General features: G+C 70.1%; 51 protein-coding genes, 5 tRNA genes, 1 other RNA gene and 1 pseudogene (2 of these 58 cut by a window edge). 25 read left to right on the top strand and 33 right to left on the bottom strand.

Features of this window, described 5'->3' with window-relative positions:
• Positions 1 to 975 carry the 5' portion of a hypothetical protein gene (locus AC068B_RS34745; RefSeq protein WP_478675500.1) on the bottom strand. It extends 540 nt beyond the left edge of the window, so the window shows 975 of its 1,515 coding nt (coding positions 1–975); it begins with the start codon at positions 973 to 975; its stop codon lies off the left edge, out of view.
• Between the two features lie 131 nt (positions 976 to 1,106).
• Between AC068B_RS34745 and AC068B_RS34740 the strand changes: the two genes are divergently transcribed.
• The 3 genes from AC068B_RS34740 (at position 1,107) to AC068B_RS34730 (ending at position 4,661) form a co-directional block, all read left to right on the top strand.
• Positions 1,107 to 1,694, top strand: coding sequence for a DUF1269 domain-containing protein (locus AC068B_RS34740; RefSeq protein ID WP_478675499.1), 588 nt, complete (start codon positions 1,107 to 1,109; stop codon positions 1,692 to 1,694).
• Positions 1,691 to 2,179, top strand: a complete 489-nt coding sequence (locus AC068B_RS34735) for a DUF1269 domain-containing protein (protein WP_478675498.1) — start codon at positions 1,691 to 1,693, stop codon at positions 2,177 to 2,179. The genes AC068B_RS34740 and AC068B_RS34735 overlap by 4 nt, the downstream gene beginning before the upstream one ends.
• Before the next feature lie 166 nt (positions 2,180 to 2,345).
• On the top strand, positions 2,346 to 4,661 hold the full coding sequence (locus AC068B_RS34730; protein WP_478675497.1) for a winged helix-turn-helix domain-containing protein: 2,316 nt from the start codon (positions 2,346 to 2,348) through the stop codon (positions 4,659 to 4,661).
• A gap of 6 nt (positions 4,662 to 4,667) precedes the next feature.
• Here AC068B_RS34730 and AC068B_RS34725 read toward each other — a convergent pair whose 3' ends face one another.
• Both AC068B_RS34725 and AC068B_RS34720 read right to left on the bottom strand, forming a co-directional pair.
• Positions 4,668 to 5,177: a response regulator transcription factor gene (locus AC068B_RS34725; RefSeq protein ID WP_478675496.1), complete on the bottom strand. Its 510-nt coding sequence runs from the start codon at positions 5,175 to 5,177 to the stop codon at positions 4,668 to 4,670.
• A 77-nt stretch (positions 5,178 to 5,254) separates the two neighbouring features.
• Complete coding sequence (locus AC068B_RS34720) at positions 5,255 to 5,536, bottom strand: hypothetical protein (protein ID WP_468565473.1); 282 nt, start codon at positions 5,534 to 5,536, stop codon at positions 5,255 to 5,257.
• 179 nt (positions 5,537 to 5,715) lie between these two features.
• Between AC068B_RS34720 and AC068B_RS34715 the strand changes: the two genes are divergently transcribed.
• On the top strand, positions 5,716 to 6,159 hold the full coding sequence (locus AC068B_RS34715) for a DUF7144 family membrane protein (RefSeq protein WP_468565472.1): 444 nt from the start codon (positions 5,716 to 5,718) through the stop codon (positions 6,157 to 6,159).
• A 37-nt stretch (positions 6,160 to 6,196) separates the two neighbouring features.
• Here the strand turns inward: AC068B_RS34715 and AC068B_RS34710 are convergent, their stop codons facing one another.
• Positions 6,197 to 7,507 (bottom strand): diacylglycerol/lipid kinase family protein, encoded by a 1,311-nt coding sequence (locus AC068B_RS34710; protein WP_478675495.1) that lies wholly within the window; start codon positions 7,505 to 7,507, stop codon positions 6,197 to 6,199.
• Positions 7,508 to 7,628: 121 nt separating this feature from the next.
• Here AC068B_RS34710 and AC068B_RS34705 point away from each other — a divergent pair, with 121 nt between their 5' ends.
• Positions 7,629 to 9,038, top strand: coding sequence for a DUF2252 domain-containing protein (locus AC068B_RS34705; protein WP_478675494.1), 1,410 nt, complete (start codon positions 7,629 to 7,631; stop codon positions 9,036 to 9,038).
• On the opposite strand, the gene AC068B_RS34700 is transcribed toward AC068B_RS34705, so the two are convergent.
• On the bottom strand, positions 9,013 to 9,846 hold the full coding sequence (locus AC068B_RS34700; RefSeq protein WP_478675493.1) for a YhjD/YihY/BrkB family envelope integrity protein: 834 nt from the start codon (positions 9,844 to 9,846) through the stop codon (positions 9,013 to 9,015). The genes AC068B_RS34705 and AC068B_RS34700 overlap by 26 nt on opposite strands.
• A gap of 176 nt (positions 9,847 to 10,022) precedes the next feature.
• Between AC068B_RS34700 and AC068B_RS34695 the strand changes: the two genes are divergently transcribed.
• On the top strand, positions 10,023 to 10,400 hold the full coding sequence (locus AC068B_RS34695; RefSeq protein ID WP_478675492.1) for an SHOCT domain-containing protein: 378 nt from the start codon (positions 10,023 to 10,025) through the stop codon (positions 10,398 to 10,400).
• A gap of 11 nt (positions 10,401 to 10,411) precedes the next feature.
• Here AC068B_RS34695 and AC068B_RS34690 read toward each other — a convergent pair whose 3' ends face one another.
• Both AC068B_RS34690 and AC068B_RS34685 read right to left on the bottom strand, forming a co-directional pair.
• Positions 10,412 to 12,154, bottom strand: a complete 1,743-nt coding sequence (locus AC068B_RS34690) for a SulP family inorganic anion transporter (RefSeq protein ID WP_478675491.1) — start codon at positions 12,152 to 12,154, stop codon at positions 10,412 to 10,414.
• 114 nt (positions 12,155 to 12,268) lie between these two features.
• Positions 12,269 to 12,955 carry a hypothetical protein gene (locus AC068B_RS34685; RefSeq protein WP_478675490.1) on the bottom strand — a complete coding sequence of 229 codons (687 nt, stop codon included), beginning with the start codon at positions 12,953 to 12,955 and terminating at the stop codon, positions 12,269 to 12,271.
• Positions 12,956 to 13,311: 356 nt separating this feature from the next.
• Between AC068B_RS34685 and AC068B_RS34680 the strand changes: the two genes are divergently transcribed.
• Positions 13,312 to 13,692, top strand: a complete 381-nt coding sequence (locus AC068B_RS34680; protein ID WP_478675489.1) for an STAS domain-containing protein — start codon at positions 13,312 to 13,314, stop codon at positions 13,690 to 13,692.
• Between the two features lie 619 nt (positions 13,693 to 14,311).
• On the opposite strand, the gene AC068B_RS34675 is transcribed toward AC068B_RS34680, so the two are convergent.
• The 11 genes and pseudogenes from AC068B_RS34675 to AC068B_RS34625 form a co-directional block, all read right to left on the bottom strand.
• Entirely contained in the window at positions 14,312 to 18,760 is a 4,449-nt protein-coding gene (locus AC068B_RS34675; RefSeq protein WP_478675488.1) for a DUF6531 domain-containing protein, read from the bottom strand.
• Positions 18,761 to 18,767: 7 nt separating this feature from the next.
• On the bottom strand, positions 18,768 to 19,079 hold the full coding sequence (locus AC068B_RS34670; protein WP_478675487.1) for a hypothetical protein: 312 nt from the start codon (positions 19,077 to 19,079) through the stop codon (positions 18,768 to 18,770).
• A gap of 65 nt (positions 19,080 to 19,144) precedes the next feature.
• Positions 19,145 to 20,215: a hypothetical protein gene (locus tag AC068B_RS34665; RefSeq protein ID WP_478675540.1), complete on the bottom strand. Its 1,071-nt coding sequence runs from the start codon at positions 20,213 to 20,215 to the stop codon at positions 19,145 to 19,147.
• Positions 20,203 to 20,856 (bottom strand): hypothetical protein, encoded by a 654-nt coding sequence (locus AC068B_RS34660; RefSeq protein ID WP_478675486.1) that lies wholly within the window; start codon positions 20,854 to 20,856, stop codon positions 20,203 to 20,205. Before AC068B_RS34660 ends, AC068B_RS34665 begins: the two co-directional genes overlap by 13 nt.
• A gap of 274 nt (positions 20,857 to 21,130) precedes the next feature.
• A complete protein-coding gene (locus AC068B_RS34655; RefSeq protein WP_478675485.1) occupies positions 21,131 to 21,553 on the bottom strand; it encodes a PIN domain-containing protein in 423 nt (140 codons plus the stop codon).
• Complete coding sequence (locus tag AC068B_RS34650; RefSeq protein WP_478675484.1) at positions 21,550 to 21,765, bottom strand: type II toxin-antitoxin system VapB family antitoxin; 216 nt, start codon at positions 21,763 to 21,765, stop codon at positions 21,550 to 21,552. Before AC068B_RS34650 ends, AC068B_RS34655 begins: the two co-directional genes overlap by 4 nt.
• A 338-nt stretch (positions 21,766 to 22,103) precedes the next feature.
• Entirely contained in the window at positions 22,104 to 22,529 is a 426-nt protein-coding gene (locus AC068B_RS34645; protein WP_478675483.1) for a hypothetical protein, read from the bottom strand.
• Positions 22,526 to 22,807 (bottom strand): CopG family transcriptional regulator, encoded by a 282-nt coding sequence (locus AC068B_RS34640; protein ID WP_478675482.1) that lies wholly within the window; start codon positions 22,805 to 22,807, stop codon positions 22,526 to 22,528. The genes AC068B_RS34645 and AC068B_RS34640 overlap by 4 nt, the downstream gene beginning before the upstream one ends.
• A gap of 66 nt (positions 22,808 to 22,873) precedes the next feature.
• On the bottom strand, positions 22,874 to 23,779 hold the full coding sequence (locus AC068B_RS34635; RefSeq protein WP_478675481.1) for a phosphorothioated DNA-binding restriction endonuclease: 906 nt from the start codon (positions 23,777 to 23,779) through the stop codon (positions 22,874 to 22,876).
• 43 nt (positions 23,780 to 23,822) lie between these two features.
• A pseudogene (locus AC068B_RS34630) lies at positions 23,823 to 24,374 on the bottom strand (WYL domain-containing protein); the annotation flags it as partial.
• Positions 24,375 to 24,790: 416 nt separating this feature from the next.
• Positions 24,791 to 24,875, bottom strand: a tRNA-Ser gene (locus AC068B_RS34625).
• A 120-nt stretch (positions 24,876 to 24,995) separates the two neighbouring features.
• Between AC068B_RS34625 and ffs the strand changes: the two genes are divergently transcribed.
• From ffs to AC068B_RS34595, 6 genes are all read left to right on the top strand, one after another.
• Positions 24,996 to 25,094: signal recognition particle sRNA small type (gene ffs, locus AC068B_RS34620), an RNA gene on the top strand.
• A 44-nt stretch (positions 25,095 to 25,138) separates the two neighbouring features.
• Positions 25,139 to 27,430 (top strand): DNA polymerase III subunit gamma and tau, encoded by a 2,292-nt coding sequence (locus AC068B_RS34615; protein ID WP_478675480.1) that lies wholly within the window; start codon positions 25,139 to 25,141, stop codon positions 27,428 to 27,430.
• A 337-nt stretch (positions 27,431 to 27,767) separates the two neighbouring features.
• Positions 27,768 to 29,021, top strand: coding sequence for a phosphoribosylamine--glycine ligase (gene purD, locus AC068B_RS34610; RefSeq protein WP_478675479.1), 1,254 nt, complete (start codon positions 27,768 to 27,770; stop codon positions 29,019 to 29,021).
• Between the two features lie 324 nt (positions 29,022 to 29,345).
• Positions 29,346 to 31,313 (top strand): hypothetical protein, encoded by a 1,968-nt coding sequence (locus tag AC068B_RS34605; RefSeq protein ID WP_478675478.1) that lies wholly within the window; start codon positions 29,346 to 29,348, stop codon positions 31,311 to 31,313.
• 703 nt (positions 31,314 to 32,016) lie between these two features.
• On the top strand, positions 32,017 to 33,507 hold the full coding sequence (locus tag AC068B_RS34600; protein ID WP_478675477.1) for a N,N-dimethylformamidase beta subunit family domain-containing protein: 1,491 nt from the start codon (positions 32,017 to 32,019) through the stop codon (positions 33,505 to 33,507).
• Between the two features lie 107 nt (positions 33,508 to 33,614).
• Entirely contained in the window at positions 33,615 to 34,511 is an 897-nt protein-coding gene (locus AC068B_RS34595) for a phosphoribosylaminoimidazolesuccinocarboxamide synthase (protein WP_478675476.1), read from the top strand.
• A gap of 51 nt (positions 34,512 to 34,562) precedes the next feature.
• Here the strand turns inward: AC068B_RS34595 and AC068B_RS34590 are convergent.
• From AC068B_RS34590 to AC068B_RS34555, 8 genes are all read right to left on the bottom strand, one after another.
• A tRNA-Gly gene (locus tag AC068B_RS34590) sits at positions 34,563 to 34,638 on the bottom strand.
• Positions 34,639 to 34,661: 23 nt separating this feature from the next.
• Positions 34,662 to 35,270: a response regulator gene (locus AC068B_RS34585; RefSeq protein WP_478675475.1), complete on the bottom strand. Its 609-nt coding sequence runs from the start codon at positions 35,268 to 35,270 to the stop codon at positions 34,662 to 34,664.
• Entirely contained in the window at positions 35,267 to 36,592 is a 1,326-nt protein-coding gene (locus tag AC068B_RS34580) for a sensor histidine kinase (RefSeq protein WP_478675474.1), read from the bottom strand. The genes AC068B_RS34585 and AC068B_RS34580 overlap by 4 nt, the downstream gene beginning before the upstream one ends.
• A gap of 14 nt (positions 36,593 to 36,606) precedes the next feature.
• The gene (locus tag AC068B_RS34575; protein WP_478675539.1) at positions 36,607 to 37,386 is read right to left on the bottom strand and encodes an ABC transporter permease; all 780 of its coding nucleotides are present in this window, start codon (positions 37,384 to 37,386) and stop codon (positions 36,607 to 36,609) included.
• A gap of 5 nt (positions 37,387 to 37,391) precedes the next feature.
• Complete coding sequence (locus AC068B_RS34570) at positions 37,392 to 38,369, bottom strand: ABC transporter ATP-binding protein (protein WP_478675473.1); 978 nt, start codon at positions 38,367 to 38,369, stop codon at positions 37,392 to 37,394.
• A 138-nt stretch (positions 38,370 to 38,507) separates the two neighbouring features.
• A tRNA-Gly gene (locus AC068B_RS34565) sits at positions 38,508 to 38,583 on the bottom strand.
• Between the two features lie 79 nt (positions 38,584 to 38,662).
• A tRNA-Gly gene (locus AC068B_RS34560) sits at positions 38,663 to 38,734 on the bottom strand.
• A gap of 114 nt (positions 38,735 to 38,848) precedes the next feature.
• Positions 38,849 to 39,166: a histone-like nucleoid-structuring protein Lsr2 gene (locus tag AC068B_RS34555; RefSeq protein WP_356261529.1), complete on the bottom strand. Its 318-nt coding sequence runs from the start codon at positions 39,164 to 39,166 to the stop codon at positions 38,849 to 38,851.
• A gap of 353 nt (positions 39,167 to 39,519) precedes the next feature.
• Between AC068B_RS34555 and purS the strand changes: the two genes are divergently transcribed.
• From purS to AC068B_RS34515, 8 genes are all read left to right on the top strand, one after another.
• The gene (gene purS / locus AC068B_RS34550) at positions 39,520 to 39,801 is read left to right on the top strand and encodes a phosphoribosylformylglycinamidine synthase subunit PurS (protein WP_356261532.1); all 282 of its coding nucleotides are present in this window, start codon (positions 39,520 to 39,522) and stop codon (positions 39,799 to 39,801) included.
• The gene (gene purQ, locus AC068B_RS34545) at positions 39,798 to 40,478 is read left to right on the top strand and encodes a phosphoribosylformylglycinamidine synthase subunit PurQ (protein WP_055568379.1); all 681 of its coding nucleotides are present in this window, start codon (positions 39,798 to 39,800) and stop codon (positions 40,476 to 40,478) included. Before purS ends, purQ begins: the two co-directional genes overlap by 4 nt.
• The gene (gene purL / locus AC068B_RS34540; RefSeq protein ID WP_478675472.1) at positions 40,475 to 42,724 is read left to right on the top strand and encodes a phosphoribosylformylglycinamidine synthase subunit PurL; all 2,250 of its coding nucleotides are present in this window, start codon (positions 40,475 to 40,477) and stop codon (positions 42,722 to 42,724) included. Before purQ ends, purL begins: the two co-directional genes overlap by 4 nt.
• A gap of 116 nt (positions 42,725 to 42,840) precedes the next feature.
• Positions 42,841 to 43,347, top strand: a complete 507-nt coding sequence (locus tag AC068B_RS34535) for an ArsR/SmtB family transcription factor (RefSeq protein ID WP_478675471.1) — start codon at positions 42,841 to 42,843, stop codon at positions 43,345 to 43,347.
• Positions 43,348 to 43,385: 38 nt separating this feature from the next.
• Entirely contained in the window at positions 43,386 to 44,243 is an 858-nt protein-coding gene (locus AC068B_RS34530; RefSeq protein WP_478675470.1) for a peptidoglycan DD-metalloendopeptidase family protein, read from the top strand.
• A 17-nt stretch (positions 44,244 to 44,260) separates the two neighbouring features.
• Complete coding sequence (locus AC068B_RS34525) at positions 44,261 to 44,923, top strand: TetR/AcrR family transcriptional regulator (RefSeq protein ID WP_478675469.1); 663 nt, start codon at positions 44,261 to 44,263, stop codon at positions 44,921 to 44,923.
• 10 nt (positions 44,924 to 44,933) lie between these two features.
• Positions 44,934 to 45,734, top strand: coding sequence for a maleylpyruvate isomerase family mycothiol-dependent enzyme (locus AC068B_RS34520; RefSeq protein WP_478675468.1), 801 nt, complete (start codon positions 44,934 to 44,936; stop codon positions 45,732 to 45,734).
• Between the two features lie 36 nt (positions 45,735 to 45,770).
• Positions 45,771 to 46,631 (top strand): META domain-containing protein, encoded by an 861-nt coding sequence (locus AC068B_RS34515; protein WP_478675467.1) that lies wholly within the window; start codon positions 45,771 to 45,773, stop codon positions 46,629 to 46,631.
• A gap of 106 nt (positions 46,632 to 46,737) precedes the next feature.
• Here AC068B_RS34515 and AC068B_RS34510 read toward each other — a convergent pair whose 3' ends face one another.
• Together AC068B_RS34510 and AC068B_RS34505 are read right to left on the bottom strand one after the other, a co-directional pair.
• Positions 46,738 to 48,144, bottom strand: a complete 1,407-nt coding sequence (locus tag AC068B_RS34510) for a sulfatase family protein (RefSeq protein ID WP_478675466.1) — start codon at positions 48,142 to 48,144, stop codon at positions 46,738 to 46,740.
• Positions 48,145 to 48,222: 78 nt separating this feature from the next.
• Positions 48,223 to 48,324, bottom strand: coding sequence for a putative leader peptide (locus tag AC068B_RS34505; protein WP_468565424.1), 102 nt, complete (start codon positions 48,322 to 48,324; stop codon positions 48,223 to 48,225).
• Between the two features lie 163 nt (positions 48,325 to 48,487).
• Between AC068B_RS34505 and purF the strand changes: the two genes are divergently transcribed.
• Entirely contained in the window at positions 48,488 to 50,014 is a 1,527-nt protein-coding gene (gene purF / locus AC068B_RS34500) for an amidophosphoribosyltransferase (protein WP_478675465.1), read from the top strand.
• Between the two features lie 36 nt (positions 50,015 to 50,050).
• Entirely contained in the window at positions 50,051 to 51,124 is a 1,074-nt protein-coding gene (gene purM, locus AC068B_RS34495; RefSeq protein ID WP_478675464.1) for a phosphoribosylformylglycinamidine cyclo-ligase, read from the top strand.
• Positions 51,125 to 51,255: 131 nt separating this feature from the next.
• Here the strand turns inward: purM and AC068B_RS34490 are convergent, their stop codons facing one another.
• Both AC068B_RS34490 and AC068B_RS34485 read right to left on the bottom strand, forming a co-directional pair.
• Positions 51,256 to 51,513, bottom strand: coding sequence for a DUF3073 domain-containing protein (locus AC068B_RS34490; RefSeq protein WP_356261562.1), 258 nt, complete (start codon positions 51,511 to 51,513; stop codon positions 51,256 to 51,258).
• Between the two features lie 316 nt (positions 51,514 to 51,829).
• A complete protein-coding gene (locus AC068B_RS34485) occupies positions 51,830 to 52,906 on the bottom strand; it encodes a Leu/Phe/Val dehydrogenase (RefSeq protein ID WP_478675463.1) in 1,077 nt (358 codons plus the stop codon).
• A 152-nt stretch (positions 52,907 to 53,058) separates the two neighbouring features.
• On the opposite strand from AC068B_RS34485, the gene AC068B_RS34480 reads away from it, so the two are divergent.
• On the top strand, positions 53,059 to 53,892 hold the full coding sequence (locus tag AC068B_RS34480; RefSeq protein ID WP_478675462.1) for a DUF8083 family protein: 834 nt from the start codon (positions 53,059 to 53,061) through the stop codon (positions 53,890 to 53,892).
• A 466-nt stretch (positions 53,893 to 54,358) separates the two neighbouring features.
• Entirely contained in the window at positions 54,359 to 54,565 is a 207-nt protein-coding gene (gene bldC / locus AC068B_RS34475) for a developmental transcriptional regulator BldC (RefSeq protein ID WP_003949541.1), read from the top strand.
• A 489-nt stretch (positions 54,566 to 55,054) separates the two neighbouring features.
• Here the strand turns inward: bldC and AC068B_RS34470 are convergent, their stop codons facing one another.
• The 3 genes from AC068B_RS34470 to hrpA form a co-directional block, all read right to left on the bottom strand.
• A complete protein-coding gene (locus AC068B_RS34470; protein WP_478675461.1) occupies positions 55,055 to 55,321 on the bottom strand; it encodes a DUF6274 family protein in 267 nt (88 codons plus the stop codon).
• Positions 55,322 to 55,796: 475 nt separating this feature from the next.
• A tRNA-Asp gene (locus AC068B_RS34465) sits at positions 55,797 to 55,871 on the bottom strand.
• Positions 55,872 to 55,966: 95 nt separating this feature from the next.
• On the bottom strand, positions 55,967 to 56,746 hold the 3' portion of the coding sequence (gene hrpA / locus AC068B_RS34460; protein ID WP_478675460.1) for an ATP-dependent RNA helicase HrpA. It continues 3,210 nt past the right edge of the window; 780 of the gene's 3,990 nt are visible here — the last part of the coding sequence; its start codon lies off the right edge, out of view; its stop codon occupies positions 55,967 to 55,969.

Genomic DNA, 56,746 nt, shown 5'->3' with positions numbered 1-56,746 from the left:
CTGCACCTGGTTCAGGAGCTGGTCCCGCACCGCCCGCAACACGCTGGTCAGCACGGTGACCGCCACCACCAGCCACAGACCGAACTGGAGGACGGTGCGCCGCCGGTTCGGGGAGACCCAGAGCGCGAGGGCGAGCAGGACGGGTACGGCGATGACGAGCCCCCACACCGCCCGCTTGAACAGCAGCACGGCATCCTGCACCTGGCCCAGCTCGTGGCGGTCGTAGAGCCGCACCTGCCCGAAGTCGTCCGGCAGCGTCACGCCCAGCGCCTTCTCGATGCGGTCGTGCAGGCCGGGCGGTATCTCGCCGGAGGTGATCTGCGGCAGGTCGAGGTCCTTGCCGAAGAGCGTGGGGAGCCGGTCCTCCAGGGTGTTGAGGACGTTGTTGACCATGGGGAGCAGATTGAGCGTGACCGTGTCGCCCTCGGCCCGCACGTTCTTGTTGCGGTCCTCCAGGATCGAGACGATCCGCTCGTGCGCGGAGCGGTTGGTGGCGCTCCACAGTTTCTGGAACTCGTCGGTGGCGAGCAGTTTCGAGATCGACGTGCGCACGTAGTCGTGCACCGCCCCGGTGACCGGCGGGGCGAGGAACGTCGCCCGGTCGGGCAGGGCCTCCGAAAGCCGCTGCTCCACGTCGAGCTGGTCGAAGATCTGCTCCGTGAGATAGGCCGACACGGCCTTGTTCACCGCCGGGTGGCTCGGCAGGTCCTCCACCGTGTCGACCCACCGCCCGGTGCTCAGCGTCGTGCGCGCGCCCCACACGCCGATGACCGAGGTGACGGTGAGGAGGGCCGCGAGAGCGATCAGTACGGCGGCGGTCACGCGCCGGACCACCAGGAGCCGGACCTTTCTGCTCCTGCGGGCCCCGGCGCTGGCCCGCAGGTCCGCGACCTCCGCGCGCAGCCGCTCCAGTTCGTCACCGGCACCGGGGGCGCCGGTCGTCGTGCGGTCGTCCGCAGCTTCTCCGTGGGCCATGGCGTCGCACCTCCGGCGCCCACTGTCGGGCAGGGCCGTGGCGCGACCTTCACCTGTGGTGGGTGACGTGGGGAGGGGCCGGGCGCGGCCTTATGAGAGCGAACCGTCGATTTTCGAGGAAGGGAGTCCTGATGGGCACCATCGGGCCCATACAACTGCTGACGGTCGAGTTCGGCCCCTCCGCCAAGTTCGAGGGCCGGGTCATCGAAGAGTTGATCATCCTGGAGTCGAACGGGCAGATCCGCGTGCTCGACATGCTCTTCGTGCAGAAGGAGATCGACGGACGGCTGATCGCCCTCGACTACCAGGCCGAGAACATGGGCGACACCGTCGCCGCGCTGCTCGGCATCTCCCGCGACAGCATGCGGGGAGCGGAAGAGCTGTATCCGTCCGTGTCCGAGGGCAACGCCTTCGGTCTCACCCGCGCCGAGATCGCAGAGACGGCCCGGGAGCTGGAGCCGGGTTCCGCCGCGGCGTTCATCCTCTTCGAGCACGTGTGGGCGAAGTACCTGAGGGCCGCCATCCGCAATGCCGGTGGCGTCCCCGTGGCCGAGGGGTTCCTCACCGAGGAGGTGCTCCTGCCCATCGCGGCGGAGCTCGTCGCCGCGGCGGACCAGCGGGGCGACCCCGTCTCCCCCCGGCACCACACGGCCCACGAACCCGAGACGGCCGCGAAAGAACCGGAGAACAAGAACAAGACCCGGATCAGGAGGAAATGATGGCCGATCTAGTCGTGCTCGGCTTCACGGACAAGGACAAGGCCGAAGCGGTCCTGAGGCTCAGCAAGGAGCTGTCGCGCCAGGAACTGCTCGACCTGGAGGACGCCGCACTCGCCTGGCGGACCATGGACGGCAAGGTCCATGTGCGCCAGAGCTACAGCCTCACCGGGACCGGTGCGGCAGGCGGGGCCCTGTGGGGGACGTTGTTCGGCATGCTCTTCCTGATGCCGGTGTTCGGTGCCGCGGTCGGTGCCGCCACGGGCGCGGTCGCCGGAAAGCTCTCCGACATCGGGGTGAACGACGCCTTCATCAAGGAGGTCGCGAACACGCTGGAGCCCGGCAAGGCCGCGGTCTTCGCGCTCGTACGCCGCTCGACGCCGGACCGGGTACGAGAGGCGCTACGCCCCTTCAACCCCACCGTCCTGCGTACCTCGCTCACCTCGGACCGTGAGGAGGAACTCATCGAGGCGCTCCAGGCCAAGTGAGCCCGGTGTCCGGCGCCGTGCCCGTTCTCCTGCAGGGGAGCGGGCACGCGCCGGGCGCACGGAAACTTCACCCGGGTGAGATGGCGCCCCCCGAGGGTGCCGTCCCACCCGTCGGTCCCAGACTCGTCTTCCCAGCACCACCCGATCCGAGAGGGAGGTGCCGTCGATGGACGAACGCCTGGGGGAACTGCTTGACGAGAGCGTCTTCGCACCCGAAGCAACCGTGCCCGAACCCCGCACGGCCGTGCCCGAGCCCCGCACGGCCGTGCCCGACCTGCCGGGGTGGCTCGTGCCGCGTCCCCGGCTCGCCGAGAGGCTCTCGCGTGGTGTTCTCGGGCCGCTCACCGTGGTCGTGGGGCCGGTGGGTGCGGGTAAGTCCGCACTCGCCACGGAGTGGCTGCACACCGGCCGCGCACCCGGTCCCGTGGCCTGTGTGCGGTGCGAGGGGCGCGAGGAGCGGCCGGACGTGTTCTGGCCGCGGATCCTCGCCGCGCTGCGCGACGCCGGAGTGGACCTTCCCGAGTTCAACGACGTGCCCGTCAACGAACTGCTCGTCGCACGCCTGTCCGCGCAGCTCACGCAGCGCGGCACACCGGTCGTGCTGGTGCTCGACGACTTCCAGCCGGAGCCGGGCTCACCGCTGGCCGAGGGCGTCGTCAGCCTCCTGAGACACACCTCGTCCATGCTGCGCCTGGTCGTGTTGTCGCGCCGGGACCCGCCGCTGCACTTGCACCGCTACCGGCTCGCCCGCGAACTCACCGAACTGCGCACCGCCGACCTGGCGTTCACCGACACGGAGACCGCGTCCCTGCTCTCCCAGCACGGCCTGGACGTCGGCCGCCACGTGATCAGGGCGCTGCGGCGGCGTACCGCGGGCTGGGCGGCGGGCATCCGGCTGGCCGCGATGTCGATGCAGGGACAGCTCCATCCCGATCAGTTCATCGCCCGGTTCGCAGGCGACGACGAGGCGATCGTGACGTATCTGGTCGAGGAGGTGCTCGACGCCCAGTCCCCGGAGATGCGCCGTCTGCTGCTGACGACCAGCGTTCTGGAGGACGTGAACGCGGAGCTGGCCAACGAGGTCGCCGGGGCCGAGGCGGGGAGGTACTTCGCCACTCTCGTACGGCAGAACTCCTTCCTGCAGCCCCTGGGGCAGGGGTGGTTCCGCTGCCACCGGATGTTCGCCGACGTGCTCCAGCTGAGGCTCCAGCACGAGCTGCCGGGCAGTGTCGCCGGTGTGCACCGGCGGGCCGCCGCCTGGCTGGCCGAACACGGGTGCCTCGCGGCGGCGGTGGGCCATGCCCTCGCGGCGGACGACTGGTACTACGCCAGCCGTCTGGTGGTCGGACAGCTCGGGATCGGACAGCTCCTGGGCCTGACGGCGACACGGCTGCCGGACATTCTGGGCCCGTGGGCCCCCGCGGAGGTGCGGACGGACGAGCCCGAACCCGTGCTCGTCGCCGCGGCCGTGCAGCACACGGACGCCGAAGCGCTCGCGGGAACGCTGGAGGAGGCGGCCCGGCTGATCGACCGGCTGCCGGACGGCGAGGGCGACCGGGCGCTCAGGTGCCGGCTCACCCACGCGGTGATCCGGATGGCGGCGGAGCATTCCAGGGACCTCGCCGCCGCGCGGGCCGCGGCCGCCGAGGCCAAGGCGCTGTGCGCACGGCTGCCCGCGCACCCGCTGGCCGAGCGGCCGGAGATCAAGGCGCTGACGCTGTTCGTGCTGGGCCGCTCGGAGTTGCGCGCGGGTGACCTGAAGGGGGCCGAGCCCCTGCTCACGAGCGGCCTCAAGGCCGCGGGAGCCACCGAGAACGGTGCCCTGCGCCGGGGCTGCCTGGTGGAGCTCGCCCTGCTCGAAGCGCTCCGCGGACGCTTCCGGGCGGCCGGTGAGTTCGCCACGCTCGCGACCCGGCCGCCCCTGCCCACCTGGACCGCGCGGGACAGCTCCAACGCCACGCTCCTTGTCGTACGCGCATGGGTCGGCCTGGCACGCGGCGAACCGGCGTTGGCCCGGAGCGAGTTGGGGCACGTGCGGGCCGCGCTCCACGCGCTGCCCGACCCCTTCACCACGGGGGTCGCGACCCTGGTCGGACGGCTGGTCAACATCGCCGAGCAGGGTTTGCCCGCGGCGCCCGAGTCACTCGTGGGCACCGTCGGCCCGTGGCTGCCGCCGACGCTGCGCCAGCCCCTGGTGCGGGCCTGCGCGGCCACGCTCGAAACGCCCCGTGCCAGGACACACCACCCCGACCCCGCCGACGGCGGCCACGGCACGGCCGACGCCCCGGTCGAACGGCTCACCGCACGGGAGGGGGACGTGCTGGGGCGGCTGTCGCAGATGATGACCACCGAGGAGATCGCGGAGGACCTCTACCTCTCGGTCAACACGGTGAAGACCCATCTGAAGAGCGTCTACCGCAAGCTCTCCGTGTCCCGCCGATCGGCGGCGGTCCGGCGGGCGCGGGAACTCCAACTGCTCTGACGGGTATCAGAGGAGGCCCAGTTCGCGCGCCCGGTACAGCGCCTGGGCGCGGGAACCGACGTCGAGTTTGCGGTACACGGAGCGGGTCTGGCTCCGGACGGTGTTGAGGGAGACGTGCAGGTTGTCGGCGATCCCGCGCAACGGCACGTTCGCCCGCAGCTCCCGCAGCACGACGAGTTCACGTCGCGTGAGCGGCACGGTGAGCGGCTGGGCCAAGGGCGCGGTGAGGGGCGCGGTGGAGGGCACCGCGCCGGGCACCGCCGCCAGGGTCGCCGACGCCTCGTCCACCAGCACCATCGCGGTGCGTGCGTCTCCGGCCGTCGCGGCGATCTCTACGAGCACCCCGGCCAGCCACACGAGGCAGGCCGTCTCCACGGCGTCCGTGCCGCCCGGAGCGTGCCGGGACGCACACAGGGCCCTGCGCAGCCGGGCCCTGCGGCCCGGGGCCGACGGCCGTACCGTCGGCGCCCGGCCGTCGTGGGTCACGGGAATGGGGAACGCTGTTACCGCGGGCATGTCCGCACCTTCCTGCTGGCAGGCAGCACATACCCAACGTGTCCGTTCTCCGCGGCTTCGGGAAGGGCCCTGACCGCCTATCCGGAAGGCTTTTCGGCCCTAGTGGGCGGGGGCAGACCGCGTACCTCCAGGAGTTCGAGTCCCAACGCCTGGATGCGGTCGAGAATGCCGTACAGCGCACTCTGGTCGATACCGCCCCCGTACATGACGGTCTCCGCGGGACGCAGCGTGACCGTGAGTTCGGCGAAGGCCGACCGGAGGCCCTCGCCGAGCGTGCCGCGCACCCGGATCTCGAACCTGCCGCCCTCGGGGAGCCGTTCGGATCGCCCGGAGCCCGCGCCCGGCTGAGCGGTGCCCATGGCCTCACCTCCTGCGGTTCCTGCCCGTGCGGCCATTCTTCCGGGCCTGTCCCGGGCGGCCTCACCCCGGCCAGGTGACTGTGTTCGGGACCGGCCGCGCATCTCGCCTGCCGTGGGTGAACCGCTCGGGGGGCGGTCGGGGCGACGCTCCAACCCCACCGGAAGAGGAGGGAGCGGTCATGGCTGAACAGGCCCGGCCCGAGAAGCCCGCAGCGGGGCGGCTCGCGGTCACCACCGTGGTGTTCTCCGTGTGCGTACTGACGATCGTCGGCAGCTATCACGCCATCGCGGGGTTCGCGGCGATCATCAACGACGCGTTCTTCGTGCAGCTGGACGACTACCCCTACGCACTCGACGTCACGGCCTGGGGCTGGCTCCACCTGATCATGGGCATGATCGTCCTTGCAGCCGCGCTCACCCTGCTCAGCGGGCACCTGTGGTCGCGGGCCGTGGGTGTCGTGGTCGCGGCGCTGAGCGCCCTGGAGTGCTTCTTCTTCGTGCCGTTCTACCCCGTGTGGTGCGTCGTCATGATCGCGCTCGACGTGCTGGTGATCTGGTCCCTGGTCCGGTACGCGCGTCCCGTGTCCGACAGGCTCCTGGGCGTGGACGAGCCGTCGAGGTGAGACGCCGCGGCGCTATCAACAGCGCCTCAACAGCGCTTCAGCGGCGCTGACCGCGCCCCAGCGCCAGCCTGCCGATGTGCCGCCAGTCGAGCATCGGGCGCTCCCGGCGCACACCAGGGCGGTGGCGCGGCACGAGCACCCGCAGGGCCAGCGGCCGCACCTCGCAGCGCACGGGGACCCGCAGCGACACGGCCTCACCGTCGACACCGACCTGGATCCGGTCCTGGTCGGCGTCGACCACCACGTGCGCCGCCGTCGCCCGTACGAGACCGGCGGCACGCCGTCCGCGCAGCAGCCCGGCGGCCTGGGCGGCGCTCGTCACCTTGACCCCGACACAGCCCAGCTCCCCGCTGTCCAACCGGGACCTGCGGCCGAGCCCCGCGATGTCCCCGGTCCCGTAAGGGTTGTTGCTGACGAGCAGTGCCTGCGGCTCGGCGAACTCCGTGTGACCTGCGCGCGCGGAGAGCCGTGGCCCTTCGTGGCCCGCCAGCATGTCGGGCAGCAGCCGCAGCGCCGTACGCGTCTTGTCGTCCCGGTACGCGGGGCTCGCCACGACCTCGGCATAGGCGCCGAACGAGACGTTGTTGACGAAGGGCAGACCGCCCGCGCTGCCGAGGTCGACGTGCAGCTCCACGCCGTCGCGCAGCGCGTCGAGCGCCTTCGACGGGTCCTCCCGGTCCAGCCCCAGGTCGAGGGCGAAGTGGTTGCGGGTGCCTGCCGGGATCACCAGGAAGGGCAGGCCGAGCGCGGCGGCGACCTCGGCGACCTGCGCCTGCGTCCCGTCGCCGCCCGCGACCCCGAGCAGGTCGGCGCCCTCGGCCGCGGCCTTGCGGGCCATGTCGGCCACGTCGCTCCCGTCGCGCCACTCCAGAAGCAGCACCTCGGCGCCGAGTCCCTGCGCGCGCTCCCGCAGTTCGAACCGGCGGACCTTCCCGCCGCCCGACCGCGGATTCATGATCAGTACGGGGTGGCGCACGGACGGCGCCGGATGCTCGGGCATCGGGGCAGGACCCTCGTCCCGTACGAGCGCCGCGCGGCCCGTGGCGACCGCCACCAGCCACAGGGCGACCGCAAGGGCGGCGACCCAGGTCAGATGGGCGCGGGTGTACGCGACGAGAACCCACACGGGCGCCCCGAGCGTCAGCACCACGGCAAGCACCCGCAGGGTGCCCTCCTTGGCCAGGCTCCACCACAGTCCGGCCGCCACGAGCACCAGGCCGACGAGGCCGACGGCCAGCAGCCCGATGGTCCGCGCACCGGCGAACACACCCAGGGCCAGCCCCGCGACGAGGATCGATGCCAAGGACGCACGCGCCAGCCAACGGCGCTGCGCCAGCGTCGGATTCATGGCGCCACGGTGCAGGGCGCGGACGGGCACCACCTCACACCTGCGGGGTGACGCCGGGGCGGGACGCAGGACCGAGCATCGGTGCCGTCCCAGTATCTGCCGCGTCAGAGAGGGGCGGGCCATGACCGAGGGCAGGCACGTACATCCCACTCCGCAGGAGTGCGCCACGCGCGGCCGGACCGCACGCACCACGGTGCCGCGCTCCGGCCACGCCGAATTCGCCCCGGCACCGGGCCGGCCCGACCCGGTCGAGGTGATTGAGCGTCAGTCGGCCCGCAGGCTGCAGGAGTTGGTGCCCATCAGGTACGGTCGGATGCTCGAATCGCCGTTCCGCTTCTACCGGGGAGCCGCCGCCCTGATGGCGATGGACCTGGCGACGACGGCGTCGAGCGGCATCGTCACCCAGCTGTGCGGGGACGCGCACATGCTGAACTTCCGGCTGCTCGCCTCGCCGGAGCGCCATCTCATGTTCGACGTCAACGACTTCGACGAGACGCTGCCCGGGCCCTGGGAGTGGGACGTCAAGCGGCTGTCGGCCAGCCTCGCCATCGCGGGCCGCGCCAACGGCTTCAGCACACCGGAGCGGGCCCGCGTGGTCCGTGACACGGTGCGCTCCTACCGGGAGGCGATGCGCGGCTTCGCCCGCATGCGCCACCTCGACGTCTGGTACGCCCGGATCGACGCCGACGACCTGTACGGCAGGCTCGCCGGGGAGCTGCGCCCCCGTGCCCAGCGCCGTCTGTCGCGCACCCTCGCCAAGGCCAGGGGCCGCGACCACCTCCAGTCCCTGGACAAGCTCGTCCACCGGGTCGGGGACGACCTGCGGATCGCGCCCGACGCGCCGCTCGTGACGCCGCTCTCCGATCTCCTCCCAGAGGTCGAACGGTCCGAGCTGGAGCGGCAGTTGAGGGAGCTCGTCGCCCGCTACAGCCTGACGCTCCCCGCCGACCGGCGCGCGCTCCTCGCGCAGTACCGGGTGGTCGACATGGCCCGCAAGGTGGTCGGCGTCGGCAGCGTCGGCACCCGCTGCTGGGTGCTCCTGCTTCTCGGGCGGGACGCCGGCGACCCGCTGTTCCTGCAGGCCAAGGAGGCCGAGGAGTCGTCGCTCGCGCCGTACTGCGAGGCCAGCGCCTATGCGAACCAGGGGGAACGCGTCGTATCCGGGCAACGCCTGATGCAGGCCACCAGCGACATGTTCCTCGGCTGGGAGCGGGTGTCCGGCCTCGACGGGCGGGAACGGGACTTCTACATCCGGCAGTTGTGCGACTGGAAGGCCATCCCCAAGGCCGAGGGCATGACGCCGAAGGTCATGCGGATGTTCGGGCGGCTGGCCGGGGCGGCCCTGGCACGCGCCCACGCCCGCTCCGGGGACCGCATCGCCATAGCGGCGTACCTGGGCGCCTCCGACCGGTTCGACCGTGCCCTCGCGGAGTTCGCCGAGCGCTACGCGGACCAGAACGAGCGCGACCACCGCGCCCTGGCCGACGCGGTGGTCAGCGGCCGGGTCACCGTGTCGTCGGCGTCGACGTGACACCGCCCGACGGCACCGCGGGGATCCGCAGCACGCGCCGCACCGGCTCCTCCTGGGCGAACACCTGGCCGAGGGCGATGCCGAGCGCGATGATCATGGAGAAGAGGATCAGCCACGACAGGAGCGTGAAGACCGAGCCGAGCGGCCCGTAACGCTCCACACTGCGCTGCAGCGCCACGGGCAGCCACAACGTGGCGACCCGGGAGAACCCGACCGCGCCCGCGCCCGCCAGCAGGGCGCCCGGCAGCAGGGGGCGCCACGGCACGCGCCCGGCGAGCAGCAGATGCTGCGTCCACCACCACATCAGCACCGCACCGACGGCCTGCAGCGGAATCCCCAGGACCGGACCCGCGCCGAACCCGTCGTGCATCAAGCCCTGTAGGAACAGGGCGGTCAGCCATACGAAGAGCCAGAGACCCCAGCGCCAGAGCAGGATCCGCACGCCCGACGGCGGCAGGTGCCAGCAGCGTTCGCAGAGCCGCTGCAGGGTCCTGGACAGGGCGGTGGCGGACAGCAGCGCGATGAGCACGCTCACCGCTCCCCAGCTGTGCATGGCCTGCGGCCCGCCCGCGTACACCTCGTCGAACATCGCGGCCTGGGCGCTGCCCGAACCGAACAAGGACCCCAGCGACCTGCGGAGTTCGTGCCGCCAGCCGGGCGGGCAGAAGGACGCGACCGCGATGAGCATCGGCAGCGCGGCGAGGAAGGTCTGCGCCGCGAGCCGGGTGGCGAGATCCGGGATGTTCACGGCCGCGAGCTGCCGGACGATACGGGCCGCCAGCGGCCGGGCGCGCACGGCGGTCAGCATGACGGTGCCCCCTCGCAGCTGTGACGCCAAGCCCTCTTCGGACCACTCTGGCGCCGCGCGGGCCCCGGCACGTCGCCCACTACGGGCGACACGGGGCCGGTTCGCCCTGCAAGGGTGATACGGCCCCGGGCGGCGCCCCCGAAGGTGGTCCTCATCGGACCGACGGAAGGGTTGCCGTGGACGACTACCCGGTGTTTGACGTCTTCCTCACCATGCTCTTCTTCTTCTTGTGGGTGATGTGGTTCGCCATCGTGATCCACATCGTCGTGGACATCTTCCGCAACGAAGACCTCAACGGCGTGCGCAAGGCCCTGTGGCTGCTGCTCGTGCTCGTCCTGCCCCTGCTCGGCGTGCTCCTGTACGTCATCTCCCAGGGCTCCGGGATGGGGCGGCGCAACCAGGCCTCCCGGATGTCGGCCTTCGGCAACCACCCCGTGGGGTCGTCGTCGGTCGCCAGCGCGGGGGAGCTGGAGCGGCTCGCTGAGCTGCACCGGAGCGGGGCGCTCACGGAGGCGGAGTACACCCGAGCCAAGCACCAGGCACTGCCTATGTGAGCGTGGCGCCGTCACCGGTCTTGGAACGCGGTGACGGCGGCCTCCAGAGTCGGGAACAGATGCCGCGCATCGATGGTGCGCGTCAGCTCGTACCGCTCGATCTTGCGCCGTACCGGGTCCTTCAGCTCCGCGAAGACGAGATGCACTCCGCGGGCGTTGAGGGACTCGTCGAGCGCCTCCAGCACGTCGGCCGCGGTGGTGTCCACGTCGGTCATCGGCTCGGCCGCGATCACGATCCAGACCGGCGCCGGATCCGACCGCGAGAGCCGCGTCACCTCGTCGCGGAAGGTCTTGGCGTTGGCGAAGATCAACGGGGCGTCGAAGCGGTAGACGACCAGTCCCGCGATCTGCTCGGCGGCAGGGTAGGAGCGCAGGTCGTGATAGCCCGGGAGGCCCTCAACCCGGCCGAGCACCGTCCCGTACGGCCACCAGACCCGACGGAAGACATTCAGCACGGAGAGCCCCACGGCCACCGCGATCCCCTGCAGCACACCGATCAGCGCGACCCCGAGGAACGCCGCGACGCACAGCAGGAACTCCATCCTGCGCTGCCGCCACAGCCGCACCGTGCCCGGCACGTCGGCCAGCGAGAGCGACGCGGTGATGACGACGGCCGCCAGCGCGGGCTGGGGCAGGTGCCGGAACAGCCCCGGCGCCAGGACGAGCATGAGCACGATCAGCGCCGCCCCGACCACACCGGTCAGCTGGGTACGTGCCCCGGCCCGCTCCGCCACCGCCGTACGCGACCCGCTCGTACTGACCGGAAAGCCCTGGAAGAGCCCGGCGGCCAGGTTCGCCGCCCCCACGCCCGCCATCTCCTGGTTGCCGCGCACCTCCTGGCCCGTGCGGGACGCGAACGCCGACGCGTTGGAGATCGTGTCGGCGAGGGAGACGACGGCGATGCCCAGGGCACCGGCGAGCAGCGGACCGACGTCGTCGGACGTGATGTGCGGCAGCGTCAGCGGCGGAAAACCCTCCGGCAGCACACCGACGAGGGCGACCCCGTGTTCCCCCAGATCGAACACGACCACCGTGCCGATCGCCAGGACCACCATGACGAGCACGGCGGGCACCCGCGGCAGCCACCGCTGCAGCGCCAGGATCAGTACGATCCCGCCGCACCCGATCGCGACGGCCGGGGCGACCGCCTTCCCGTCCGCGAGCCCCTCGGCCACGGCCACGCACTCGTCGATCAGCCCGTCGGCATCCACCTTGAACCCGAGGAGCTTCGGCAGCTGACTGATCAGGATGGTCGCGGCCAGGCCGTTCATGTAGCCGATCATCGTGGGCTTGGAGATCAGCTCGGCGACGTAACCGACGCGCGCCATCGACGCGAGGATCATGATGGCCGCGACCATGAGCGACAGCATCGACGCCAGGGCTATGGCACGGTCGGGATCGCCGTCGGCGGCGACGAGCGGCAGCACCGTCGCCGCGATCATCGGCCCGAGCGAGGAGTCGGGCCCGAGCACCAGGATCCGCGAGGGCCCGCACACCGCATAGCCGAGCAGACACAGGATGGACGTGTAGAGCCCGGTGATGGCGGGCAGCCCGGCGAGTTCGGCGTACGCCATGCCCTGCGGCACGAGGAGCGTGGTGAGCACGACCCCCGCGACGATGTCCTTCGTCAGCCACTCACGCCGGTACGTGATGATGGCGCGGCCCCCGGGAACCCCCTGAAGCACCGAGGCCAGCCGCCCGATCCGCCCACTCCGCCATGACCGCCCCTCACCGCCGCGCTTGGTCGCCGTCATGGGTGTCCTCCCGCCGAATTCGCCCAGGGTCGACCGACCCGGCACGGGACGGGATCACCCCGCAGGGGTGGTTGCCACCTCGGCGAACGAGGCGGGGGGAGTCAAAGCCGGGGCTCACCCGCCGGGCGTGCCGTTCCCGGGCGTGCCGTTCCCGGGCGTGCCGTTCTCGGACGCGCCGTTCTCGGACGTGCCGTACCCGGGCGTGGCGTTCCCGGACGGGCCGTACCCGGACATGCCGTTCCCGGACGCGCCGTTCTCGGACATGCCGTTCCCGGACGGGCCGTACCAGGAGGTCCGGCAGCCCAGCCGGACGTGGCCGTCCGGGGTGCGGTGCAGGCGCAGCCCGTCCGTGGCGCCCGCGCCCGGGTCGCCGTTGAGCGCGTCGGTGCCGGGCGGGAGTCCGGGCGCCTGAAGGGTGTTGTCACGCCCCACCTGCAGCCAGGCGGGCGCCCCTGCCGCCCCTGCCGCCCCTGCCGCCCCTGCCCGGTCGTCGTAGTCGGTGACCGAGATACCGATGCTGGTGCTGTCGACCGTCACTTGAAGCCGATAGCTCGCCGCGCTGCTGTGCCCGATGACGTAATGCGCGGCTACGCGGGTCGCGTCCCCCATGCGCTTGACCAGCCAGGCAGGGACACCGACCGTCGCCAGGACGGCGCAGGCCACATCGCCCACGGCCTGATAACTGCCCGCGATGCGCCGGGTCTCCAGCGTCAGCGAGAACAGCGACTCCACCGGCACCGCCCGCTGGGCGTCGTAGTTCCGGGCGTGGGGCAGTGCCTCGATCCGCACCGTCTGACCCATTGCGTCCTCCCCGGGCTCCGGCAACCTCAACTCAGCGGTGTGCGCGCCGACTTGGCTCCCAGACTCTGTCAAGGCGCTATGTTGGACATCACCCCGATCGGGGCATCTCACTCGGTAGGAACCTTTTTCTCCGGCCTCACCCCCGGAGGACCCGGTTCCCCCTTCTCCCCAAATCCCTCCGCACCCTCCGCACCCCCTGCACCCTCCGCACCCCCTGCACCCTCCGCACCCCCTGCACCCTCCGCACCCCCTGCACCCTCCGCGCTCTCCACGTCGTCACCCCGGACCTCGGTGGCTCCCCGTCCCACCCGACCATCGGCCCCCGGGAGTGGGCCGTTCGCAGTGAGGATGCCGCCATGAACCACGGTGTTCCGCCCCCTGTCGGGCATCTGCGCAGCTACCGGGCCCACGGCCACACCGTGATCGAGTTCCACGGTGAGATCGACATCGCGGCGGCGCTGAAGATCCTGCCGGTCCTGGACGCGGCGACCACGCCCTACGAGACGCTGATCGTCATCGACCTCACGCCGGTCACCTTCTTCGACTGCTCCGGCCTGGCCCTGCTCAGCCGCGCCCGCAGCCGCCTGGAGGCACAACGCGGCGACCTGCTCCTGGTCTGCCCCCACCCCGCCATCCTGCGAATCCTGCGCATCCTCGGGCTCACCACACGCTTCCACCCCGCCCCGACCCTGGACGACGCCTTACGCGAGCGCCGCCCGGAGCGTGAGCTGAGCTGAGCTGAGTCGGAGAACGACGAAGGCCCCCACCGGCGAACCGGTGGGGGCCTTCGTCTGCCCTTGCGGGCGGGTGCGGAGGATACGAGATTCGAACTCGTGGGAGGTTGCCCCCAACACGCTTTCCAAGCCTTCGCCCGACCGTTCGGTCGATATCCACGTCGTTACTTCGGGTCCTGTACCCGCTGCCCTTCCCCTAGGGACTATTCAGTTTCCTTGGGCTCGCATACTTGAATGCTAATCCCGGATGCCGTGAGGAGTTCTGCGACTAGGGCGGATTCAACTTGAGTCCCCTGCCATCCACGCGTCATGAGCTCTTTCGCCGAGGCCTTCGCCTCCTGGATAGGGACCCCGAAGGCATCACGGAAAACCTTCAGGATCTTCCCTCCGTGGCTGACAGCCTCTGAAACGCGAATGCACGACGCCCCATGCTCGGAGATGAGAGCTTTGCGAATGTTTTCCGGTGCAGGCCCCCAGTCGCCGTCGTGTGAAATTCCGCAGTTATCGCAGGACCATTCTGTCTCCCAGCGCAGCCTCCCCTGCTCTGCAATTTGGACCACCCAGCCCTCGCAGGCGAGCGTACAGTTGGCGCATGCTGCCGTGACCCTGGTCGCTTGCTCGGTCATTGCCAACCTCGCATACTCATATATCTGTTGACCACTGCATAGAACCGACGGGAATTTCCTGACCCATCCCGCGGATGGTGTGTGCTGCTGGGGATGTTGCGCGCAAACCACCGGTGGTGAAGTTCTTCGTGCACGATGGTGCTGCGAAGGTCGTTGCTGCTAGAGAAACGCTTGTGTCCAATTTGTGTTCCAGCGTTGGGCTTAGCCATTCCAGTGTTTGCCCAGGGGCTATATTGCGGCTTGTGGGTGAATTTAAGATTCGGGAAGTCGCGTCTGATGATTGTGTCGATTGCGCGATTCCTTGATTTTGCCGTCTTGCCGGTGACATGGCTCAGGTCACTCGCCCATACATTTCCCGCGCCGTCGCCCTGGTGCGCTACCTGGGGAGGGGCACAAGGTGCGAGTCCGAGTGGGTCTGTCCATGTTAGTGGGTTACGGACGTACGTGGTTGGGTTGGGCGCAGGCGTCAGCCCGAGAGGGTCAGGGGTGAGGTAGCGGGCAGTTTCGGGATCGTAGGTCCGGAAGTAGTTGTAGTGAAGGCCGGTCTCCGGATCGAAGTACTGCCCAGGGAACCGCAGCGGTGTGTATGCGGTGCTGTCAGCTGCCCAGGTGGTCGAGCCCCACAGAGTGGTGCGAGTGTGCCAGGCGACGTCACCGAATTCGTCCAGAAGTTCGCTGGGGGTGCCGACCAAGTCGGTGACGATGGCGAAGAACCGGGAGTCGATCTCCTTCTGCGGTACGCCGTCGGCGGTGACGCGTTCCGTTTGGGCGATCGGCTTTAGACCTTGATGGTCCCAGGTGAGGGTAACCGCGTTTGGTAGCTCCCTAGAGACCGAGGTCTGTTCGCAGAGGGTAGTGCCGTCCCAGACGAATTCGATCTGCTCAACTACCGCCGCGCCATCCGGGGACAGGCGCTGCTTGGAGGTCCGTCGGCCCAGCGGGTCGTAGGTATAGGTCCATCGGGTTCCGTCTGGGGTGGTTACCGAGGCCAGGCGATCCTCGGCATCCCACGTGTAGCGCCATGTGTCGGGCTTGCGGGACAGGCGGGTCTTCTGGCGTAGGACGATGCGGCCGAGGGCGTCATGCTCGTAACGGACGCCTCCGGCCCTCGTAATTCGGGTGCCCGCGTAGGTGCGGGTGCCAACGGCTTCCCCGCCCGCGTGAGCAGTCGGCCAGGAGGCCGCCGTCTGGTTGCCTGCCTCGTCGTACGCATAGCGCTCGGACCAGCCTCTTGCCCGGACCGCGGTGACCTGCCCAGCCCGGTCGAGATCGAAGTGCCTGGTGCCCTCCTGCCGATCGTCGACCTGAGTCAGATAGCCGTCAACGCGGTAGTGGTAGGCGCGTTGACGGATGGTGCGTCCGTTGCCGCCTGTGACCGACTGACGACTGAGGCGACCTGTTTCGTCGAAGATATTGGATATGGCAACGGACCTGCCGATGTGTCGGCCCGTCTCCTGGCCCGCAGAGTTGTATTCGAAGGCGATTGTCCGTCCTGCGGTATTCAGGAGGGTGTGATTGCCTGCGGCATCATAGGACCAGGTGCTGGTAGCGCCGCTCGGAGTTGTGCGACTGGTACGGCGCCCCAAACCGTCGTAACGGTACGTGATCGTTCGGCCGTTGACGGTTTCAGACAGCAGTTGGCCGTTGACGCCATACCGCATGTCGACTGACGAGTCCGGAGCAACAGCCTGAGTGAGTTGACCAGCGGGATCGTAGGCGAAGGCTGTGGTGACACCGTTGATCGTCTGGCTCGTGGTCTGCCCAAGAGCGTCATGCTCGAACTGGGCTGTCAGACCAAGTGAGTTTGTGCGGCCAAGGAGCCGACCAGCCGCGTCATATCGGTAGTCGAGTACGCGTTCATCGAAGTCCGACTCGGAGAGCAGACGGCCTGCACGGTCGTACGTGTAATTCCAAGTCAGGCCTCGAGGGTTGGTGACCTTGGTGAGACGTAGCTCAGTGTCGTGTGCGAAGGTGTGCCGGATGCCGTCTGGGTCGGTGCGTGCGGCAAGCAGATCGAAGTGGGTGTACTCGAAGCGCGACACTGAGCCCGTTGCGTCAGAGTGGCTGGTGCAGTTTCCCTCGCCGTCGTAGTCCCATGTTTCAGTACCACCATCCGGTGCGGTTCGGCGGGCGATTCTGCCCTCGGTCGTCCACTCCAGACGCGTCACGTTTCCAAGCTCATCTGCGAAGCTGGTGGGTCGCCCCAAACTGTCCCGCTCGAATCGTGTAGTCGCACCGAGCGGGTCGGTGATGCTGTTCGGGAGCCCGGCGGCATTACAACGCACGCGAGTGGTATGCCCGAGCGCGTCCGTGACCGAGGTGAGATGGCCAACAGCGTTGTAAGCAGCCCGAGTCACAGACCCGGCTGGATCGGAGACTTGGACGAGGTTTCCTCGCTCGTCGTACTCCTGATGCCACTCAGATCCGTCGGCTTCGATGACCGATACCGGCAGGCCGAGCTCGCCGTACGCAATCGAGACTTCCTGGCCGTCCGGACGGATGGTCGATACTTCGCGGCCCCACTCGTCGTAGCGGAAACGAGTGGTGTGTCCCAGCGGATCGATGACGGCGGTCAGCTGGTGGTCTGTGTCCCATTCTTGGCGGGTGGTGTTGCCCAGCGGATCCGTCTCGCGAATGAGGCGCAGCGCTTCGTTGTGTTCGTAGCGAGTGGTGTGGCCGAGGGAGTTGGTGACCGTGGTCGTGAGGTTGGGGTCGTCATAGGTGAGGGTGCCCGAGAGGAAGCCGTCGCTGCCCTCGGTGAGGGTGACCCGACCTTGCTCGTCGTAGGTGTACGCGTAGACGGTGTCGTTGCGGTCGGTCCAAGAGGTGATCCGCCCCGAGCCGTCATAACTGAACCGCAGAGGCAGGCCGGAGGAGTTGGTGACCTCGATGAGGTGCCCATCTTCGTTGTAGCCGTACGACACCAGTGTGGTGCTGTCGGATTCCGGGTGCTCAGGGTCGAGCAGGCGCAGGCCCGAAATCCGAGGGAGGTCACGATGGCGATCTAGGGCAATGCGGTAGCCGCCGGAGTGGGTGACTTCGACTGGAGTGCCGTCGTCCGCGTACAGGACAGTGATGCGTTGGCCGTTGCGGTCCTCGACCCGCTGCAAGGGGAGGTCGACCGCATCGTCCTCTTGCGTGAGCTGTGGGGTATGGAAGGTGTAGCTCAGCCCTGAGGCCGGGTCGGTGATGCGTAGTGCGCCGTCTACTGTGCTGTCCCAGGTCAGGGATATTCGCTGCCCGGTCTCCGGGTAAACGGGCTCGTCCGCATCAGGGTCCGGCAGCGGGAAGACCAAGCGTGCGCCGTCGGGCGTGGCGTAGGTGATGCCGTCGTCGGTGGCCTGCAAGCGCTGGTCGAGAGTGGATGCCCAGGACGGCCCGAACCAGCCGCCCCAGCGGTACGAAGACAGATGGGTGCGCTCCAGTAGCAAGGGCAAGGTGCCTGGCAACTCAACGTCGGTCTGTGGCAACAGCATGTCGCCGGTGGCTACGTCGATCGGGTCACGGTCGAACTTCTTGATGACCGCTCGGATGGAGGCGGGCAGCTTCTCCATCTCCGAGGGCCGCAGTTTCAGCCGGGACAGGCCGGAGCCGTCCAGTTTCAACGCTTTGCCAACCTTGGAGAGTTCGCTGGGTTTGAGCTTGCCCAGGCCCTTGCCGAGAAGCTTGCCCAGGCCGCCCGCACCGACTCCGAAGGCGGCTCCCAGAGCCAGGGTCTCCGCCAGTTTCTCCGGATTCTTGAACGTCCCCGGATCCTGCAACAACGCGTCGAAGGCGGAGAACTTCATCCCCTCGCCCGCGAGTTTGCCTGCCTTGGCGATCGTCTTGATCTCGCCGAGGGCCTTCAGCGCCCGCTCCAGGCCGCGGAACGCCTCCATCACGGTGCGGATGACCGAGGCCATGCGGGTGCCGGACTTCTCGATCCGGGCGATCAGTGCCACGACCTTCGCGGCCCGGGCACCGGCCGCGAGGTTCCCGGCGATCATGGACAGGCCGCCGGTCAGCACCATCAGGCTCAGGCTTGCGATCTCGAACTCGGCGATCTCCGCGAGGATCACGCCGATCTCGGTGAGGAGTTCGTGGGCCTCGTCGGCGAAGTCGTCCAGTGCCTTGGCACCGTCCCGCAGCGAGTCGGCCATGTTGGTGGCCTGCGTGCGGGCGGTCTTGGCCCGCTTGTGCAGGGCCTTGGCGGCTTTGCCCTCCCACTCCAGGTCCTTGAGTGCGGTCTCGGCGTCGTGGGCTGCGGCGTCGAGGCCCTTGGCCAGGGCCCGCCACTGCTTGGCTATCTCGCGGATGCCGTCGGGGTCGACGAGAGGGTCGGTGATGCCGAGGAACTCCAGGCCGCTGGCGAGGGTGTCACCGAAGGCGTGGTTGGCCTTGTTGATCCAGTGCAGCGGGTTGAGGTCGCCGACGTCGAGGTCGCCGGGGATGATGTCGAAGCCCATGTACGACTCAGCCCTTCTTGGCGCGTGCCGCTGTGCTCAGCAGGACGTCCAGCAGGTCGAAGGCGTCGGAGACGTCGCCCATGAACTTGGCCTCGGCCTCCCACTCCTTGTGCAGGCTCTTGGTGAGCCTGGCGACGGTGTCCATGCCGTCCTGGATGTCGTCCTTGGCGCTCATCAGCGCACCCAGCACCCCGAACGCGGACAGATCGTGCGAAGCGGCTTTGAAGTCGTGCAGCGGCTTGCGGGTGTGGTCCTCCGCCTTGCTCAGCGCGGAGGCCGCCTTGTGCAGCGATTCCGCGTCCTTCTTCAGGTCCGACATACGCGTCCGCCCCCGCGGGTCAAGGTAGTTCTGAGCATGGTGTGCCGACCGGCCGACGGCCTCGGTCAGCGGTTGATGGACTGGATCTCCTGCACGACGACGTCCTGTTCAGTGCCGAACACGCCATCAGGCAGCCTCTGCTCGCCCTCGACCCCGGTTCCCGTCCAATGGATCTTCCAGGTGACGGTGGCCTTGAGTTGATACGCGTCGTCGCCGGACGCCCGCAAGTACGTCACGCCGCACGGAGGGGTGTCGCCACTGTTGCCCTTGCGGTACGGCACGCCGATGCGGCCGCCTTCGATAGGGCACTGTCCGGAGGCCGGGTGCAGTTCGGCGTCTGGCGTCCCCGGTTCGATCTTGAGTGCGGCGGGCTCGGCTGTGCTCGTTGCTTCGATCCCGGTCCCGGGAACGGAAGCGGTGACTGACACCGGCTTGAACTCTGCCTCCTCAAGCCACGCCCACGTCGGCAGATTCACCGTCGACTTGTTCTGCGGCTTCAAGTCAACCTTCGTACCGGGTACACGAATCTCGGAGTAGGCGAGTTGCGCGAGGATTTCCGGGGTGACGGCCTGCGGGGCGTCAGCGGGAGGAGCGTCCCCCTTGTCGACCCAGAAGGGGATCTTGTCGCAGTCCTGCGCCGCGGGGTCAGCCTCTCGCCCCTCGGTCACGAAGGCGCCCCACCAAGCCCCCTTGCCGGCTTTGTCCTTGTTGAAGTCCTTGTCCGAGTCGCCGCCCTTGTCGACGTACTGGCCCTGCGTCTTCTTGTCCCACTCTTCAGTAGTCGATGTGCCCATCCACTGGTACCGCATGTACCCCTCAAGTGACTTCGGGGTGTACTTGGGAGCGTAGTAGCAGGCCGGGGGAGCCCACGTTGCGGAAGACGAAGTGACGGGACCGGCGGAGCTGCCCTTTCCGTTGTTCGAGAAGTCGTAGACGATCCCCTTGGCCGACGCCGAGAGGGCGGAACCGCTGGCATCGCCGGAGACGCTGGCGTCGCTTCCCGGCCCGCCACCGAACGAGCCTCCTCCACCAGGAGGCTTTTGGTCTGCGACGGCGGCAGGCGCCGCGCACAGCCAGGTCGCTCCCGCTACGACCACTAGCGCGGCGGTACGGAGGCGTCGACTCACGGCTGGCAGTCCGCCGCGCCGCGAGTGGATGCCATCTTCATGAGTTCCCAGACCCCCTGCTCGTTCTTCCTGAGCTGAGCGCTGTAGGCGACGTAGCTGTCCTTCGTCACCTTCGTCCGCTTGATCTCGTCCGTCTTGACGTCTCGGCTGAAGCCCTTGCTCTCGTCGGCGCAGTATCCGATCGCCGCGCTGTCCTTGGACTTGACCTTCACGTTCCGGTCGAAATAGCGCACCGTCCCGGTGACGGTCCAGCCCGCGTCCTTGAACGACTTCGCCCAGTCCCGGGCGGCCACAGCACCCTCGCCCTCGGTGTAGAACTCCAGGGCGGGCAGCTGAGGATCTCCAGCCACGATGGCCATGTTGAGCGCACGAATCATGTCCGCGTTGTCCCGCAGGACCGCGTCCTTGACGGAATCCCCCGCCCGTTCTGGAGTGAAAGTGAGCTTCACGTCAGAGGGCAGCTTGATCTCCGGCCGGTCGATGCCATCCGCCGACGCGGACGGTGAAGACGACGCCGACTTCTCGCTGCCCGCGTCAGCGCCGGCGATCTTGTCGTTGTCCTTGCTGTCGTCCGATCCGCCACAGGCGGTCAGCAACAGGGCGGCGGAGGCCGTGAGCGCGGCCGCCACGCGCCGGGTCGAGCGAGTCACTGTTGTCTCCGGTGAGGTGAGGGTTAACTCAAGCGAAGCAACGCTATCCGTGACCGACTGGTGACGGTGAGAGCGGGTCGGGCTTTGGCTGAGACGTACCGGGCGTGCCTGCTGTTGGCCGCTGCTTCCGCCTGCGTATGGCTTCGCTGCCCGGCTAGGAGACGGCCTGATCCGAACGGAACGACGAAGGGTCCGACCGTTCTGGAGGGTACGGGAGCGCCCTGACCTGCGGTGTAGATGGGGTGGGTGGGGTTAGAACTGCAACCAGGCGCCACTACTTGCCCGGCTCAGGCCCGTACCACTGGAGTGCCTGCCCCGTGACAGCTGCGATGCACTCGAAGTCCCGATGGCGATGCAGCAGCGTCAGTCCCTGCAGCTCCGCCGTCGCAGCCACCACGAGGTCGACGGCCCCCGCACTGCGGTGCTGCCCCCGCTTGGTCAGGGCTTCCTGCACCTGCCGAGCGCGGGTGTAAGCGCGATCGTCGACCGGAGCCCAGCCGAAGATCATCCGCATGTCTTCGATGCCTTGTGCCCGATCCTGGGCGGAACGGGCGCTGTAGAAGAACTCCAACTCGGTGATGGGGCACGTGGCGATCAGTCCGGCCGCGGCGGCTTGGTCCCATCCGTACTGCTCCGCGTCACTGCGCATGAACCGGGCGAGCGCGCTGGTGTCGATCAGGAACTGGGCCGCGTTCACCGGCGGTAGTTCCCCTTGTCCTCGAAGAGATCCAGGTCGAAGGCGCCCTCGCCGGCCGCGGTACGCAGGCGGGTGAGCGCGAGCGCTCGCCGTCGGTTCTCCAGTACCTCGCGGAGGGCGGTGTTGACGGTTTCCTTCTTGGTGCCAGTGCCGAGCGCCTTGGCCACGGCGGCCACCAGCTCGTCATCGAGATCGATCACGGTTCGACTCATCTATGCACCTCCATGGATATCAAGTCTGGCATCGAGTATATCTCGCATGCGTTTGGGGTGGCTGCCCGTTTGTCACGATCAAGTGTGAGGGGGCGTCGCCAGCGGAGGAGCTAACAGATGTAGACCTGCTGGAGGGTGATGAGAGCCCCGGATGAGGCGCCGCAGAGCCTGGCTGAGACACCAGCCAAGTGGGCCTTCGTGTGCCCTTGCGGGCGGGTGCCGGAGAATACGAGATTCGAACTCGTGAGGGGTCGCTGGCACGGAGTCGGGCATCGGACGGTTGGTGAACGACGCTGGACGCGGGTGGATGAGGCCAGAATCGAGACCAGAGCGCCGGGTCAGACCTTCTTGACGACGATCGCGTCCGGGACCAGCTTCTCCAGGTCGTCCACGTCCGAGGCGAAGACGGTGACCTGCCCCTTCTGCTGGCGTGCGATGACGGCGAGTACCGCGTCGATCGCGTACTTGTGCCCATGCAGCTTGGTATCCGCCAGCAGGCGGCGGGCTTGGCGCGCCTCGTCCTTTCCGATGTCGGCGACCTTGAGCCGGGAGAGCACCCAGTCCCAACGCTGTTCGGTGGTTCTGCCGTCGTACGCCTCGACCAGCGTCATGGGGGACGTCACCACCTCGGCTTCGCCCCGGGCCGCGAGGTCGAGCCACGCGATCATCCTCCGGTCGCCGCGCACGGCCAGGGACAGGGCTTCGCAGTCGAGTACGAAGACGCGCAGTGGTCGCTGCCCGCGCTCACCGGCCCGTTTCTTCACGCGGCCTCTCCGGAACCATGTGCTCCAGTGGCGCGGCGGCGCTCGTGTTCGGCATCGAGCTCCGCCAGTTCCTCGAACGTTGTGGTGCGCTCCTCCTCGGTGAGGGGCCCGTGTTCCTCCTGCAGCCAGTCGGACAGTTCCCGCAGCCGGTCCCGGTCGCGCTTGAAGCGCAGCGCTTCGGCAACGTATGCCGATAGGCCCCGCTCCGCCGCTTCCGCACGGATCTCGTCCAGGAGATCCTCGGGGATCGTCACCGTGACCTTCTTGGTCGTCGCCATACAAGAGACCATACTCTTGGTATCGCGTTGCTTACCAGTGCGTTGAGGCGACCGTCAGATCGGCGGTCAGAGGGTCGTGGCAGGGCGTGGGCTGCCGTGGAAGACCTGGCTGGTGTGCCAGGAGCGGTGGGTGGCGGCGATGGGGCGGACGCCCGGCTGGGGACCGATGACCGGACGGCCGGCGAGCATGATGACGTGCTCGCGGGCAGCGGTGCTGCGCCCGACGAAGCCTTGTGAGACCAGGATGCGGTGGCCCTCGCCATGGCCCTCACCGAGACCGAGCACACCCTTGTCGAAGAGCTTGTGGTGCAGCGAACACAGGCACAGCCCGTTGTCGACGTCGTCCGGTCCGTCGAATGCCCACCAGCGCACATGGGCGGCCTCAAGGCCGACTGGCACTGTGCCGATCCTGCCGTCGTACCCGCAGAAGGCGCACTGGTACTCGTACGCGGTCAGGACCGTCTCCCGCATCCGCCGGTCCCGCTGTCTGCGCGCGGCCGAGAGCTGTCCGGTTTCGGCCTCCTCCAGCTCCAGACCGACGGCTTCGCACAGCTCGCCGTGGAGGGAGGGCGGGAAGTTCAGGTCGAGCAGTACCCGTGTCATCCGGCCGAGCAGGGACGGCTCCCGCCGCAGTGCCGCCCGCAGTTGAGGCGTCAGCCGCCCCGCGGCGCCGGACGCCCGCAGCTCCCTGACCCCGGTCCCGGGGCTCCCTGGCCCGCGCTCGGTGCGCACCTCCCACACCCCGTCACTCACCAGGTGATGGAAGGGATAGGCGGGCGTCGTCCGGTTACCGGGCCCGTACTCGTCGAGCAGCCGCCGCAGATCCTGCTCCACCGCGCTGTACCGCAGCTCGCCGTCGGCGTCTTGTCGAAACCGGCTGAGTGCGTACAGGAACAGGAGCGGCTTGTGCGGTGCGCGCGTCCCGCTCCTCGTCCACTGCCTCAGCTGCGCGGTGCGCTCGACCCAGTCCACGATCGGCGATCGTAGTGGAGGCTCGTCGCAGCGTTGGGCCCGGCTACCCGGGCATGACGCCGTGGATGCGGGAGAGAGTGAAGACCCGTTCGTCGTCGCGCAGATGGCACCAGGCATACAGGTGGGGCGGGTCGAGATCGAGCTCGCTGAGGGCGCGTACGGTCCGGTTGCCCGAGGCGGCGACGTACTCGACCGTGATGGCCGTGCCGGTGTCGACGGCGTGAGCGAGCTGGCGGACATCGCTGTACGTCAGGTTCTTCGCGTACCCGGCGACGATCTCCTCGGTGTCCGTGCCGTAGGGGATCCCGGTGCCGAACGGGTCGGGAGCCGGGGGCGTCGGGGAGGCGGCCCGTAGCCTGGCGGCCAGGGCGCTGAGGTCGATGGCCGCCGGAGGCACCGTCGACACGGACCGCCGGCGTTGGCCCGGGAGCCGTGGCAGGGCCGGGGTGGTGGCACGGAGGCGCTGGGCCTTTTCGAGGCGTACGGTCCCGTCGGCCGTCTCGGCGACGGGGGCGTAGCCCGCGGCCCTGAGTGCGGCGAGGGTCTTGTCGAGCGGGGTCCGGCTGACCAGCACGGTCGGTGCCAGCAGGCGCAGGGGCCCAGTGCCGCCAGGGCCTCGGCCACCTGCAGATGCGGCAGCGCGAGCTCCGCCAGTACCGGAGCCACCGACGCCGGGCGCTGAAGACGGTCCGCAAGTTCCCCGAACGATCGTGGTTCTGGCGGAGACACAGCATCCGGGCGAGCCGCCAGGATCCGTCCGAGCTGGTCGACTTCCAGACCACTCAGCCACGTGGCCAGAGTTGATCCACTGGGCTTGCCGATGGGACACCTCACGAGACGAGTGCCGTCGGGCTCCGAACCGGAACCGCTCCTGCACAGGCCCCAGAATGGCGCATCGCAGGGGACGCGCACATCTCGGACCGGCAGAAACCCGCTTCTGAGACCAGGGCATGCAGAGAACCCCGGCCGCTCAGCGGACCGGGGTTCTCGTTGCGCCTGTTCAGGCGGCTGCGGAGGATACGAGATTCGAACTCGTGAGGGGTTGCCCCCAACACGCTTTCCAAGCGTGCGCCCTAGGCCACTAGGCGAATCCTCCGCGGCAAACAATACAAGACGTTGGGGAGTGCTCGCGAACACGATCCGCTCGGCGGGCTCCCGAGGTCGGAACGGTTCCTCCCGGCGTCGCTTCCGGCCCCGGGGATCCGCTACTGTGGGGGCCAGCCCCTCACGTGGCGCTATCTGACTGAACTCCCCCAGGGCCGGAAGGCAGCAAGGGTAGGTTGGCTCTGGCGGGTGCGTGGGGGGCGCTTTGCGTTGGGGCGGTCCAGGTTGTCAGTGGTCGCCTATAACCTCGTATACGTGTCGTCTCTCGCCTTGTACCGCCGCTATCGCCCGGAGTCGTTCGCCGAGGTCATCGGGCAGGAGCATGTGACCGACCCGCTGCAGCAGGCGCTGCGGAACAACCGGGTCAACCATGCCTACCTGTTCAGTGGCCCGCGCGGCTGCGGCAAGACGACCAGCGCGCGCATCCTGGCCCGCTGTCTCAACTGTGAGCAGGGTCCCACTCCCACGCCCTGCGGGGAGTGCCAGTCCTGCCTCGACCTGGCGAGGAACGGGCCGGGCTCGATCGACGTCATCGAGATCGACGCCGCGTCGCACGGTGGTGTCGACGACGCCCGTGACCTGCGCGAGAAGGCCTTCTTCGGCCCCGCGTCGAGTCGGTACAAGATCTACATCATCGATGAGGCCCACATGGTCACCTCGGCGGGCTTCAACGCCCTCCTGAAGGTGGTCGAGGAGCCCCCGGAGCACCTCAAGTTCATCTTCGCGACGACCGAGCCCGAGAAGGTCATCGGCACGATCCGGTCGCGCACGCACCACTACCCGTTCCGGCTGGTGCCTCCGGGCACCCTCCGGGACTATCTCGCCGAGGTCTGCGGCCGCGAGGACATGGCCGTCGAGGACGGTGTGTTCCCGCTGGTCGTGCGGGCCGGTGCGGGTTCCGTGCGTGACTCCATGTCCGTCATGGACCAGCTCCTCGCCAGTGCGCGCGAGGACGGTGTGACGTATGCCATGGCGACCTCCCTCCTCGGGTACACGGACGGCTCGCTGCTCGACTCCGTCATCGAGGCCTTCGCCTCCGGGGACGGGGCGGCGGCCTTCGAGGTCGTGGACCGCGTCATCGAGGGCGGCAACGACCCGCGCCGCTTCGTCGCGGACCTCCTGGAGCGGCTGCGGGACCTCGTGATCCTCGCCGCCGTGCCGGACGCCGCCGAGAAGGGGCTCATCGACGCTCCGGCGGACGTCGTCGAGCGGATGCAGGCGCAGGCCGGTGTCTTCGGCGGCGCCGAGCTCAGCCGCGCCGCGGATCTCGTGAACGAGGGCCTGACGGAGATGCGCGGCGCCACGTCCCCGCGGCTCCAGCTCGAGCTGATCTGCGCACGCGTGCTGCTCCCGGCGGCGTACGACGACTCGCGCTCGGTCATGGCCCGCCTCGAACGCCTGGAGCGCGGAGGGAACTTCGTGCCCGGCGGCCAGGGCCCCGGCCCCGCGATGGGGTACGTTCCCGGGCCCGAGGCCCACGCGGGCGTGCAGCAGCCCGGGGTGCCCATGCCCGCGGGCGGGCCCGCGCAGTCTCCCCAGGTCCCGCAGGTTCCGCAGGGGCCGCCCGTGCCTCCTGGTGGCGGCCCTGCGGCGGCGCGTGCGGCGGTACGGGGGGCGGGCACCCCTCAGGCTGCCCAGCCCTCTGCCCCTGCCCCGGAGCCGAGCGCCCCGGCCCCGACCCCGCCGTCGGCTCCCGCCACCCCGCCCCCCGCCGCGCAGCCTCAGGCTCCCGCGGCCACCGCCGCCCCGGCGGAGGAGCGGCGGCCCGGCGGCTGGCCGACCGCCTCCGCGCCGGGCAGCGGCCCGGCGGCACCGGCGGCACCGGCGGCACCGGTGGCTCCCGCCCAGCCGTCGTCGGCGCCCCGCCCGGGCGGCTGGCCGACGGCGGCGTCCACGGGCAGCGGCGCCCCCGCCGCACCGCCCGCCTCCGCCCCGCAGGCTCCGGCCCCGGCGGCCTCCCCGGCGCCCGCGCCGATGGCGGCGGCACCCGCGGGCGGACCCGACCCGCGCACCCTGTGGCCGAACATCCTGGAGGCGGTGAAGAACCGCCGCCGCTTCACCTGGATCCTGCTCAGCCAGAACGCGCAGGTGGCCGGGTTCGACGGGACGACCCTGCAGATCGGCTTCGTCAACGCGGGCGCGCGGGACAACTTCGCGAGCAGCGGCAGCGAGGACGTGCTGCGGCAGGCGATGTCCGAGCAGTTCGGCGTGCAGTGGAAGGTCGAGGCGATCGTCGACCCGTCCGGCGGCTCCGCGCCCCCGCCCGCCGCGGGAAACTTCGGCGGCGGCTCCCCGGCGGCCCACCGCCCCGCCGCACCCCCGCAACAGCCGTCACCGCCCCCCGCGGCCGCGTACACACCGCCCCCGCCACCCCCGGAGCCCACCCCGGCCCCCACTCCCGCCCCCCCGGCCCCGGAACACGTGTCCCCCGAGGACGACACCCCCGAGGACGACGACCCGGACCTGGTGGAATCGGCCCTCTCCGGCCACGACCTGATCGTCCGCGAACTGGGCGCGACGGTGGTGGACGAGTACCCGAACGAATAACACCCACGAAACCCGGGTCAGGGTGGAGCTCCCCCTGACCTGGCCTTACGCCTGGACCGGGCCGCCGACGAACGACTTCCCACCCGCCCGACGGCGCCGGGCAGTCACCCCACCCCGCTCCTACTCCCGCTCCCGCCCGACGGCGCAGGGCGCACGGGTGGGCGGATGGGAGGTGGCCGCCGCGGAGCGGCGGGGCAGGTTCGGGATCGGCCCGCAGTCAGAGAGGGGTGCCCCCGCACTGCGGGGGGCCTGGGCTGGAGGAACGTACAACGGGCTCCGGGGCCCGACTAGGCGGCCCGTACAAACGCACCCCGCCCCGCGGGCTAGGCTGACCACCGTGAAGGTCCTCGTCATCGGCAGTGGTGCCCGCGAACACGCCCTGTGCCGCTCTCTGTCCCTCGACCCCGACGTCTCCGAGCTGTACTGCGCCCCCGGCAACGCCGGCATCGCGGAAGTGGCCGAGCTGCACCCGGTCGACGCCCTCGACGGCGCCGCCGTGGCAGGCCTCGCCCAGCAGCTGGGCGCGGGGCTCGTCATCGTGGGCCCGGAGGCCCCCCTCGTCGCGGGCGTCGCCGACGCCGTGCGCGCGGCGGGCATCCCCTGCTTCGGCCCCTCCGAGGAGGCCGCGCAGCTGGAGGGCTCCAAGGCGTTCGCCAAGGACGTGATGGCGGGCGCGAGCGTGCCGACCGCCCGGTCGTACGTCTGCACCACCCCCGCGGAGATCGACGAGGCACTCGACGCCTTCGGGGCGCCGTACGTCGTCAAGGACGACGGGCTCGCCGCGGGCAAGGGCGTCGTCGTCACGGACGACGTCGACGTGGCCCGCGCGCACGCCCTCGCCTGCGACCGCGTCGTCATCGAGGAGTTCCTGGACGGCCCCGAGGTCTCCCTCTTCGCGATCACCGACGGCGAGACGGTCGTCCCGCTCCAGCCCGCCCAGGACTTCAAGCGCGCGCTCGACGGCGACGAGGGCCCGAACACCGGCGGCATGGGCGCGTACTCGCCCCTCCCGTGGGCCGACCCGAAGCTGGTCGACGAGGTCATGGAGAGCGTGCTCCAGCCGACCGTGGACGAGCTGCGGCGCCGCGGCACCCCGTTCGCGGGGCTGCTCTACGCGGGCCTGGCGATCACGAGCCGCGGCGTGCGCGTCATCGAGTTCAACGCCCGCTTCGGCGACCCCGAGACCCAGGTCGTCCTCGCCCGCCTGCAGACCCCGCTCGCCGGGCTCCTGATGGCCGCGGCGACCGGCAACCTCGCCGACCTGCCCCCGCTGCGCTGGAGCGACGACGCCGCGGTGACCGTGGTCGTCGCCTCGCACAACTACCCGGGCACGCCGCGTACAGGAGACCCCATCGAAGGACTGGACGAGGTCTCGGCGCAGGATGCCCCGGACGCGTACGTCCTGCACGCCGGAACGAGGCGCGACGGCGACGCCGTCGTCAGCGCGGGCGGCCGCGTGCTCTCCGTGACGGCGACCGGCGCGGGCCTCACCGAGGCACGCGAGCGTGCGTACGCCGCGCTGTCCCGGATCCGTCTCGACGGGTCCCAACACCGCACGGACATCGCGGCGAAGGCCGCCGCGGAGGCGTGACCCACGCGGCTTCCGCGTGACTTTCGGCCACACCCGATCACATAGGGCCCCGGATCTGACACTGGATCCGGGGCTTTTTTGGCATCCAGCTTTAGCCAAAGCCATTCCATCGAGTGACCGGTGGCCCATCCGGCTGACGACGACCGGCGCCCCAACTAGGGTGCGGCGAAAGCGTTCAAGGCGCCCAGAGCCAAACAGACCACCGGCATTGCGATGTCGGCGGCGGGTGCCACAGTGGGGGAGTGAGCAACAGCAGCACCGTTGATGTGTGCCGCCGGTCCAGGCCGACGGCCGAACAGTAGCCAGCAGGGGGTGACACCGGTCGTGCCAGGTACGGGTGTGGAGGTGGGCGCGCAGGCTGCGCGCTCCCGGGCCCTCGCGGTGCTGCGGCTGCGCAGCAGAGCGCTGGCCGTCGCCCTGCTGCCCGCGGCCGTCGCCGTCGTGCTGTTCGCGGCGGGGGCCACGGGCCATGCGAGCGGCGGGAGTTGGTACGCCGCGAGCTGGGCCGTGACCGTCGTCGCCCTGCTCGTCCTGCTCGGCGCCGCCGCGGTCGGCCTGGTCGTCGCGCGGGCCAGGCCCGCCCTGAGCCCCACGGTCCCGATCGCCGAGGAGTCGGCTCCCGATCTGTACCGCCTGGTGCGGGACCTCGCCGACCGCCTGGACGTGCCCGCGCCCTCGGCGATAGCGCTCACGCCGGACTGCGACAGCTGGCTGGAGGACCGCACCCACCCCGCGCACGGGCCGCCCGCGCGGCAGGACCGGGCGCAGGCGTCCGGAGCCGGAGCCGGAGCCCGCGGGGGCGCCGGAGCCTCCGGAGCCGGTGGAGGCGAGGCCTCCGTCGCTCCCGTCCTCGTCATCGGCTCCCCGTTCCTGTGGTGGATGCGCGTCGGCGAGCTGCGCGCGGTCCTCGCGCCCGTCGTGGCGGGTACGGGCCCCTCGGCGCACCCCGACATAGCCGCCGCCCGGCGCTTCGTGCGCGGCCTCGACGCCGCGGTCGCGGTCGCCTCGGCCCCGGGGCGCGGCCCGCTGGCCCGCGTGGTGCTCGGTGGCATCGGCCGGGTCGCCCGGCTCCTCCTGCGTCACTGCCGGGTCCATGCCGCCGAGATGGAGCGCGGCGTCGCCGCGGCCGCCGCGGAGCGCGCCCAGACCGTGGACTACGGCGTGCGGATCGTCGCCCAGGAGCAGGTCGGCCTTGCGTACGCGGGCTGGGACCGGCTCCTCACCCGCGTCGCCCTGCCCGCCTGGCGCATGGGCCGCTGGCCCTCCCGGCTCGACGCGGGCGTGGTCTCCGCGCTCACGGAGCTCTCCCGCAGGGACCGCCTGGCAGAAGGCTTCGCCTCGCGCCTCGGCGAGCGCCCCGCCTGTGACCTGCTGGAGGAGCCCGGTTCGGTGGACGAGGCGGCTTCGCTGCTCGCCGCCCGCCTCTTCCACGGCGGCCCCGCGGAGGCGGGACCGGACTGGGCGCCGGTGGCCTGGCAGGAGTATCCCGACGAGGTCGTCGACCGGAAGTGGCGCATGGACGCCGCCCGGCTGCACCGCGTCCTGGACTCCCTGGGCGTCGGCCTCTCCACCGACCCGACCGCCTCCGACCCCGACGGACCGACCCTCGACCGCGTCCTGGACCACCTCACGACAGTCGCCCCGGGCATCACGGAGAGTGACGACCCGGACGGCGTGGACGCCTCGGACGCCTCGGACGCCTCGGACGCCTCGGACGCCCCGGACGCCTCGGACGCCCCGGACGCCTCGGACGACGAGGGACCCGCACGGTCCGCCGACGGCGACGCCCACGCCCACGCCCCACTCGATCCCGTAGACGCCCTCGACGTCCCCGAGCGCGCCGCAACCCTCTTCCCCGAGGTCGACGAGGGAGCCGACGAGGCCGACACGGAGAGCCGCGGCGGCATGCTCGCCGCGGGCCTCACCGCCGAGCTCGCCCGCGAGGAGGCCGCGGCGCCCCCGCGCCCCGCCGCCCCCACGGGACAGGGCCCGGACGAAGCGCTCTGGGACGACGGCGCGCTGCCGCTGTTCCCGATGCAGCCGCCGCGCACCGGCCGCGAGCTGCTCGCCGACCACGTCACGGCGATGGTGTGCTGCGCGGCCGTGGACACCGCGGGAGCGGCCCCGGGCCTCGACTGGCTCGACGGTCCCGCCCTGCTGGTCGGCGGCGAGCGCGCGGTGGACCTCACGCCGCGCGTCATGAGCCTCGTCGAGGACGGCGACCCGTCCCCCCTCCGGGACTGGCTCACCCGCCTGGGCATCCGCGCGGAAAAGCCGGTCCGCCTGGTCTGACCTCGGTCGGTGTCCCGTGTGCGGGGTCTGACTTCGGGTGCGGGTCCGGTCCGCCGGGACTGGCCTCAGGCGCCGGTCCGGCTGGTCTGGCCTCGGCCGCTGGTCGCGTACGTCCGGTCTGGCTCCGGGTGCGGGTCTGGCCCGCCGGGTCTGGCCTCAGGCGCTGGTCCGGCCCGGCTGGTCTGGCCTCGGCCGCTGGTCGCGTACGCCGGTCTGGCCCTGGGCGCTGTGCGGTACGCCGGGTCTGACCGCACGCTCCGGCCCGGGCCGCCTGGTCGAACTCAGGCGCCGGTCCGACGCAAGCGCTGACCCGTCCCGCGCAGCGTCGGACTCAGACACCGATTCGTCCCACGCAGCGTCCGACTCAGGCCCCCGGCCCGCCTCCCACAGCACCCCCGCCTCCCACCCCACCCCGGCCCACCCCCTCCACCCCACCCCCCACTCCGCCCCGACGCGCCCCGCCGCACGCCGCCGCGCCCCCAGGGGCGGGTCCGAAGCCGCAGGTCGGCACCGTGTGAGCGCTACCCGCTCGCCACCCCGGCGCCACCCCGCCCGCAAGGCCACCCGGAGCGTCACGCTCCGTTCATGCCAATTCGCGACGAACGGTGACGGGGTGCGTGCGTAATGTGATGTGCTGGGAGCGGCCGCCGGACCGTATGCACCACAGGCGCCGCAGGCTCGGGGGAGCGAGGGAGGGGCACAGATGAGGTCAGAGCCGATCCGCCGCTGGGAATCGGGCGCGCTGGCGCACGCCGTGTCGGACCCTTTCGGTCAGGGCCCGCTGCCCTGGCTGCGCGGGGCCGAGCACTACTTCGACGACACCGGCCGCGTCGTTCCCTGGTACATCGACCACGCCCCCGCCCCCGGCGCCGCGGACATCCCCGCGCCGCGCACCGGCGGCCCGCTCACCGCCGACGACGTGCACTGCCAGATCAAGGGTTTCACCTCCACCGGCGCGGCCGCCCCGGGCGAGGCGATCGACTTCCACGTCACCGTCGACCCGCCCCAGCAGTTCAGCGTCGACATCTACCGCATCGGGCACTACGGCGGGGACGGCGCGAGCAAGATCACCACGAGCCCCCGGCTCTCCGGCATCGTGCAGCCCGCCCCGCTGACCGCGGACCGCACGGTCTCCTGCCACCACTGGTGGCTCTCCTGGCGCCTGCAGATCCCGAGCTACTGGAGCGTCGGGGCGTACGTGGCGGTCCTGACCACCGCCGACGGGTACCGCTCGCACGTCCCCTTCACGGTCCGTGACGACCACCCCGCCGACCTCCTGCTGCTCCTGCCGGACGTCACCTGGCAGGCGTACAACCTCTACCCCGAGGACGGCCGCACGGGCGCCAGCCTCTACCACGCGTGGGACGAAGAGGGCGCTCTGCTCGGTGAGAGCGAGGCCGCCGTGACGGTCTCCTTCGACCGGCCGTACGCGGGCGCGGGCCTCCCCCTGCACGTGGGCCACGCCTACGACTTCATCCGCTGGGCCGAGCGCTACGGCTACGACTTGGCGTACGCGGACGCCCGCGACCTGCACGCAGGCCGCATCGACCCCACCCGGTACCGAGGCCTGGTCTTCCCCGGCCACGACGAGTACTGGTCGCCGAGCATGCGCCGCACCACGGAGCACGCCCGGGAGAACGGCACATCGCTGGTCTTCCTCTCCGCCAACACCATGTACTGGCAGGTGGAGTTGAGCCCCTCCGCGTCCGGCGTCGAGGACCGCCTCCTCACCTGCCGCAAGCGCCGGGGCCCCGGCAAACCGGCCCTGTGGCGCGAGCGGGACGGCGGCAAGACGGCCGAGCAGCAGCTCCTCGGCATCCAGTACGCGGGCCGGGTCCCCGAGCCCCGGCCCCTCGTCGTCCGCAACGCCGACCACTGGCTGTGGGAGGCCACGGGGGCGCACGACGGCGACGAGATCGACGGCCTGGTCGCGGGCGAGGCCGACCGCTACTTCCCGCGGACCGCGCTCCCCGAGCACCAGGGCCGCATCCTGCTCGCCCACTCCCCGTACGAGGACACCGAGGGCGTGGTCCGTCACCAGGAGTCGTCGCTCTACCGCGCCCCGTCCGGTGCCCTGGTCTTCGCGTCCGGCACCTTCGCCTGGTCCCCGGCGCTCGACCGCCCCGGCCACGTGGACACCCGCATCCAACGCGCCACGGCCAATCTCCTGGACCGCATCTGCAAGCGTGACTGACCGCTTCGTACCCGCCCCGCCGCGCAGCCCCACTCAACCCCTGGCCAAAACCACACTTCCCATACGGGAGAATCGACCTCACTTGGCCAGAACCACGGGAGGGAACCGTGTCCGGATTCGTAGAAAAGCCCGAGCCCCTTGAGGTGCCGGGCCTGGTCCACCTCCACACCGGCAAGGTGCGCGAGCTGTACCAGAACGAGGCGGGCGAGCTCGTCATGGTCGCCAGCGACCGGCTCTCCGCCTATGACTGGGTGCTGCCCTCGGAGATCCCCGACAAGGGCCGCGTCCTCACCCAGCTCTCCCTGTGGTGGTTCGACCAGCTCGCGGACATCGTGCCGAACCACGTCATCTCCGCGGAGGTGCCGCAGGGCGCGCCCGCCGACTGGGAGGGCCGCACGCTCGTCTGCAAGTCCCTGGAGATGGTCCCGGTCGAGTGCGTGGCCCGCGGCTATCTGACGGGCTCGGGCCTCCTGGAGTACAACGACTCGCGCACCGTCTGCGGCCTCGCCCTCCCCGAGGGCCTGGTCGACGGCTCGGAGCTGCCCGCGCCGATCTTCACGCCCGCCGCGAAGGCCGCCGTCGGCGAGCACGACGAGAACGTGTCGTACGAGGAGGTCGCCCGCCAGGTCGGCGCGGAGACGGCGGCCCAGCTGCGTCAGACGACCCTCGCCGTCTACGGCCGGGCGTTGGACGTCGCACGCGAGCGCGGCCTGATCCTCGCCGACACGAAGTTCGAGTTCGGCTTCGCCGGGGAGGACCTGATCCTCGCCGACGAGGTGCTGACCCCGGACTCCTCGCGCTTCTGGCCCGCGGACCAGTGGGAGCCGGGCCACGCCCAGCCGTCGTACGACAAGCAGTTCGTGCGGAACTGGCTGACGTCGGAGGCCTCCGGCTGGGACCGCAAGAGCGAGCAGCCGCCGCCCGCGCTGCCGCAGGACGTGGTGGACGCCACCCGCGCCAAGTACATCGAGGCGTACGAGCGGCTGACCGGCACGCCCTGGTAGTGGTCGGCGCATGAAGAAGGCCCCGGTCGAAATCGACCGGGGCCTTTCACATGGAGCGGACGACCAGGTTCGAACTGGCGACCTCAACCTTGGCAAGGTTGCGCTCTACCAACTGAGCTACGTCCGCGCTGCGCCGAAGCGCGATGCCAACTATACCCAACCTCGCTCGCGTGCGAGACGCACTGCGGCATGACGGTTCTCGGCGCCGATTTTGGTGACCGCCGAGGAGAGGTAGTTGCGGACGGTTCCCTGGGAGAGCGCGGCGCGCTCGGCGATCTCCGCGACGGGCGCCCCGTCGGCGGCGAGTTCGAGCACCTCGGCCTCGCGGGCGGTCAGCGGCGAGTCTCCCGCGGAGATCGCGTCGGCGGCCAACTCCGGGTCCACGTAACGGTTTCCGGAGTGCACGGTGCGGATGATCTCGGCGAGCTGCTGGGCGCTCACGGTCTTCGGCACGAAGCCCCGCACCCCCACCGCGAGGGCCCGTTTCAGATGTCCGGGTCTGCCATGACTCGTCACGATCATGGTCCGGCAGTCCGGGAGTTCGTCGCGCAGGGATGTGGCCACACTCACACCGTCGGCGCCCGGCATCTCCAGATCGAGGACGGCGACGTCGGGGCGGTGGGCCCGCGCCATGGCGAGCGCCTCGGGCCCTGACGCGGCCTCGGCGACGACGACGAGGTCGTCCTCCAGGGCGAGCAGCGCGGCCAGCGCACCCCGGATGAGGTGCTCGTCGTCGGCCAGCAACACACGAAGACTCACGCCGCCGCCTCCCGCTCCTGCTCCCGCTCCGGACCGTGCCCCTGCTCCGGACCGTGCCCCCGCCCCGACCGCCCCTGCTGCCGCCCCGACGGAGCCGGGCCCGGCGAAGGCGGCAGCGGCACCTGCACCGCGAGCCGGAAGACCCCGTCACCGGAGACGGAGTCCAGCGTCCCGCCCACTTCGGCCAGCCGCTCCCGCAGCCCCGCGAGCCCGGAGCCACGCCCCGCGGGCGCCGCCTCGGGCACCCCGTCGTTCTCCACGGTCAACGTCGCCCGCCCCTCACTCACCGCGAGAGCGATGTCGCACCGCCCCGCGTCCCCGTGCCGCAGCACATTCGTCGCCGCCTCCCGCACGACCCACCCGAGGGCCGACTGCACCGAGGCGGGCAGCGCCACCCCGGACCCGATGACCCGGCAGTCGATCCCGGCCGCCTCCAACACGCCCTGCGCACCGGTGAGTTCCACCTTGAGGTCGACCTCGCGGTAGCCCCGTACGACCTCACGGACCTCCCGCTGCGACTCCTGCGCGATCCGCTGCACCTCGACCATCTGGTCCACGGCCTCCGGGCGCCCCCGGCGCGAGAGCTGCACCGCGAGCTCGCTCTTGAGCGCGATGACGGCGAGGTTGCGTCCCATCACGTCGTGGAGGTCACGCCCGAACCGCAGCCGCTCCTCGGCGACCGCGAGCCGCGCCTCGACCTCTCGGGCCCGGTCGGCCTCCAGCATCACGGAGAGCGTCCAGGCCCCGCAGCGCGTGGAGATCAGCGCCAGGAAGCCCGCGAAGGCGATGACGAAGCCGATCGCGGCGAGCTCACCGCCGCGTGCCCCGGCGAGGGCGAAGGCGATCACGGACGCGGCGACGACCAGCGCCATGCGGACCGCATAGCCCCGGATGGTGGCGGAGAAGGCGAGCGACTGGGCGAACGGCATCGGTACGAACAGGGCGGTGAGGCCCAGCATCCCCGAGGGCGCGCCGTCCACCGCCTGCAGACCCACGGCGAGCCCCATCGTGGCGCTCATGAGGACACCCGCCACCACGAGGTCGCGGCTCGGCAGGGGAGCCCGCCGCAGATAGTGGTCGACCGACCGGCGCAGTGAGCGGTTGGCATGGAGGCACTGCGCGGCGGCCACCACGATCAGCGTCCAGCCGAAGAGCTGCGGGGCGAGGTCGTGGCGCAGGCTCAGGCCGAGCGGTACCGAGAGCCAGCTGAGGAAGAAGATCCACGGCAGCAGGTGCCACGTCACGGTGGACTGGAACTCGACCTTCTCGATCTTGCTGCGCCTCTGCCAGCTCCGCTGCCAGGCCCGAATCCGGCCGACCACGTCCGTCGCCTCCCTCAATGCCGGGGCTCCCAGCGGAACCACCGCCGTACAGCAAACACCGCGAGCACGGTCCAGGCCACCGCAGTGGCGATGGCGCCGAGCGCGTCGCCTGCCGAGAGGTTGCCCGCCCAGCCGCCGCGGATCAGTTCGATGACGGGGGACAGGGGGAGCAGCCGGCAGACCGAGGCGAGCTTGTCGGGCATGACCTCCAGCGGGACGAAGAGCCCGGAGCCGATCATCGAGATGAAGATCAGCGGCATGCTCATGACCTGCGCGGACTCGGTGGACCTGCTGAAGCTTCCGGTGACGGCCGCCAGCGCGGCGAACATCACGAGGCCCGCGGCGATGCCGAGGACGACGAGGTGCGGCGCGCTCGGCGCCCCCGCGTCGAGGAGCACCGCGCAGCCCACGGCGAGGACGAGGGACTGCACGACCCCGATGAGCAGCGAGGGGAGCGCGGCGCCCGCCAGGATCTCGGGGTCGCGCAACTCGCCGGTGCGCAGCCGCTTGAGCACGAGCTCCTCGCGCCGGGCCGCGTAGACGGCGGTCAGCGCGGAGTACACGGCGAAGAGCAGGGAGAAGCCAAGGGCGCTCGGCAGCACGACCGTGCCGACGTCGAGCCCGGTGCCCTTCAGATCCATGCCGTCGGCGGCCTGCCGCATGCTGAACGGGATCACCAGCGGCACGAACAGCGCCGCGAACAGCGTCCCCTTGCTCCGACCGAGGAGCGTCATCTCGGCGCGCGCGAGCGCCCGCATGCGCCCCGCCGGGGTCGTCATGGCCATCGTGCCCATGGTGCTCATACCGCCATCTCCTTGCTCTGCTTGCCCGCGTCCTGCGTGGCCGCCTCGTCCGTGCCGCTCTCCGCGGCCCGCGCGATCCGCAGGAACGCCTCCTCCAGGGAGGCCGCCCGTACGTCGAGTCCGGTGAGCTCGACCCGTGCGTCCCTGGCCCACAACAGCAGCCCGGTGGCGGCGCGTTGCAGTTCGTTCGTCCGCAGCCTGACCTGCTTGCCCACGGTCTCGTGGCCGCTGACGCCCAGCTCGCCGAGCGGCGGCAGGTCGCCGACGAAGTAGCCGTCGGGCAGTTCGAAGGAGATGTGCGAGGGCTGGCTCGCCACCACGTCGCTGACGCGTCCCTCGGCGGCGATCCGGCCCTCGTGGAGGATCGCGAGGCGGTCGGCGAGGGCCTCGGCCTCTTCCAGGTAGTGGGTGGTGAGCAGCACGGTCGTGCCGTTGTCGCGCAGGTTCCGCACCAACTTCCAGGTCTCGCGGCGGCCTTCGGCGTCGAGGCCGGTGGTGGGTTCGTCGAGGAAGAGCACCTCGGGACGGCCGATGAGCGCCATGGCGAGGTCGAGCCTGCGCTTCTCGCCGCCTGACAGCTGCTTCACGCGGACAGCAGCCCGCTTGCCGAGCCCGACGGCCTCCAGGGCCTCGCCGATGGGCATGGCGCCGCTGGTGCAGCCCGCCCACATCCGGGCGGTCTCCTGGACGGTCAACTCCGCGGGGAATCCGCCTTCCTGCAGCATGACGCCGATGCGGGGCCGTACCTTGCCGCGTTCGGTGTACGGGTCGTGCCCGAGCACGCGCACCCGTCCGGCGGCCGGTGCGGCGAGTCCTTCCAGGAGTTCGAGGGTGGACGTCTTGCCGGCGCCGTTGGTGCCGAGGAGCGCGAACAGTTCGCCGCGTCCCACGGCGAAGGAGATCCCGCGTACCGCCTCGAAACCTCCCCCGTACACGCGCCGCAGGTCGGTCACGTCGATCACTTGGTCAGTCATGACTCGAGCGTCTCCCGGCCCGGGAGGCGTCGGCAGTGCGCGCTGTCACCGGCCCGCATGACAAATGTCAGATGCGGTGACCGGCAGTCGGGGAACACGAAGAAGGCCCCGGTCGAAATCGACCGGGGCCTTCTCACATGGAGCGAACGACGAGGTTCGAACTCGCGACCTCAACCTTGGCAAGGTTGCGCTCTACCAACTGAGCTACGTTCGCATTGCCTCCGACCAGCTCTCACTGATCGGCGCGTGCATCAGCTTACCGCAACCGGCGGACCGGTCCGTGAGCGATGCAGAGCGGGTGACAGGAATTGCACACTGCGCCTTCCCCCTGGAAGGGGGATGTTCTACTACTGAACTACACCCGCAAGACTCCGTGAGGCCCGGCCTTTCGGCCTCGCCCCTCGGCGTGCTCCAGACTCTAGCTGACCAGCGGGGGTGCAGCGCAAGTCGGTTGTCCCGAGGGGCGTGGACCTGCTGTTTCAGTTGGCCGCCTCGAAGGCCTCGTAGACCTTCTTGGGGATGCGGCCGCGCGGCGGGACGTTCATCTGGTGCGAGCGTGCCCAGGCGCGGACCGCCGACGGGTCGGGGGAGATCGCGGTGTGCCGGAACGCGAGCCCGGACCGGGACCGCTTGCGGGCCGCCTCCAGGTACGGGGCAAGTGCCCCGCGCAGTTTCTCGGCATTGGTTTGGTTGAGGTCGATCTCGTACGACTTGCCGTCCAGACCGAACGCGACCGTTTCCGCCGCTTCCCCGCCGTCGATGTCGTCAAAGAGAGTGACCACGACACGTTGCGCCACGAATATCGGTCCCTTCGCGCGGCTCTACCGCGTTGACATGCGGTGATGCCGACTGCACGGATGTTTTCGGCAAAGTATCGACTATTGCCAATTCCTTTGTACAGTGCCCGGCATTGCATTGTGAAGCCTGTCCTAATACCTCCGCGTGTCAGGTTCCAATGACGATGCGTGATCTTTCATGGATTCATCGTGAAGGTTCTCGGTTCGAAACCTGTTTGAGCACCGGAACGTGACCGTCATCTCGTAGGTTGCTACGAATCTACGCGAGTAGAATTTTTGTGCCGGTAGTCTGAAGGAACCTGCTCAGCACCTAGCAAGCAGCACACCGCCAGCACCACACACCGGGAGTGCCAGTGGCACGCGTCGTAGTCGACGTCATGCTCAAGCCGGAGATCCTCGACCCCCAGGGCCAGGCGGTGCAGCGTGCACTGCCGCGCCTCGGTTTCCAGGGCATCTCCGACGTCCGTCAGGGAAAGCGCTTCGAACTCGAGGTCGACGGGCCGGTCGACGACGCGGCCCTCGCCCGTATCCACGAGTTGGCGGAAACCTTCCTCGCCAACACCGTGATCGAAGACTTCGTCGTAAAGGTCGAAGAAGACCAGAAGACGCAGAAGGCCGAGGAGGCCGCGAAGTGACTGCTCGAATTGGAGTCGTCACTTTCCCGGGAACCCTCGACGACCGCGACACCCAGCGCGCCGTCCGTGTGGCGGGCGCCGAAGCCGTGCCGCTGTGGCACAAGGACAAGGACCTCAAGCAGGTCGACGCCGTGGTGCTGCCCGGCGGCTTCTCCTACGGCGACTATCTGCGGGCCGGTGCCATCTCGCGTTTCTCCCCGGTGATGGAGTCCGTCATCGAGCAGGCGAAGGCCGGAATGCCGGTGCTCGGCATCTGCAACGGCTTCCAGGTGCTCACCGAGACGCACCTCCTGCCCGGCGCGATGCTGCGCAACAACCACCTGCACTTCATCTGCCGCGAGCAGAAGCTGCGGGTGGAGAACGCGTCGACCGCCTGGACCGCCGACTACACGGCGGGCCAGGAGATCCTGATCCCGCTCAAGAACATCGACGGGCAGTACACCGCCGACGAGCGGACCCTGGACATGCTGGAGGCCGAGGGCCGCGTCGCCTTCCGCTACCTCGACGGCAACCCGAACGGCTCGCTCCGTGACATCGCCGGCATCACCAACGAGGCGGGCAACGTCGTCGGCCTCATGCCGCACCCCGAGCACGCCGTGGAGCCGCTCATCGGCACCGGCCGTACGGACGGTCTCGGATTCTTCACCTCGATCCTGAAGAAGCTGGTCAACGCATGACTCTGGACACCGTCAAGCACGCGGCCGAGACGCCCGACGTCAAGCTCCCCTGGGCCGAACTGGGCCTGAAGGAAGACGAGTACGCGCGCGTCCGCGAGATCCTCGGCCGCCGCCCGACCGGCGCCGAGCTCGCCATGTACTCCGTCATGTGGTCCGAGCACTGCTCGTACAAGAGCAGCAAGGTCCACCTGAAGCAGTTCGGCGAGAAGGTCCCCGAGAACGACGCGATGCTCGTCGGCATCGGCGAGAACGCCGGTGTGGTCGACGTCGGCCAGGGGTACGCGGTCACCTTCAAGGTCGAGTCGCACAACCACCCGTCCTACGTCGAGCCCTACCAGGGCGCGGCCACCGGCGTCGGCGGCATCGTCCGCGACATCATCGCGATGGGCGCCCGCCCGGTCGCGGTCGTGGACCCGCTGCGGATGGGCGACGCCCAGCACCCCGACACCAAGCGCGTGCTCCCCGGAGTCGTCGCGGGCATCGGGGGCTACGGCAACTGCCTGGGCCTGCCCAACATCGGCGGCGAGCTCGTCTTCGACGCCTGCTACCAGGGCAACCCGCTGGTCAACGCCGGTGCGATCGGCGTGATGCGGCACGAGGACATCCACCTCGCCAAGGCGTCGGGCCCCGGCAACAAGGTCATCCTGTACGGCGCTCGCACGGGCGGCGACGGCATCGGCGGCGCCTCCATCCTGGCCTCCGAGACCTTCGACGACACGAAGCCGAGCAAGCGCCCTGCCGTCCAGGTCGGCGACCCCTTCCAGGAGAAGCTCCTCATCGAGTGCACCCTGGAGGCCTTCGCCGAGAAGCTCGTCGTCGGCATCCAGGACCTCGGCGCGGCCGGGCTCTCCTGCGCGACCTCCGAGCTCGCGTCCAACGGCTCCGGCGGCATGCGCGTCGAGCTGGACGACGTGCCGCTGCGCGACTCCACGCTCACCCCTGAGGAGATCCTCATGAGTGAGTCGCAGGAGCGCATGTGCGCCGTGGTCGAGCCCGGCAAGGTCGACCGCTTCCTCGCGATCTGCGAGAAGTGGGACGTCATTGCCACCGTCGTCGGCGAGGTCACCGACGGCGACCGCCTGGAGATCTTCTGGCACGGCGAGAAGATCGTCGACGTCGACCCGCGCACGGTCGCGCACGACGGCCCGGTCTACGAGCGTCCCTACGCCCGCCCGTCCTGGCAGGACGCCCTCCAGGCGGACGACGCGAACAAGCTGGCGCGCCCGGCGAACGCGGCCGAGCTGCGCGAGCAGGTCCTCAAGCTGGTCGCCGCCCCGAACCAGGCCGCGAAGTCCTGGGTCACCGACCAGTACGACCGCTTCGTGCAGGGCAACACCGTGCTCGCCCAGCCCGAGGACTCCGGAATGATCCGGATCAACGAGGAGACGGGCCTCGGCGTCGCCATCGCCACCGACGGCAACGGCCGGTTCGCGAAGCTCGACCCGTACACGGGCGCGCAGCTCGCCCTCGCCGAGTCGTACCGCAACGTCGCCGCGTCCGGCGCCAAGCCCCTTGCCATCTCGGACTGCCTGAACTTCGGCTCGCCCGAGGACCCGGACGTCATGTGGCAGTTCGCCGAGGCCATCCGCGGCCTCGCGGACGGCTGCCTGGAGCTGGGCACCCCGGTCACCGGCGGCAACGTCTCGCTCTACAACCAGACCGGTGAGGCGGCGATCCACCCGACGCCGGTCGTCGCCGTCCTCGGTGTGATCGACGACGTCGCCCGGCGCACGCCGATCGCCTTCAAGGAAGAGGGCCAGCTCCTCTACCTGCTCGGCGATACGCACGAGGAGTTCGGCGGTTCGGCCTGGTCGCAGGTGGTCCACGGGCACCTCGGCGGGCTGCCGCCCAAGGTCGACCTGGCGCGCGAGAAGCTGCTCGCCGAGATCCTCATCTCGGCCTCGCGCGACGGCATGATCGACGCCGCGCACGACCTGTCGGACGGCGGTCTCGTGCAGGCCGTCACCGAGTCGTGCCTGCGCGGCGGCAAGGGCGCGCGCCTCGTCGTCCCGGACGGCCTCGACGCGTTCACCTTCCTCTTCTCCGAGTCGGCGGGGCGCGCGGTCGTCTCGGTGCCGCGGAGCGAGGAGCTGCGCTTCACCGACATGTGCGGGGCGCGGGGGCTGCCCGTCCGCCGCATCGGTGTCGTCGACGGCGACACGGTCGACGTGCAGGGCGAGTTCGAGCTGCCGCTGAGCGAGCTGCGCACGGCGCACGAGGAGACGATCCCGGGCCTCTTCGCCTGACGATTCGCCGTCGAAGCCCCCGTTCGGACCTGGTCCGGGCGGGGGCTTCGACGTTCCCGGGTGCCGGTGCAGCAGCAGGCTTGCACGTTTTTACGTAATTACGTAATCTTGCGACCATGGATCTGGAAGAGCGCGTCGCCGAGCTCGAACGGCGCATGGCGGAGCTGGAGAGCGCGGGGCCGCCCGCGCCCGCCGTGGGAGAGGGCGATTTCTGGGCCCTCGACGCGCTGAAGGCGCGGCATCCGGTGACGGACGACGCGGACGGCGCCGTCCTGTTCACCGGGGCAGTGCGGGTGCCGACGGGACATCGGTACGAGTGGCAGTACGGCCTGCTGACCGAGACGGTCTTCGAGGGCGACTGGTCGGAGACGGCCGAGTCGTTCGCCGCGCTCGGCAATCCCGTGCGGCTGCGGCTGCTGCGGGAGATCCTCGGCGGCCTGCGCACGGCCGCGGAGCTGGCTGCGCTCGACGACGTCGGCACGACCGGCCAGATCTACCACCACCTGCGCCAACTGACCGGCGCGGGCTGGCTGCACAGCGCGGAGCGCGGGCGCTACGAGGTGCCTGCCGGACGGGTGGTGCCGCTGCTCGTGGTGCTCACGGCCGCGCGACCGGTGACCTGACCGGGATTCCGACACGCATTTCCGTACGAGGGGGAGTTATGTCCAGAGGTCTGCGCAAGTCCGCCGCGGTGGCCCATCGGGTGCTGTGGATGGTGTTCTTCGCCCAGTTCGTCGTCAGGCTCTTCGCGGACCTGCCCTACAACTACTGGCTGAGCTGGCTGCCCGCGATCGCCGCGATCGCCATCAGTACGTCGCTGTCCCGCTCCGCACGTCAGCAGATCGCGGCGGAGCCCCCGGCGCCGGTCGAGGTCGAGCCCCCGGTCACCGGCCGCTGGTCCGCGCTCAACAGCCCCGCCGACAAGGTGCCGAGCCACGGCACGCACTACCTGGGGCAGACGTACGCCATCGACATCACGGCCGAGCCGGAAGAAGGGCCCGCCCGCCCGAAGCCCGTCTGGTTCTGGCCCGTCGCCCGGCGCGGAGCGGCCTACCCCGCCTTCGGGGCGTCGCTTAACGCGGTGGCCGACGCGACCGTCGTGCACGCCGAGGACGGCCAGCGCGATCACCTCAGCCGCAGCTCCCTCGCCGGGGTGCTGTACTTCTGGCTGATCGAGGGCGTCGGCCGGACGCTCGGCGGCACCCGCCGGATCGTCGGCAATCACGTCATCCTCGACCTCGGCGAGGGGACGTATGCCATGTACGCGCACGTCCAGCAGGGGTCGCTCGCCGTGCGGGCGGGGGACAAGGTCCTCGCAGGCCAGCGGCTCGGCGGCTGCGGGAACTCCGGCAACTCCACCGAGCCGCACGTGCACTTCCAGCTGATGGACGGGCCCGACCTGGACACGGCCAGGGGCGTCCCGTTCAGCTGGCGCGGCGTCGGGGTGCCCGCGAACGGCGAGAAGTTCACGGTCGGCGCGGACACCGACGGAAGAAAGTGTACTGAGTCAATATTTTAGCCTGGTACAGTGCGGTCATGGCTGGGGCTGAAGCAGACGTGGCTGAGCAACCACTGGGGCTGCGCGAGCGCAAGAAGCGGCAGACCGCGATGCGGATCTGGCGCAGTGCGCTCGACCTGTTCCTGGAGCGTGGCTACGACAAGGTCTCCGTCGCGGAGATCGCGGCCGCCGCTGACGTCTCGAAGATGACCGTCTTCAACTACTTCGGCACCAAGGAGGACGTCCTCCTCGGCCCGATGGAGGAGCACGTCTCCGATGCCGCCGACGCGGTGCGCGAGCGCGAGCCCGGCGAGAGCGCGGTCGACGCGCTCCGCCGCCAGTTCCTCGTCAAGGTCGCCGAGCGCGACCCCTCGATCGGCCTCTCCGGCGACCACCGGCTGCTCCAGATGCGGCAGCTCATCAGCGACACCCCCGCCCTCGCGCGCCGGATGCTGACCTTCCAGATGCGCAGCGTCGAGCTCCTCGCCGAGGTGCTCGCCGAGGAGACGGGGGACCGGCTACTCGCCGGGGTCGCCGCCCACCAACTCGTCGCCGCGCGGGGGGCGGTGATCCTGGAGAACCACCGCAGGCTCGTCGCGGGCGACACCGTGGAGGAGATGGCCGACGACTGCGCGGCCCTCGCCGAGCGCGCCTTCGACCTGGTGGAAAAGGGACTTCAGGGGTACCCCGCAAACGCTTAGGCTCGGCACCATGCCACCGGCCAAGAAGCGCACGCGCTCGTACGACTCCGCCAAGACCCGCACCGCCGTCCTCGCCCAGTTCGGCAACGTACGCGAGGCGGTGCGCACCCTCACGCCCGAGCAGCTCGCCCGCCCGACCCGGCTCGGCGACTGGACCGTGCGCGAACTGGCGGCGCACCTGGCGATGGTCCTCGGCACCGTCCACCGCTACCTCGGCCTGCCGGAACCGGAGAAGCACGAAGTGCCGCTCATGGACTGGCCGTTCGCCACGGTCACGGCGGCCGCGCAGGTCGACGAGGACACCCGCGCCCTCGCGGAGGCGGCGGGCGCGGACCTCGACGAGCTGTTCACCCGCACGCTCACCGGCATCGAGGAATCCCTGGCAGCCGCGTCCGACGAACGCCTGGTGCCGTCGCGCTTCGGGGCCATGACCCTCGGGGACTTCCTGGTCACCCGTACCGTCGAACTGACCGTCCACACCGACGACTTGAACGACGCGGTGCCGGGCCTGGACATCCCGTACGACCGCCAGGCCCTGGCCGCCTGCGCCCGGCTGCTCGCGGACGCCCTCGCCGTGAAGGCGCCGGGCGCGTCGACGGAGGTGCGGATCCCGCCGTACGCCGTCGTGCAGTGCGTCGAAGGCCCCCGGCACACCCGCGGCACCCCGCCCAACGTCGTCGAGACCGACCCGCTCACCTGGATCCGCCTCGCGACCGGTCGGAAGCGGTGGGCGGCGGCAGTCGACGCGGCGCAGGTCAGCGCCAGCGGCGAGCGGGCGGACCTGTCGGAGCTGCTGCCGATCATGGCGTGATGGAACCGGGACCCCCACTTGTCCCGTCACATTGCCATGCACACGCAGCGACTGACCCTCACCCTGACCGCGCTGGCCTCCGCGGGGCTGCTGCTCACGGCATGCGGCACCGAGTCGGGAGCCGGTTCCGAAGGCGACTCCGACGGCGGCTCCGGCGGGCGTTCCGTGGCGAGCGAGCAGGCTCTCACCGGTGTCCGGTGGAACGTCGAGAGCCTCACCGTGGGCGGCAAGAAGCACGCCGCCCCGGAGGGCGCCTACCTCAAGATCGGCAAGGACGGGCGGGCCGGCGGCAGCTACGGCTGCAACCAGGCAGGTACGACCGTGTCGATCAAGGGCGACACCGTGGACTTCGGCAAGACGCAGACGACGAGGATGGCCTGCGAGGGCAGCGGCCGCATGAAGTTCGAGGAGAACTTCACGCGCGCCCTCGGCGCGGGCAAGTTCACCGCCAAGGTGGACGGCGACCGCATGACCCTCACCACGGCCAAGGGAGACCGCGTGGACTTCACCTCGCAGCCCGCCGAGCCCGACGCCCCGCTCACCGGCACCAAGTGGACGGTGAACGGCATCGGCGACGGCAAGACGGCCGCGACCCTGCCCAAGGCGGTGTCGGGCAAGGTCCATCTGACCTTCGGCGACGACGGCAAGGTCCGCGGCAACCTCGGCTGCAACGACGTCACCGCCAAGGCCGAGGCGAAGGACGGCCGGATCACCTTCGGCGCGCCCGCGACCACCCGGAAGATGTGCCCGGGCGACGCGATGACCACCGAGCGCAAGCTGCTCAAGCTCTTCGGCGGCAAGGCGCGTTACGAGGTGCGGCAGGACACGCTGAAGCTCACCGCGGACGACGGCACCGTGATCAACGCGAACGCCGCGAAGAGCAAGGGCAAGGGCTGAGGCCAGAGCCCAAAGGCCACGGCTAGGGCTAGGGCCAGGGCTAGGGCCAGGGCTAGGGCTAGGGCAAGGGCCAGGGCTAGGGCTAGGGCTAGGGCTAGGGCTAGGGCTAGGGCTTGGGATAGGGCAGCAGTTCCTCGTCCGTCCGCTCCCACGCCTGCCGCAGCTCCGCGAGGAGACGCGGTTCCGCCGCCGCGCGGTCCGCCTGTTCGCGCCGGTCCTCCGCGATGTCGTACAGGTGGTCCTTGCCGTCCTTGCCCCGGTAGTACTTCCAGTCCCCGCGCCGCAGCGCACGCTCCCCGCGCACCCGCCAGAACAGCTCACGCTCGGCGATCCGCTCGCCGCGCAGCAGGTAGGGGGCCAGGCTCGTGCCGTCCAGGGGGTGCGCCGGGTCCGGGCGGGCCCCGGCGACCTCCAGGAGGGTCGCCGTCCAGTCGGGCGTGTAGACGGGCTCGTCGCTGACCTGCCCGCCGTCGAGCCGGGCGGGCCACCGCACGATGGTCGGCACGCGGATGCCGCCCTCCTGCAGCGAGCCCTTGTTGCCGGACAGCGGCCAGTTGTACGAGAAGCGCTCGCCGCCGTTGTCGGACGCGAAGAACACCAGGGTGTCCCGTTCCTGCCCGGACTTCTTCAGCGCGCGCAGCACCTCCCCGACGGACCGGTCCAGGTCCTCGACCATCTCCTTGTACTTCTCGACGGAGCCGCCGTCCCGGTGCTGGAGCGCACCCTTCTCGCCCGCCTTGACCCTGCGTACGATCTCGGCGCTCTGCTCCTCGTCCCCGTCCGCTATCCAGGGCCAGTGCGGGGTGGTGAAGTTCAGGTTGAGCAGCCACGGCTTGTCCCCGTGGTCCCGCCCCACGTACTCGCTCGCCCGCTCGGTCAGGATCCGCGTGTAGTAGCGCAGGTCCTTGTACTCGGCGTCGCCCTCGAAGAGGTCGTACTCCCCGGCCAGCCCCAGCTTCGAGTAGTACTCCAGGGCCCCGCCGAAGTTCCCGAAGAACTCGTCCCAGCCCGACTTGGTGGGTGAGTGGTCCGGCAGGTAGCCGCAGTGCCACTTGCCGATGAGCGCGGTCGCGTATCCGGCGCCCTTCAGCAGCGACGCCAGCGTGGGATGCGTCGGGTCGAGGCCCACGGACCTGTCCGCTATCGGCTCCGCGAGCCCGCCCTTCGTACGCCCCGGGAAGCGCCCCGTGTAGAGGCTGAAGCGGGTCGGCGAGCAGGTCGCGGACCCGGAGTAGGCGTCGGTGAAGCGCACGCCCTGGCGGGCCAGGCGGTCCAGGTTCGGGGTCTTGATGTGCGGCGATCCGTAGGACGAGAGGTCGGCCCAGCCGAGGTCGTCGCCGAGGATGAAGAGGATGTTCGGCCGCCGTCCGCTCCGGCGCGGAGCCGCGCGGAAGGGCCGCTCCCCGGCCTCGGCGGCGGCGGGGACGCCCACCGCGGCGGCGGCACCGGCTCCCACCGCGCCTCCGAAGGCACGTCGGGACAAGGCAGACTTTTCGTACGGGGGTGTGGGCATGGCTGCGCTCCTGAACGGGCGCGGCGCGGCAGGCGGCGCGACCCGGAATCGGAAGAAGTGAGTCGACGGAGAGTGAGTTCAGGCAGCGCTGCGACAGATGGCGCTCGCGACACGGACCAGGTCGACGTGGCGGCGCTCCACAAGGGCGACCGTCCGGTCGCCTAGGGGCTGCAGGGGCATGGGCCAGGAGCTTCACGGCCCCCGCCCGCCCCTGTCAACGCTCCCGCGCACCTGTTCACAAGGGCTTCGTACTCCACGCGCGCACCGGGGCCACGACTACGCTCCGTACGGGGTCCGTATCCCCAATTCGGACCAGTGGTCGATCTCGCCTACACTCGATGCCGTGCCACGTGGTGACGGTCGACTCAATCACGATCTGCTCCCCGGCGAGAAAGGCCCCCAGGACGCTTGTGGCGTCTTCGGTGTCTGGGCTCCGGGCGAAGAGGTCGCAAAGCTCACGTACTTCGGGCTCTATGCCCTCCAGCATCGGGGCCAGGAATCCGCGGGAATCGCGGTCAGCAACGGCTCCCAGATCCTCGTCTTCAAGGACATGGGCCTCGTTTCCCAGGTCTTCGACGAAACCTCTCTCAGCTCGCTCCAGGGTCATATCGCGGTCGGTCACGCCCGCTACTCGACCACCGGGGCCTCCGTATGGGAGAACGCCCAGCCGACGTTCCGTGCCACCGCGCACGGCTCCATCGCGCTCGGGCACAACGGCAACCTCGTCAACACGGCCCAGCTCGCCGAGCTGGTCGCCGCCCTGCCCAAGGAGAACGGCCGCGCGACCCAGGTCGCGGCGACCAACGACACCGACCTGGTGACGGCTCTCCTCGCGGGCCAGGTGGACGACGACGGCAAGCCGCTGACGATCGAGGAAGCGGCCACCAAGGTCCTCCCGGACGTGCAGGGCGCCTTCTCCCTCGTCTTCATGAACGAGCACACGCTGTACGCGGCCCGCGACCCGCAGGGCATCCGCCCGCTGGTCCTCGGCCGCCTGGAGCGTGGCTGGGTCGTCGCCTCGGAGTCCGCGGCGCTCGACATCTGCGGCGCCAGCTTCGTCCGCGAGGTCGAGCCCGGCGAGTTCATCGCGGTCGACGAGAACGGACTGCGAACGTCCCGATTCGCGGAAGCGAAGCCCAAGGGCTGTGTCTTCGAGTACGTCTACCTGGCGCGCCCCGACACGGACATCGCCGGGCGGAACGTCTACCTCTCGCGTGTCGAGATGGGCAGGAAACTCGCCAAGGAAGCTCCGGTCGACGCCGACCTCGTCATAGCGACGCCGGAGTCAGGAACGCCCGCCGCGATCGGTTACGCGGAAGCCTCCGGCATCCCCTTCGGCGCCGGACTGGTCAAGAACGCCTACGTCGGCCGGACCTTCATCCAGCCCTCGCAGACGATCCGCCAGCTCGGCATCCGTCTCAAGCTGAACCCGCTCAAGGAAGTCATCAAGGGCAAGCGTCTGGTCGTCGTCGACGACTCGATCGTCCGCGGCAACACCCAGCGCGCCCTGGTCAAGATGCTCCGCGAGGCCGGAGCGGCCGAGATCCACATCCGGATCTCCTCGCCGCCCGTGAAGTGGCCCTGCTTCTTCGGCATCGACTTCGCGACCCGCGCCGAGCTCATCGCCAACGGCATGACGATCGACGAGATCGCAACCTCGATGGGCGCCGACTCCCTCTCGTACATCTCCATCGACGGCATGATCGAGGCCACGACCATCGACAAGCCGAACCTCTGCCGCGCCTGCTTCGACGGCGTGTACCCGATGGACCTGCCCGACCCCGAGCTGCTCGGCAAGCAGCTTCTGGAGACGGAGCTGGCGGCAGGCCCTGCCGCCACGGCAGCGGCCGACGCGATCCGTCGCCCGTAAGCCACCGTAGTAACGACACGAAAGTTCTCACCACTCATGTCCGAGACCACCGGTGCCAGCTACGCGGCCGCAGGCGTAGACATCGAAGCGGGCGACCGCGCCGTCGAGCTCATGAAGGAGTGGGTCAAGAAGACCCAGCGCCCCGAGGTCGCGGGCCTCGGCGGCCTCGGTGGTTTCGCCGGGCTCTTCGACGCCTCGGCGCTCAAGCGCTTCGAGCGCCCGCTGCTCGCCTCCGCGACCGACGGCGTCGGCACGAAGGTCGACATCGCCCGGCAGATGGGCGTCTACGACACCATCGGCCACGACCTCGTCGCGATGGTCATGGACGACATCGTCGTGTGCGGCGCCGAGCCGCTCTTCATGACCGACTACATCTGCGTCGGCAAGGTCCACCCCGAGCGCGTCGCCGCCATCGTGAAGGGCATCGCCGAGGGCTGTGTCCTCGCGGGCTGCTCGCTCGTCGGCGGCGAGACCGCGGAGCACCCGGGGCTGCTCGGTCCGGACGACTTCGACGTCGCGGGCGCCGGTACGGGAGCGGTCGAGGCCGACCGCCTCCTGGGCTCGGATCGCATCCGTAAGGGGGACGCGGTCATCGCCATGGCGTCCTCGGGTCTTCACTCGAACGGGTACTCGCTCGTCCGGCACGTGGTCTTCGACCGCGCGGGCTGGGCCCTGGACCGTCAGGTCGAGGAGTTCGGCCGCACGCTCGGCGAGGAGCTCTTGGAGCCCACCAAGATCTACTCCCTGGACTGCCTGGCGCTCACCCGCACCACGGACGTCCACGCCTTCAGCCACGTCACCGGGGGTGGCCTCGCGGCCAACCTCGCCCGGGTGATCCCGGACGGCCTGCACGCGATCGTGGACCGCGGCACCTGGGCCCCCGGCGCGGTCTTCGACGTGGTCGGCCAGGTCGGCCAGGTCGAGCGCCTGGAGCTGGAGAAGACGCTGAACATGGGCGTCGGAATGATCGCGATCGTCCCCGAGGAGTCGGCGGACGCGGCGCTCACCACCCTCGCGGACCGCGGCCTTGACGCCTGGGTCGCGGGCGAGATCACGGACCGCGGCGAGCACCCGACGGGCGCCGCCATGATCGGCGACTACGCCAAGTAGGCCGGTGCAGCCGTCCTCGGGGCAGCACAAAACCCGGTCCGGTGTGGTGACCACCCCGGACCGGGTGAAGTGCAGTTGCTATGAGAACTGCGAATACTGCGTAGGCAACAAATGCTGCATATACAACGAGGTCAAGCGCCGCGGCGCTGAGACGACGGACCGGACTCGTCGGAGTCCTCGTCCTCGTCGTCGTTATACAGATCCGCGTACTGGGCGTACGGGTCGTCTTCTTCCTCGTCGTCGTCCTCGAACGGCTCGCCATTCGGCGGCTGTTGCGAAGTCGAAGCGCCCAGCTCATTGGCCAGACGCGACAGGTCAGTCCCGCCGCTGCTGTACTTCAGCTGGCGGGCGACCTTCGTCTGCTTGGCCTTTGCCCGGCCGCGCCCCATGGCTCGACCCCCTCGGATATGGGGCTCGGTGGCCCCAGAGTCTTGACACGCGTTCATGATCGGGAACGGGCTCTCCTCGGAGAGACCGGTCCGTAGGGCTTCCACGGTACCTGCTCCTGCGGCCATACGGTACGTCGCCCGCAGGACGCGCCTCGGCGCACAACCCTCGAGGAGCCCCGTCCTCGCTGGTCAACTGCGATTTTAACCTCTTCTTGGCGGGCGACCCGCCGACGGGGGTGAGTCTTGTCTCTCGTGTACGTCGACGGGGCCCTGTCAAAGCGTCACACAACGCCGGAACGTCAGATTCCGGTTTGTTTCAGCGCGCGTCGGACATGCGCTGTTCGGCGATCCTGTCGGCCGCCGCGGCCGGCGGAATGCCGTCTTCCTTTGCGCGAGCGAATATGGCAAGGGTGGTGTCGAAGATCTTCGACGCCTTCGCCTTGCACCGGTCGAAGTCGAAGCCGTGCAGCTCGTCGGCGACCTGGATCACCCCGCCCGCGTTCACCACGTAGTCCGGCGCGTAGAGGATCGACCGGTCGGCGAGGTCCTTCTCCACCCCCGGGTGCGCGAGCTGGTTGTTCGCGGCGCCGCACACCACCTTCGCGGTGAGGACCGGCACGGAGTCGTCGTTCAGCGCGCCGCCGAGCGCACAGGGCGCGTAGATGTCGAGGCCCTCGGTACGGATGAGTGCCTCGGTGTCGGCCATCGCCGTCACCGACGGGTGCTTGTGGACGATCCGGTTGACCGACTCCTCGCGCACGTCCGTGATCACGACCTCGGCGCCGTCCTCCAGGAGGTGCTCGACCAGGTGGTGGCCCACCTTGCCGACGCCCGCGACGCCGACCTTGCGCCCGCGCAGCGAGGCATCGCCCCACAGGTGCTCGGCGCTGGCCCGCATGCCCTGGAAGACACCGAAGGCGGTGAGCACCGAGGAGTCCCCCGCGCCGCCGTTCTCGGGGGAGCGTCCGGTGGTCCAGCGGCACTCGCGCGCGACGACGTCCATGTCGGCGACGTACGTACCGACGTCGCAGGCCGTCACGTAGCGGCCGCCGAGCGAGGCGACGCAGCGGCCGAAGGCGAGGAGCAGCTCCTCGCTCTTGATCCGGTCCGGGTCGCCGATGATCACGGCTTTGCCGCCGCCGTGGTCGAGCCCGGCCATGGCGTTCTTGTACGACATCCCGCGCGACAGGTTCAGGACGTCGGCGACGGCCTCTTCCTCGGTCGCGTACGGGTAGAAGCGGGTGCCGCCGAGGGCGGGGCCCAGGGCGGTGCTGTGGATGGCGATGACGGCCTTGAGGCCGCTGGCGCGGTCCTGGCAGAGCACTACTTGCTCGTGGCCTCCCTGGTCCGAGTGGAACAGGGTGTGCAGGACGCCGTTGTCTGCTTCGGTCACTGTGGTGACTCCCGGTCAAGTGCGGCGGTTGGGCGGGCTCCCGTACGGGTGGCGGGGCCCGATGGGCATGAGACTAGAGGCTGTCCACCGGCCTTGACCTCCCGGTGCCGAGGATCACGTTTTCCGGCGCGTCCGCGGGGGAGAGAGGAGCCGTGCCCAAGGTGTCTTCGGTGACGGTCCCGTACGCGTCCTACCTGCGTGTCTACGAGCCGTTGGCCGCCTTCCCCGAGCCGGAGCGCGACCACTGGGCGCGCTATGCCCGCCGCCCCGACCTGCCCTCCTGCCAGGACGAACTCCGCCGCTCGCTGGCCGACCTGGTGCCCACGCCCCCGGTGCCCGTGCCGGTGCACGAGAGCGGCGACGCCTTCGTGGTCGAGGTCGACGGGGTGCTGTGCGTCTGCCCGTGGCGGACCCGGCTGCGCGGCTGGCAGGCCATGGAGGAGCTGGCGGGCCAGCTGCCCGCGCCCGTCCTGGACGCGGTGCTCCCCCCGGTGCTGCGCCGCCAGACCGCCGCGGACTACGAGCGGTGGCTGGCGCGGAACCCCGACGCGCGCCCCTGGATCCGCACGTCGACGTGGCAGGTGCCGCTGCACTGGTTCGTGCTCGTCGCCGACGAGGAGCGCAGCCACGAGAAGGGCGAGTCCCCGGCGCTCCGCTACCGCACCCCGATGGTGCAGGCCCGGCGCCGGGTCGCGCGCGGGCTGCGGGCGCTGCGGGACGCGCTGGACGAGGGGCCGATCATCGAGGGGCTCGTGGACGTCGGCCGGTGGCTCGAGGAGTTCCACCCCCGTTCCCTGGTCGAGCTCGACTACGGCGGGCTCGTGCACGCGGTCTCCGCCGACGAGCTCGACGAGGACCACTCGGCGGCGGACGTCGCCGAGGGGATCGAGGCGCTGCGCATCGGCGACGGCGAGGTGGCCGGCGAGGCGTATGCAAGGCTCGTGGAGCGATGGCGGGCGGTTCGGGACCTTCAGTTCGCGAACTGAGGTCTCTGGTCGCCCGGGTGTCAGGACGTAGGTCCCGATCCGGGCCTTTGCCTCAAGCGTGACGGACCGCACTAACTGCACCCTTGCGCCCATCACCCCTCCTCGTGCCAAAATAGGACAAGGAGTCCGGGGAGGGCTCCTTCCGCCCAAGTATGGGCGGAATGCTCGACATTGCACTCTATGGGGGGTCTGTTGACTCCTGATCGCTCTGTGACTGATCGTCACTGTGGCGTGACTGTCCGCTATGGCATGGTCCATCGGCTTCCGTCGGTGATGAACACCTGGGAGGGCAATTCCATCGGTTTGGCCGACGCGGCTGGACGGATGGTGTAGTTGTAGTGCCGAGGACAAGCCGTTCGTCCTATAACCGACTCGACTCGCGTCCGCCATTTCGGGCAACGCGGGTCAAGGTGCAGAATTTAGAGGAATGAACCGAGAAGGTTCGGTTCTCCCGAGGAGGCCGCTCATGACCGCTCGCACCCCTGATGCCGAGCCGCTGCTGACCCCGGCTGAGGTCGCCACGATGTTCCGCGTCGACCCGAAGACGGTCACGCGCTGGGCGAAGGCTGGCAAGCTCACGTCGATTCGCACGCTCGGCGGACACCGCCGTTACCGCGAGGCTGAGGTCCGCGCACTGCTCGCGGGTATTCCGCAGCAGCGCAGCGAGGCCTGAAGTACCGCTTAACCAGCAGTAACCCGCACAACTCGGGCGAAGAGCACCACTGCTGCCGGGTCCCCCAACCTGGCCGTACGTCCGACATATGGCTACACACGACGAGGGTCCTGCCCCAACGGGGCCCACGCCTTGCTCACTTGGGTGCGTCGTTCGATCGCGCTGGACTCCGCCGGGTCCAGCGCGATCTTTTTTGTGCGCCGAGGACGCGCTGGTGGGCGGGGATCTGAGCGCCCTTGTTGGTCTCTGGGGGTCCCTGGGAAGGGTGCCGGGGGAGCGTCCCGGAGGTGGTGCAATTGCACATATTAAATTGGCTGGTTGTAGGGAGGGTGTAAGTTCCGGGGTTCCTGAAACTTGTTCGGTGACACCCGTCACACGTCGTGAATCTTGTTGCGCACGACACCCCTGCGCTAGAGGGGCCGCGGCGGCATTCGAAGGCCTCCGAGTCTCAGCCTCCCACCGGGGAGGGTGCCCGCGCGTCGGCTTTGGTCATGGGTTGGCGGGACTTTCGTCCCCGGGCGGCCCCGCGGACTCCGTCGGCTCGGTACGGGCGGCTGCGGGGCTCTCGCGCACGAAAACCGCCTCGGGGGCCTCGTGCTCGTCGGGGGCCCGCTGAGAGGGCTCCAGGGCGAGCCTCAGCAGCCGGTGGCAGATCGGGCAGTGCCGGGTCACATGGCGGTACCTGGTGGCCGCCGCGAGGTGCGCGCGCAGCAAGGCGCGCGTCTCGTGCCGCGCGGACGCCGGAGAAGCGGACATGCGTCACCTCCTGGGGAGCCTCCCGCGGCTCCCTGGTGTCCGGGGTACCGGTGGAATGTGACGCAGTCAAGATGCCGCCGCCACAACGGGCCGTGTGCACGGGGCCTTGGGCGGTGCGCGAACAGCAACGCAAGAAGGGTCGCACCTGCGCGGATACGGCCCCGCTCGCTGCCACACGAAGAAGGGCCGCACCCTCGTGGATGCGGCCCTTCTTTTACTGCGGTCCTGACGGGATTTGCTGTGTCTGATTGCGGCTGCGCCGCGGGCGCGGCCTCCACCTCGGCAGGGTGGCGGCGGGGTGGCATGAAGAAGGGCCGCACCTGCGCAGATGTGGCCCTTCTTCTGCTGCGGTCCTGACGGGATTTGCTGTGTCTGATTGCGGCTGCGCCGCGGGCGCGGCCTCCACCTCGGCAGGGTGGCGGCAGGCGGCATGAAGAAGGGCCGCACCCTCGCGGATGCGGCCCTTCTTTTACTGCGGTCCTGACGGGATTTGAACCCGCGGCCTCCACCTTGACAGGGTGGCGAGCACTCCAAACTGCTCCACAGGACCTTGCTTTGCTGCGCTGATTGCTGCGTTGCGCTGCGAGACAGGACTCTACAGCAGCGCAGGCCCGGCGGTCGAACTCACCCAGGGTGGCCGGGTGATCACGGTGCGGCCGCGTCGATCGCCTTCACGATCCGCTTGTCCGAGACGGGGTACGCCGTGCCGAGCGCGTGCGCGAAATAGCTGACCCGGAGCTCCTCCAGCATCCAGCGGATGTCCAGGACCTCCTGGGGGACGGGGCGGCCCTGCGGGAGCTGCTCCAGGAGCCAGGCGTACTCGTCCTGCATCTCGTGGACCTTCTCCATGCGCGAGGTGTCCCGCTGGACGTTCGTCGGCATCTGCTGGAGGCGCCGGTCGGCGGCCGTCATGTAGCGCATCAGGTCCGGGAGGCGGCGGATGCCGGTGGCCGTGACGAAGCCGGGGCCGACGAGGGCGTCCAACTGCGCGCGGACGTCCGTGAGGTTGGCCAGGAGCGTCGGGCTCTTCGTCGACTTCAGGCGACGCTCGCAGGCCTGCCAGGCGGCGAGGACCTGCTGGACCTGGCTGACCGTGCGGACCGTCGTGTCGACGATCTCGGCGCGCACCTTCTCGTACAGCTTGCGGTACGACTCCTCGTCCCAGGCGGGGCCGCCGAAGTCACCGATGAGCTTGTCCGCCGCCGCCATCGCGCAGTCGGCGAAGAGCGCCTGGATGGAGCCGTGTGGATTGGCGGACAGGGCGATCTTCTGGGCGTTGGTCAGCTTGTCCGAGGCGAACTTGGCCGGATTGACGGGGATGTTGCGCAGGATGAGGCGGCGCGTGCCCTTCCACATCGCCTGCTGCTGCTCGGCCTCCGTGTCGAAGAGGCGTACGGAGGCGGTGTTCGCTGCGGAGCCGTCGTC

It is taken from the genome of Streptomyces sp. NPDC042371, assembly GCF_056437465.1.
The sequence above is the reverse complement of the archived record's forward strand: the minus strand, read 5'-3'. Positions and strand labels throughout refer to the sequence as shown.

Bases quoted from the DNA above. Each gene is read 5' to 3' on its own strand.
- AC068B_RS34710 (WP_478675495.1), bottom strand. From the start codon at position 7,507: ATGAATCCGACGCTGGCGCAGCGCCGTTGGCTGGCGCGTGCGTCCTTG.
- AC068B_RS34515 (WP_478675467.1), top strand. From the start codon at position 45,771: ATGCACACGCAGCGACTGACCCTCACCCTGACCGCGCTGGCCTCCGCG.
- AC068B_RS34730 (WP_478675497.1), top strand. From the start codon at position 2,346: ATGGACGAACGCCTGGGGGAACTGCTTGACGAGAGCGTCTTCGCACCC.
- AC068B_RS34670 (WP_478675487.1), bottom strand. From the start codon at position 19,079: ATGTCGGACCTGAAGAAGGACGCGGAATCGCTGCACAAGGCGGCCTCC.
- purM (WP_478675464.1), top strand. From the start codon at position 50,051: ATGTCCGAGACCACCGGTGCCAGCTACGCGGCCGCAGGCGTAGACATC.
- AC068B_RS34740 (WP_478675499.1), top strand. From the start codon at position 1,107: ATGGGCACCATCGGGCCCATACAACTGCTGACGGTCGAGTTCGGCCCC.
- purL (WP_478675472.1), top strand. From the start codon at position 40,475: ATGACTCTGGACACCGTCAAGCACGCGGCCGAGACGCCCGACGTCAAG.
- AC068B_RS34680 (WP_478675489.1), top strand. From the start codon at position 13,312: ATGAACCACGGTGTTCCGCCCCCTGTCGGGCATCTGCGCAGCTACCGG.
- AC068B_RS34720 (WP_468565473.1), bottom strand. From the start codon at position 5,536: ATGGGCACCGCTCAGCCGGGCGCGGGCTCCGGGCGATCCGAACGGCTC.
- AC068B_RS34530 (WP_478675470.1), top strand. From the start codon at position 43,386: ATGTCCAGAGGTCTGCGCAAGTCCGCCGCGGTGGCCCATCGGGTGCTG.
- AC068B_RS34640 (WP_478675482.1), bottom strand. From the start codon at position 22,807: ATGGCGACGACCAAGAAGGTCACGGTGACGATCCCCGAGGATCTCCTG.
- AC068B_RS34675 (WP_478675488.1), bottom strand. From the start codon at position 18,760: ATGGGCTTCGACATCATCCCCGGCGACCTCGACGTCGGCGACCTCAAC.
- AC068B_RS34510 (WP_478675466.1), bottom strand. From the start codon at position 48,144: ATGCCCACACCCCCGTACGAAAAGTCTGCCTTGTCCCGACGTGCCTTC.
- AC068B_RS34700 (WP_478675493.1), bottom strand. From the start codon at position 9,846: ATGCTGACCGCCGTGCGCGCCCGGCCGCTGGCGGCCCGTATCGTCCGG.
- AC068B_RS34490 (WP_356261562.1), bottom strand. From the start codon at position 51,513: ATGGGGCGCGGCCGGGCAAAGGCCAAGCAGACGAAGGTCGCCCGCCAG.
- AC068B_RS34525 (WP_478675469.1), top strand. From the start codon at position 44,261: ATGGCTGGGGCTGAAGCAGACGTGGCTGAGCAACCACTGGGGCTGCGC.
- AC068B_RS34705 (WP_478675494.1), top strand. From the start codon at position 7,629: ATGACCGAGGGCAGGCACGTACATCCCACTCCGCAGGAGTGCGCCACG.
- AC068B_RS34505 (WP_468565424.1), bottom strand. From the start codon at position 48,324: ATGCCCCTGCAGCCCCTAGGCGACCGGACGGTCGCCCTTGTGGAGCGC.
- AC068B_RS34690 (WP_478675491.1), bottom strand. From the start codon at position 12,154: ATGACGGCGACCAAGCGCGGCGGTGAGGGGCGGTCATGGCGGAGTGGG.
- AC068B_RS34715 (WP_468565472.1), top strand. From the start codon at position 5,716: ATGGCTGAACAGGCCCGGCCCGAGAAGCCCGCAGCGGGGCGGCTCGCG.
- AC068B_RS34735 (WP_478675498.1), top strand. From the start codon at position 1,691: ATGATGGCCGATCTAGTCGTGCTCGGCTTCACGGACAAGGACAAGGCC.
- bldC (WP_003949541.1), top strand. From the start codon at position 54,359: ATGACCGCTCGCACCCCTGATGCCGAGCCGCTGCTGACCCCGGCTGAG.
- AC068B_RS34650 (WP_478675484.1), bottom strand. From the start codon at position 21,765: ATGAGTCGAACCGTGATCGATCTCGATGACGAGCTGGTGGCCGCCGTG.
- AC068B_RS34600 (WP_478675477.1), top strand. From the start codon at position 32,017: ATGAGGTCAGAGCCGATCCGCCGCTGGGAATCGGGCGCGCTGGCGCAC.
- AC068B_RS34470 (WP_478675461.1), bottom strand. From the start codon at position 55,321: ATGTCCGCTTCTCCGGCGTCCGCGCGGCACGAGACGCGCGCCTTGCTG.
- AC068B_RS34685 (WP_478675490.1), bottom strand. From the start codon at position 12,955: ATGGGTCAGACGGTGCGGATCGAGGCACTGCCCCACGCCCGGAACTAC.
- AC068B_RS34520 (WP_478675468.1), top strand. From the start codon at position 44,934: ATGCCACCGGCCAAGAAGCGCACGCGCTCGTACGACTCCGCCAAGACC.
- AC068B_RS34535 (WP_478675471.1), top strand. From the start codon at position 42,841: ATGGATCTGGAAGAGCGCGTCGCCGAGCTCGAACGGCGCATGGCGGAG.
- AC068B_RS34575 (WP_478675539.1), bottom strand. From the start codon at position 37,386: ATGGGCACGATGGCCATGACGACCCCGGCGGGGCGCATGCGGGCGCTC.
- AC068B_RS34725 (WP_478675496.1), bottom strand. From the start codon at position 5,177: ATGCCCGCGGTAACAGCGTTCCCCATTCCCGTGACCCACGACGGCCGG.
- AC068B_RS34570 (WP_478675473.1), bottom strand. From the start codon at position 38,369: ATGACTGACCAAGTGATCGACGTGACCGACCTGCGGCGCGTGTACGGG.